Below are 57,202 nucleotides of genomic sequence, written 5' to 3'. Positions count from 1 at the left end.
CAGCATCGATCTCGCCTTGTGGCAGCGGCAGATGGCGGTGAACCTGCTGGCCCCGGTGCTGCTGTCGCAGACGTTCGCCGCCGCTCTGCCCGAAGGTAAGGGCGGGCTGATCGTGAACCTGTCAGACGCGAAACTCTCCAGCCCCAACCCGGATTTCTTCAGCTACAGCATTTCCAAGGTGGGCCTTGCCGGTGCCACCGAACTCAGCGCCCGTGCGCTGGCCCCGCACATCCGGGTGAACGCCATCGCGCCGTCAGTCACGCTGGTTTCCGGCCCGCAAAGCCGACAGAATTTCGAACAGGCGCATGTGATGAACGCGCTGGGCCGGGGCGTGGATGTGTCCGATCTGATGCGCGCACTGCTCTATCTGGTGGAGACCCCCACCGTCACCGGGCAGACGCTGGTGATCGACGGCGGCCAACGCTTCCTCGCGCTTCCGCGCGATGTTGCCTATATGGCCGCCCCATGACCGTGATTCCCCTGACAGACGGGCGCCAGCCCGCACTCGCGCCGCGCACCCATGAAGTGTTCCTTGAGGAACTGGAACTGCTGGCCGACATCGGCTTCCATGATTTCGAAGTCGGCACGCCACAGCGGCTGCTGGCGACGGTGCATGTCCGAATCGATCTCGCCCACTGGCCGGAGGCGGACACGCGCGAAGCGAGCTGGAACTATGACTTCATCCGCGGCGGGATTCAGGGGCTGCTGAAAGGCCGCCGCTTCAACCTGCAGGAAACGCTGGCGCAGGAAATCTTCGACATGGTCGCCTCGCGGCCGGGCGTCGCCGGCCTCACCATCACGCTGCGTAAACCGGATGTGTATCCGGATGCGCGTTCGGTGGGCGTCACGCTTTCGTCGGATTGATTTAGGCCTGCGGCAAGGTCCGCCCGCAGGCCCCGATCATCCGCCGCGCCGCCGCCCAATCGGTGGTGAGCGCCGGATTCGCGGCCAGCGTGGCGGGCAATTGCTGCGGCATGCCACAGGCCAGCCCGCGCCACAGCAGGGTGCGCGGCTGCGGCGGCTGCGCCCTGTCCACCAGTTCCCCCGTCGTCGCCAGCACCTGCGGGCGCTGGCCCGGCGTGCGCCGCACCACCAGCGTCAGCGGCGCGCCGCCTTCGGTGCGCAGGAAGAACTGGCTTTCCGAAGCGCCCGCCACCTCGCCCTCGCTGAAGAAGCCGTCGCGCACGCCCGTCACCATCAGCCCCCGCGCGCCCGGCTGCAGCGCTTGCTTCAGCACATCGCGCACGACCGCTTCGGAGTCCGCGCTCCATGGTTGCTGCCCGTAACGGCCCGTCAATTGTAACGGCTGTACGGATGGATCGCCGCCGCCGCTCAACGGACTGGCGAACAGCAGAACATCGGCCCCCTTGCCGAACGGCGGACGCCCGCGGGCATCCGTGCCGCCCTGCCAGCGCCACGCCGCCTCGGCGGGCAGCACCGTGGGAGACGCCAGCGCCGCAGACAGGTCCGCCCGCACCAGCGCCCGCACCTCGCCCGGCGGCACATCCGGTGCTTCCCGCTTCGAAAGCCGGTCCACCCGGTTCACGCTCGCCCGGATGACGGTTGGGCTGGCCAGCGCAAGGTCTGCCAGGTCCGTCCAGGAAAGCGGGGCCGGGGCAAAATTGCCGGGCAAAGGGGTCTGCGCGGCAGCCGGCACGGCCGTCAGCAGCAGAAAACTTGATGAAATGCGCAGCAAAAGCATGGTGGAAGCGGAGTTACACGAAAAGCGGTTGCGGCTGAAAGAGCCGGACGGTATCAAAACTGCGTCTGGGTCGCAGTTTGCCGCGATCCGGCCTGATGCATGCCCAGGGGACAACAAGGGTAGTGCGGCCATAAAGAGCCGCGGCGCGGGTACGGATTGGTTGCGGACACAATCAAGTTGCGCGCCTGGAAGGTCAGCCGGTAAGGGGGCGTCCGAGTCGGACGTTCTATCTGACTGGTTCTTGTCGTTTCGCTGTCTCCCGCATGGGAACCGGTGGCAATGGCAAGGGCCGGGCGCCTGTGGGGGGCGTGATCGGGACCAGATGACAGCAGGGTCGGTGTCGGTCGTTGCCGAAAAGGCGTGATCCACCTGATTCTGGAGCAGAACCGCGGCCCTTTTCGAAGGGGCGCGTTTGAACTGGGCAGGCAGCCTCCCGAACGGGGGCCGCGCAGCTGAGAGGGAGTGGCACTGAGCCTATGTCGTATCTGCAAGAGGAAGGCATCAGCAAGCGAACATGGTACGCGATCATTGCGGTCGGCGTGCTCCACGTTCTGCTTGGCTACGCCCTGATTTCCGGCCTTGCGATCAAGGCCGTGAAAGTGATCACCGGCCCGCTTGAGACGGTGAATATCGAAGAACCGGCCCCGCCGCCGGATGAGCCGCCGCCGCCGCCGCCGAAACTTGAGGACATTCCGCCTTACGTTCCGCCGCCGGATGTGCAGATCGAAACCGCGGCTCCGCCGCCGCCGACCATCACGACGCAAACGGCCGTGCCGCAACCGCAGCCGACCGTGGCGCCGCCGGCACCCCCGGCTCCGCCGCCGGCTCCGCCGGCTCCGACGGTCGCGCCCACCCGGGCCGTCCCCAACGCTCGCAACCGCGAAGTGACGGAAGACGATTATCCGGATGCGTCGCGCCGTGCGGGTGAAGAAGGCACCACCGGAGTCATGGTGGTTGTCGGCACCGATGGCCGGGTGAAATCCTGCACGATCACCAATTCGAGCGGCTTCAGCCGCCTCGACGATCGCGCCTGCCAGATCGCCCAGCGCCGCTGGCGGTTCAAGCCGGCGACCCAGGAAGGTCAGGCCGTCGAATCGGAGTTCCGCACGAACTATCGCTGGCAACTCCAGGAAGGCCGGCGCTGAGTTTCGGCTCGGCTCCTCGATCAATTCACTGATATTAATCCATTTACGCTAGAGGGACTAAACAATGGCTGCTGTCACCACTGAGAACCCGTACGGCCTCGTTGCCGCACTCGAACAAGGCGGGATCATCGCCCAGACGATTTTCGGCATCATGGTGCTGATGTCGATCGTCTCCTGGTACATCATGTTCACCAAGTGGTTCGAACAGAAGAAACTGATGGCCGAAGCCGCTGAGGTGGAAAAGAAGGTCTGGTCCGCCCCCAGCCTGAAGGAAGGCATCGCCAAGATCGACAAGAACTCGGCGTTCCGCCAGCTGGCTGACGATGGCCTGCGCGCCTTCGATCACCATGAAGGCAAGCTCACCGACCAGATCGACCAGCACGAGTGGGTGACGATGACGCTGAACCGTTCGGCCGGCCTCATCTCCAGCAAGCTGAACTCGGGCCTGTCCTTCCTCGCTTCGGTCGGCGCCACGGCTCCGTTCATCGGTCTGCTCGGGACCGTTATCGGGATCTACCGCGCGCTCGTGAACATCGGCATGTCCGGTTCGGCCGCCATCGACAAGGTCGCCGGCCCCGTCGGTGAAGCGCTCATCATGACCGCCATCGGTCTCGCCGTCGCCGTGCCTGCCGTGCTTGGCTACAACTATCTCGCAGGCCGCAACAAGTCGATCCTGGAGAAGCTGAACACCTTCGCTGCCGACGTGCACGGTTACCTGCTGTCGGGCGCTCGTATCGCTCGTCCGGCTCCCGCCGCGCCTGCCGCCGCTCCGGTGAAGAAGTAAGCGCATCTCACACTCCGCCAAGGGGAATTACCCATGGGAATGAGCGTAGGGGGCGACAACGAAGAAGGCGCCCTGATGTCGGAAATCAACACCACGCCCCTCGTGGACGTGATGCTGGTTCTGCTCATCATCTTCCTGATTACGGTGCCCGTCGTGATCCAGACCGTTCCGGTCGAGATCCCGAAGGTCAACAACATCCCGACTGCCACGAAGCCAGAGAATGTGGCGCTGTCGGTTGACACCAACTGCGACATCTTCTGGGGCCTCCAGAAGCTGGGCTCGACTGATGAACTCCGCGAGAAGGGCGTTACCTACCTTCTCGCAGAGGTCGAGAAGCAGAAGGCTGCGGGCACCAAGATCGAGCTGCCGGAAGTCCATATCCGGGGCGATGCGAATGCCGAGTATCGTTGCATTGGCGGGGCTATCTTCGCCATGCAGCGCGCCGGCTATCAGAAGATCGGCTTCATCTCGAATCCGCTCCCCGGCACTGTGCCAACCCGTTAAGAATCCGGGAGAATAACTATGGCTATGTCTATGGGCGGCGGTGATAGCGACAAGCCGATGGGCGACATGAACACGACGCCGTTGATCGACGTCATGCTCGTGCTGCTGATCATGTTCATCATCACCATCCCGGTGCAGACCCACGCAACCAAGCTGGATCTGCCACCGCCGAGCAACCTGCCGAACAACATCAAGCCTGACTTCAACCAGGTGAACATCGACTTCCTGAACACCATCTACTGGAACGATCAGGAAGTGACCCTGGAACAGCTGCAAACCTTCCTGAACCAGGTGGGTCAGATCCAACCGGCGGAATCGCAGCCCGAGCTGCGCCTGAAGCCGGATCAGCTGGCGAAGTATGAGATCGTCAACAAGGTGATGGCGATGGCTCAACAGGCCGGGATCACGAAGATGGGGTTCGTCGGGAATGAAGCGTACGCGTAGCGGACGCTTCAAGGCGGCCGCGATTAAGGCGAAGCCTTAACTCGCGGACTCGCCGGTTCCCACGGCCGGCACGAAAAGAAAGGCGGGGTCTCGACCCCGCCTTTTTTTTTGCGTGTCCGACGGGCCGGCTTGCCGGCCTCTTCCTTGTTGCTGCTCTTCAACCCACAGCCGGACTCGGCGGCTCAGCCGCCGGCCGGCCCCTCCGCCCACCCCCCACCTCGCTCAGGCTGTGATGATCCACTCACGCCGACATTCCGCTCAGGCTGAGCTTGTCGAAGCCCCGGACGTGAAAGCAACGGACGAGTCGGCGCACATGCTCCATGGGGCTTCGACAAGCTCAGCCTGAGCGGGTGGAGAGAAGGCTGAGCGAGCGGAGGGAAGGCTGAGCGGGGAGACGAGCGGCGGCAAAGGCCGAAAGGCCGACGGGTTTACAAAGAACGGGGCGGCCCTTTCTGTACAGACCGGCCAGCTCGCAACGCCCGCGCGACGGGAATGACCGTCAGCAGGCAACAGCCCACTTTCGGCTCACAACATCAGGCACCTCTCCGGCACCACAAACCAGGCACCTCAGCGGCTCAACGCACCCCCGGCCTCAGCACCCACCGCCTGCAACCCTGCCAGCCGCGAATACAGCCCACCGGCCGCCACCAGCTCGTCATGGCGGCCCACCTCCACGATCGCGCCGCCATCCATCACCACGATCCGGTCGGCGTCTTTCACGGTCGCCAGACGGTGCGCGATCACAAGGCTGGTGCGACCCTGCATCAGCCGTTCCAGTGCATCCTGCACCGCCGCCTCGCTCTCCGCGTCCAGCGCGCTCGTCGCTTCATCCAGCAACAGGATCGGCGCATTCTTCAGGATTGCCCGCGCAATAGCGATTCGTTGCCGCTGCCCGCCAGACAGTTGCGACCCGCCCTCCCCCAGTTCGGTGTCCAGGCCGCCGGGCAGCGCGCGCAGGAAGGTCGCGGCGTTGGCGGCCTCGGCCGCCGCCCAGACCTCCGCTTCGCTCGCGTCGGGCCTGCCATAGAGGATATTGCTGCGCGCAGTGCCCATGAACACCACGGCTTCCTGCGGCACGATGGCGATCCGCGCCCGCACCTCGGCCGGATCGGCCAGCCTCAGGTCCACGCCATCCATCAGCAACCGGCCCTCGCTCGGGTCATAAAAGCGCTGCACCAGCTGGAACAAAGTGCTCTTGCCCGCACCCGACGGCCCGACCACGGCAACCCGCTCACCCGGTGCCACCTGCAGCGTGAAATCGCGCAGCGCCGCCATCTCGGGGCGGCTGGGGTAGCGGAAGGCCACATGCTCAAACGCCAGCCGCCCCTCGGGCGGCAGCGGCAGGGCCTGCGGCCGGTCCGGCCGGCTGATCGTCGGGCGTTCCGCCAACAGATCGCGCAGCCGCGCCGACGCTCCAGCCGCGCGCAGGAAATCGCCATAGACTTCCGTCAGCGCCCCGAAAGCGCCCGCCACGATGGCCGCCGCCAGCACAAAGGCGGTGATCGTCCCGCCAGACATCTCGCCCGCGATCACGTCGCGCGCGCCTTCCCACAGCACCAGCGTGATCGCCCCGAACACCAGCGTGATCACGATCGCCGTCATCCCCGCGCGCAGGCTGAAGCGCTTGCGCGCGGTTGCAAACGCCGCCTCCACCGCACCGCCGAAGCGCTGCGTCTCCCGCTCTTCCGCGCCGAACGCCTGCACCACCTTGATGGCGCGCAGCACCTCCGACACCATGGATCCCACATCTGCCACCCGGTCCTGGCTCTTCTGAGACAGGGTGCGAACCCGCCGCCCCATCAGCACGATGGGCAGGATCACCAGAGGGATCACGATCAGCATCAGCCCCGTCAGCTTGGGGCTCAGCACGAACAGATAGATGATGCCGCCCACACCCATGAACAGGTTCCTGAGCGCCACAGACACCGACGTCGCCACCACCTGATCGATGATGCTGGTGTCCGCCGTCAGCCGGGAGGCGATTTCAGACGGCCGGTTAATCTCGAAAAAGCCCGGGTCCAGCCGAACCAGATGCGCCTGCACATCGCGCCGCAGATCGGCCACCACCCGCTCGCCCAGCCAGCTGACGAAGTAAAAGCGAACCGCAGTCGCCATCCCCATCACCAGCACGATGCCCAGCAAGCCCATGAAATAGGGCGAGATATTCGCGCCCTCCCCCGCCCCGAAGCCCTTGTCCACCACAAGCTTGAAGCCCTGCGGGATCGCCAGCGTGGCGCTCGCCGCCACAATCAGCGCTGCCAGCGCCGCCGCCAGTTGCGCAGGGTAACGCCGCACATAGCCCCACAGCAGCGCAAGGTTGGACAGTTTCCGCGACGGCGGTGCCTCATGCGCACGGCTGTCGGATCGGGGCGGCGGGGGGGGAGAAGGCGCGTTCACCCGCCCCAGATAGGCGCTCCGCCGCCCAGCCTCAATCGCCCCTGTTCCCGCTTGCAAATCCCGCGCATCCGCGCACAGTCCGCCACAGGGGGAAACGCGCATGGGTCCAACTGAACTGATCGCGATGGCCGCCAGCTTCAGCCTGCTCGCGGGCTGGCGGCTCTATGCCGCGGTGCTCGTCGCCGGGCTGGCAATGCGGTTCGATATCATCCCGCTGCCCGAACATCTCGCCAGCCTGAAACTGCTGGGCAACCCTTGGGTGCTGGGCGTGGCCTTCCTTGGCACCGTCGCCGAATTCCTCACCGACAAGATTGCCTGGGTCGATACTGCATGGGATGGCGTGCACAGCCTCATTCGCCCGCTGGGCGGCGCGCTGCTCGCACTCGCCATCATCGATCCGTCCCAGCCCGTCTGGCAGATCGTCGTGCTGCTGCTGGGCGGCGGCTCCGCCTTCCTCACCCATGGGGCCAAAGCCACCACCCGCGTCGCCATGAACGCCAGCCCGGAACCCGTCTCCAACGTGGTGATGTCCACCGCCGAAGACGTCACCACCACCTCCATCCTGCTGATCGCACTGGCCAACCCATGGATCGCCCTGATCCTCGCGCTGCTGCTGCTGGCCGCCACCATCGGCATCTTCTTCGCCGTCCGCCGCTTCGTGAAAGACATCAGCGACCTGTTCAAACCCCGCGATCCGTCGGTCTGAGGGGAAGGAAGGCAAGGGGCTTTGCCCCCTGCACCCCCAGCAGGAGGGTGACCCTCCTGCACCTCCATAAGTTTTGGGAAGAGGCCCCCGAGCAGTGACGTGCGGGCTGCGCTTCCTGCGATGGGGGCCTCTTCCCAAAACTTCGGGGGTCAAGGGGCGTCACGCCCCTTGCGGGGTGCAGGGGCAGAGCCCCTGCCTCCTCCCCCTCACGCCGACGCGAACAGCGCCTTGCGCGGGCCGAGGTAGCCGAACAGGTAGGCGGCGACTTTGCGCATCTGGATTTCTTCCGCGCCTTCGGTGATGCGGTAGCGGCGGTGGTGGCGGAAGATGTGCTCGAAGGGTTTGTGGCGGGAATAGCCGATGCCGCCGTGCACCTGCATGGCGCGGTCTGCGGCTTCGCAGACGAGCCGGTTCGCCCAATAGTTGCACATGCTGATCTTGTCTGAGAGTTGGTGCTCGATGGCTTCGTGCGGGATCTGGTCCATCTGCCAGGCGGTTTTATAAATCAGCAGGCGGAGCATTTCGCACTGGGTGGCCAGCTCCACCAGCGGGAACTGGATGGCCTGATTCTTGGACAAGGCCTCGCCGAATGGCTTGCGCTCGCGGGCATAGCGCACGCTTTCCTCCACGCAGAAGGTCGCGGCCCCCAGCGAGGAGGCTGCCTGCCGGATGCGGTTCTGGTGCACGAAGCTCTGCGCCAGCGACAGCCCGGCGTCGGGCGCGCCCAGCAGGGCGCTATCCGACACCCACACGTTGGTGAAGCTCACGCGGGGGTGATCGGTGGGCATGTTGAAGGTCCACAGATATTCCTCGATCTTCACGCCCGGCGTGTCGCTGGGCACCAGCAGGCAGCTGATCCCGCGCGCGGAGCCATCTTCTCCGGAGGTGCGGCAGAAGGTGGCGCAGTGGGTGGCGACATGCATGCCGGTCGTCCACATCTTCTCGCCGTTGATCAGCCAGCCGTCCACGCCGTCGCGCGTTTCGCGCACCGCGCGGGTTTCCATGTGCGTCGCGTCGGAGCCATGGTCCGGCTCGGTCAGGCCGAAGGCGACCATACGTTCGCGCGCGAACATGCCAAGGATGAATTCCTGTTTCTGCGCTTCGGTGCCGAAGGTTTCGAACATGGCGACGAAGGGGAAATTCCCCACGATCGAATGTTCGTTCTGCAGATCATTGTGCAGCCCCAGCCCCTTGCGGGTGAAATGATCGCGGATCACCGCCATCCACAGATTGTGACCATCCTTGCCGCCATATTTCTTCGGCGCGGAAAAGCGCCAGTGCCCGGCCTTGTCGGCGCGGATCGTCGCCTCGCGCAGCAGCGCTTCCCATTCGTGGCGCGGCAGCCCGCCATTTTCGAAATCGGTGCGCGCCCATTCGCGGCGATGATCGAAGAAGCGGATATTGTCGTCCGCCTGCTCCAGCGGCCTGATCTCGGCTTCGATGAAGGCGTCCAGTTCGGCCAGATAGGCTTGCAGATCGGCCGGCAGCGCAAAATCCATGTCACTCTCCCTCGGCGCGCACATTGCGCAAGGGAAGGCTTCAATCCACTTGGCGAATTGGGGAGCGCACGAACGAAAGCGACAGGCCCGCGATGCCCAGAAACAGGATCGCCAGCGCGATTCCCGGCCGGATGCTGCCCGTCAGCGTGACCATCAGCCCCACCAGCGTAGGGCCGACAAAGGCGGTGGCCTTCCCCACGAAGGCGAACAGGCCGAAATAGGCCGCCACGTTCGCGGGCGGGGCCAGCATCGCCATCATCGTGCGCATTCCGGCGATGGAAAAGGCGGCCCCGGCGGCGATGAACGCCCCGCCCACCATCACGCCCCATTCCTGCGGGGTCGAAAGGGGCGCGCCCAGCGGCACGCCGGTTTCGATGCCGAACAGGCGGCTGCCGTCCGTCAACATCACAGAGGCTGCCCCGAAGGCCATCAGCGCCAGCCCCAGCAGGGTCAGCTTCTTCGATCCGATCCGGCCATCGATGAAACCGCCGGAAAAGCCGCCGATCACCCCGAAGCTGGTGATCACCAGCCCGAAGCGTGCCAGCGTATCGGCCTTCCAGCCGAACATGGCGGCCGCCAGCACCGCGCCAAAACCGAAGATGATTGCCATCCCATCGGCGGACACCATGCGCGCGATCAGGAACAGCCGCATGTTGCGATCCGCCCACGCCTCGCGCAGCGTCGCCTTCAGATCATCCAGCCCCTGCCGCACCGAAGGCCGCTGCGTCGCCACCCGATCCCGCGCGACGATCAGGAACGGGGAGAGGAACAGCAGCACAGATACCGCCGCGATCGGCCCGGCGATCCTGTCCACCCCGTGCGGCACGGCTGCAAGCCAGCCCGGCGTGGCAGAGGCCAGCGCCAGCACAATCAGCAACACCACCATCCCCGCAATCTGGCTGATCCCGAACGACAGGCCGGATAGCAGCCCCATCTGCGCCGGACGGGCCGCAACGGGCAGAAAGGCGTTGGAAAATTGCGTCATCAGCTCCACCGCCACCATCCCCAGTATCACGGTGAAGGCGACGGGGATCAGCGCCGTGCCCGGAGCGGCGAACCACAGCGCCAGCGAAGCCGCAAAGGCCAGCGCCCCCGCGCCCGCCAGCCACGGCTTCAACCGCGCACCGGAATCGGCGATCGACCCCAGCACAGGTGCCAGAATGGCGATGGCGAGGCCGGACAGGCCCAACGCATAGCCCCAGATGCTCGCGCCCTGTGCCTGACTCGTGGCCAGTGTGCCCGCGAAATAGGGCGCGAACACATAGCGTTGCACAAGGTTGAAATAGGGCTCGTTCGCAGCCTCCGTCAGCGACCATGCCGCCTCCTGCCGCGTCAGTCGAGCCAAGGCGTCGTCCTTCGCGCATCCACCGCCCAACGCTCCAGCGCGCCATCCTCGTCGGCGATCCACAGGGCGTCGTGCAGGTTCACCGTGGGATCGACATGGCCGGGCTGCAGCCACACAAGGCTGCCGTCCGCGGGCCAGTCGGGCCGGGCAAAGGCGGGGTCCGCTTCCAGCACTTCCACCGCCGCCAGTCCTTGTGCCTTCATGGCCTCCGCCGCAGCCGGATGCAGCAACCCGCCATGCTCGTCGCCCTGAAAGAAGAAGCGGGAGCCTTCGGGGGCTCCGGCCAATATCCGCGCGGGCGGCCCGTCCGCAGAGAGCGCCTTCAGCCCGGAATCGATGGTCACATGGCTTTTCCATTGGGCGGACACCACGCTGGCCGCCAGCAGCAGTGCGGTTTCATAGGTCGCGCCCGCCTTGCCATAGGCGACATCCATCAGCGCATAGGACCCCGCCTGAATCTCCGTGAACACGCCTGCCGCCAGATCCAGCGGTGCAGTCCCGGTGCCGCCACCGGTGACAGAGGCCGGGTCCATCCCGTCCGCTCGCAACGCCTCCACCAGCGCCCGCAGCCGCGCCATCAGCGCCGCATGGGCAGGCCCGCGCCCCGGATCGGCCTGCAGAGTGCCCACATAACATTGCAGCCCACCCCAATGATGCCCCACATCCAGCACCGCGCGGACCAGCGCGGGCACATCCTCGAAGCGCGCGCCGCTGCGGTGTTGCCCGCCATCCACATCCACCAGCAGGCTGATCCCCGGCGGGGCAAGCGCGATCTGCGCCTCGCTGTCCACCACGGCAGATACGCGGACGCCCTGCCCGGCCAGTTGCGCCAGCACCGGCCAGCCCCATGGCGGCACCGGGGCGGAGATCAGCAGATCGCTCACCCCGGCTGCGGCATAGGCCTCGGCCTCGCCCACCGTCTGGCAGCAGACGCCCACCGCACCCAGTTCCTGCTGCCGCAGAGACAGGCGGCTGCATTTCGCCATCTTGCCATGCGGCCGCAGTTTCACCCCGGCGGCATCGCACGCCGCCTGCATCGCCGCCAGATTGGCCTCCAGCGCAGCGCGGCGCACCACCAGCGCAGGCGTGCGCGGCACGCTGAGCTTCGCCAGAAAATCGCTCAGCGGTTCCACGGCAACCGGTCCAGATCGACATTGCCGCCCGTCAGGATCATCCCCACCGCTTTCTGGCCGGGCTTCCACGCCCCTTCCAGAATCGCCGCCAGCGGCACCGCGCTGCTCGGCTCGACGATGATCTTCATGCGCGCCCAGATCAGCCGCATCGCCTCCACGATCGCCGCTTCAGAAGCCGTCACCACATCATGGGCCAACTCGCGCATCACCCCGAAGGTCATGTCGCTCATCGATGTCGTCAGCCCGTCGGCGATGGTGGCGACGGGCAGACGCTGCGGTTGGATCCGCCCGCTGTGGAAGCCGCGCGCGGCGTCATCCGCCATGGCCGGTTCCGCCCCGATCACCGGCACGCCCGGCAACAGTTCGGCCGCCGCCACCAGCGTGCCCGCCAGCAGCCCGCCGCCGCCCACCGGGCAGGTGATCGCCCCCAGTTGCTCGGTGGCGTCGGCGATCAGTTCCAGCACCGCCGTCCCCTGCCCCGCCGCCACCAGACGGTTGTCGAACGGCGGGATCAGCGTTGCGCCCGTTTCCGCCACAATGGCCTCGGCCGCCGCCAGCCGGGCCACCAGAGTCGGCTCGCACTCCACGATACGCCCGCCATAGGCCGCCACCGCCGCCTTCTTCGGCGCAGGTGCCGTGTTCGGCATCACGATATGCGCGTCGATCCCCCGCTCCCGCGCCGCCAGCGCCAGCGCTGCGGCATGGTTGCCGCTGCTGTGCGTCACCACGCCGCACGCGGCCTCCTCCGCCGACAGCGCCAACACCGCATTGAACGCGCCACGCGCCTTGAACGCGCCGGTTCGCTGCAAATTCTCGCATTTGAACAGAATGCGGCATCCCGCGATCTCGTCGATCACCCGGCTCGTCAGGATGGGGGTGCGGTGGACATGCGGGGCAATCCGCGTCTCGGCGATGCGGATGTCCGCGAACGTGGGGGCTGTTGTCATGCGCGGCGGACATTGCGGTGCGAAACCGCCCCGGTCAACGCCGTCAGCGCAAGCCGCAGCTTTCCCGCACCACGAGCCGCATCGGAATGGGCGTCGGCGCCGGTTCACGCCCCGCGATCCGGTCCAACAGGGCGTCGACCAGCAGTCGCCCGGCCAGTTCGCTGTCCTGCTCCACGCTGGAAAGCGCGGGCGTGCTGTGAAGCGCAGACAGGATGCCGTCAAAGCCGACGACGGCCACATCGTCCGGAATGGAGCGCCCGGCATCCCGCAGCGCCTTCATCGCCCCCAGCGCCAGCAGATCGGATGCGGCAAACACCGAATCGAACTGCGCATCCTGCGCCAGCAGCCCGCGCACGGCGGCCTCGCCCTGCTCTTCCCGGCTGCCATTGCTGATGGCCCGGCTTTCAAGGGGCTGGATGCCGGCTTCCGCCACGGCCGCCAGATAACCATCGCGCCGCAGCCGGAAGGCGACATGGCCATCCCAGCCCGGCCCCACGAAGGCGATACGCCGCCGCCCGCTGGCCGCCAGATGCGCCACCGCAAGCCGCCCGCCCTCCGCATTGTCGCAACGAATGGTGGGCAAACTATCTTCCGGGGCACCCCATGCCACCACATGTGCGCCCTGCCGGTGCGCCGCGTTGAAATGATCCCACCCTGCCGCATGCGCCGCGCTGCCGATCACGATCAGCCCGTCAGCCTCATGCGATTGCTCATAATCGCTGCGGAAATTGGCCGCGCTGTCCTGAAACGACAACAACAGGTGAAACCCCCTGTCAGACGCCGCCGCGCCGATGGCCCCCAGCAGCGCAAAATAGAAGGGATTCACCCGCGCCCGCGCCTGCCCCGGCTGCGTCAGGATCACCACCGCCAGCGTGCCCGTGGAGCCGCTGCGCAGCCGCGCCGCCCGGCTGTCGATCCGGTAATTCAGCGCGCGGGCGGCCGCCTGCACCCGCTCCCGCGTTTCCGCGCTGACGGACGGATCATCGCGCAACGCGCGGGAAACCGTGGGCTGAGACACGCCGGCTGCACAGGCCACATCGAAGGAGGTGGGCCAATTCTGCCCGTTCGCATCGCTTCGCCGCCGATTCATGGCGCTGATATAGCGATGTCCGATGAATGTTTGAAGCCGGGCCGGTGGCTGGGGTGCCAGGATTCGAACCTGGGAATGGCGGTACCAAAAACCGCTGCCTTACCGCTTGGCTACACCCCAATTCCGGCTGTCCGGCGCTGCGCCACCCAAGCCTGAGCCGGGGGCCGGTGCGTCCGGAGGCGCGCTGATAGCTGGAACATCGGGGCGCTTCAAGCCCCGAATTGCAGGTTCAGGCCGTCCGTGCGCGCGGCGAAGCCGTTGCCGCCCACAGCAGGCCGAAATAGGCGACGAATGTTACGATCAGCCACACCAGCCCCGTGCCCGGGAACGCAATGGCCAGCAGATTGGGCACCGCCACCAGCAGCAACACCCACGCCAAAGGCCGCGGCCAGCCCCAACGGGCGTAGAGATAATGGTGCAAATGGTCCCGCCCCGGCGTGAACGGGCTCTTGCCCTGCCACAGGCGGAACACGATCAGCCGCAGCGTATCGAACACCGGAACCGCGAAGATCAGCGCGATGTCGTCCACATGGATGTCGGCAAAGCCATGGTTCCACGCATAGATCGCCAGCAGCCCGAACATCGCCGACAGGCCATAACTGCCATTGTCGCCCAGAAAGAGCCGGCCCTTCATGTTGAACACAAACAGCACGGCCAGCGCGCCCGCGATCGCCGCCATCAGCGGCAACATATGCGCGGGCAGCCGCAGCATCAGGATTGCTGACCAGATCAGCGCCTGACCGATCACCAGCCCATTCTTCCCGTCCGCCATGTTCACGGCGTTCAGCAGGCCCACAAAGCACAGCAGCGAGAAGCCCAGCCCCAACAGGCCGGGTAACAGGAACAAATCCTCCTGACCGGCGAACAACAGGAATGAAACGGCGAAATCCGGCACCTGCGCAATCGCCGCCAGCAGAAACATCGAGGCAACTGCAAGGCGTGTCCGCGCCGTCAGCCCCATGCGATCATCCATCGCGCCGACCAGAAACAGCCCCGTCACGGTGACAAGAAACCACAACAACACGCGACGAGGAATAGTCGGGAACAACAGCAACATCGCGACGACGGCAGCAGCAGCAGCCAGCACCAGCGCCAATCCACCCACCAACGGCGTAACCTTGGCATGCAGTTTCCGTCCACCGGCCGGGTCCGGGAAATCCAGCAGGCCCAGACGCGTGCCGATCGGCACCGCCCACAGCGAAACCAGCAGCGCGATCAGCGCGCCGGAAAGGGCAAATGCGAGATTGGCGATCATCAGTTGGTCGCCAGCACGGCCACAGTCGCAACGGAGGTCGCAAGCTGGGCGATGATCGTCGTCACGTCCCTGAACACCGACAGGCGATAGAGGGGATCGATATTCTTCGGCACGATGATCGTCGTGCCCGGAGGCGGCGTGCCGCCGCCGCGCCCGCTGGCACGAATGGGTTGCGCCATGCCGTTGGGCAGCACCATGAAGGCGCGATTGTCATCCGCGGTGCGCTGCATGCCGCCCGCCTCGCGCAGGTAATTCTGCGCGGACTTGCCCTCCACGAACTGCAGCGCGCCCGGATTGTTCACGTCGCCCAGCGCCAGCACATAGTTCGGCCGCTTCGGAATGAAGATGCTGTCGCCCGGCTCCATGATCGTATCCAGATCCGGCCGCAGCTCCAGAACGCGCGGGTCGGCCTCTACCACCATCCGGCCGGGAGCTTCGGTGGTTCCCAGAGTCTGGATCAGCGCGGCCGCCCCGGCCAGACCGTCTCCGCTCGACGAGCTGGAGCGCGCGGCAATCGCCAGCAGGCTGTTGTTCAGTTCGCGCGCCGTCCGGCGGAAGCCTTCTTCCTGCGCTTCCTTCACGCTGCGGCGGGTAAAGATGGCACCATAGGCATAGCCATAGTTCGTCAGCCCACCCGCGCGCTGCAGCAGTTCCGACAGCTTCTCCCCCTTGCGGATGGAATAAAGCCCCGGCCGCGCCACCTCGCCAGACAGCAACACGCCCGACCCCTCAAACGCGCCCTGCTGGGCGTTGAAGCGGATGTCATCGCCGGGTGCCAGCGTCGTGAGCGACATCATGGAACCGCTCCCGTCGATCTGCACCCGCTCGGTCGGCCCGCCGACGCTGCGGTTGATATCCAGCACCAGATCGCGCGAGCCGACCAGCAGGCCGTCTGCCACCAGAGACAGATCGCGCGCAGAGGCCAGTTCACCCACGGGATAAGCACCCGGCCGCCGCACCGAACCGCCGATGCTGATGCTGTGCTCGATCAGCACGGGCAGCAACTCAGGCTCATCCTCGAACACCTTGGGGCATTCCGGAATCTTGTCTTCCTCTGCCCGACGGGTTTGCGTCCCGGCGACAGCCATGTCCGTGGTCCGGCGGCTCGTCTGCCCAAGAGCCGTACCGACTGCGCCAAGCTTAGCTCCCTCGTTCGAGATCACGACAAGTCCTGAACGGGTAACGGCATTGAAGCGCGCGGCTTCAGTGTCTTTCACCAAGGTCGCCAACCGGTCGAGCGCCTTGCATTGCGGCATGGGATTGGGCTGGCCCAGCACCACCTGACGCACAGCCACGCTGTTCATGAAAGCGATATCCGCCCGCGAAAAGACGAACAGCTGGTCCTCGCTCTGCAGCGGGGTGGAGTTGCGCTCCCTCAGCTCGCGCGCGAGGTTCACCATCTGGAACAGCCGGGCCCCGCTGGAGGGATCGCGCCGCACCAGAATCGCGCCAAGCTGGTAGGTGTCGCTGCGAAGGTCCGACGGCGAGCCGACCAGTTCGGCCACCGTGCCTGCCGCCACCAGCGGCCGCGCGCCGGCATTGTCTACAAAGCCCTGCAGCTGCACCCGCCCGACCGCGCCGCCAGCCGACCCGGCCAGCACCTGCACGGAATCGCCCGCCAGCACCGTGGCCCCGGTCCCTGCGGCCTTGATGAAGCTTTCCGTGCCGTCCGGCCCGATGCGGCTGATCACCACCTGCGCACCCCGCTGCCGGATCGCCCCGCCCGCAAAGCCCACAACCGAACCCACCGACGAGGAACCGCGAAGCTCGTAAATGCCGGGGCGGGCGACTGCCCCCGTCACGGCGATCGTCGGCCCGATCACGGGCACGATCACCTTGTCGCCGTCCTGCAGCCGCACGCTGGGCGGCGCGCCGATCCCCAGCAGGCCATAAAGGTCCACGCTCACCGTGCCGCCACCGGCCCGCACGATCCGCACCTGCCGCAGCGACCCCGAGCGGCGGATGCCCCCCGCCTGCGCCAGCGCCGTGCCGACGTCCGACAAGGATGTCAGGCTATACTGGCCCGGCCGCTCCACCTCGCCACCAACAAACACGCTGACAGCGCGGACTTCGCCCACCGACACATAAACGTCCGTCGCCAGCAGGGTCCGCTTGGTTTCCGCCGCCAGATCGTTGCGAACGCTGCCAAGCGAGCGCCCCGCAGCCGGAATCGGCCGCAGGTCTCCAACCACGATCTTGCCGTCACGATCGACCCGCACCGTCTGCGTGCGATTCGTCGCGCCCCGGAAACTCACCTGAATCTGGTCGCCGATGCCCAGCACATATTCGTCGCTGATCGCCCCGGCACGCGTGCCGGTCGGCGGCGGTGCCGACTGGAAGAAATCATAACCGAACTGGCGCAACTGCTTGTCGCCCAGCCGCCGCCGATAATCCTGCTCGACTTCGGATGGCATGTAGATGTCGCGCAGTTGGCGACGCGCCTCGGCCCGGCGAACCTCCTGCTCTTCCAGCGTGTCGATGCGGCTGCCCGGCAGCGAAACCTCTCCGGTCGAGAGGGGCTGCTGAACACCCGAATCTGCCTGCGGCAACTCGCTCGCCCCAAGCTGGGTCTGCAGATTGCGCAGGAGGCTGGGGTCCAACGATTGCGCAACGGCCTTCTGGGCAATGAGACCAGAGGGGAGCAGCAGAGAGACCGACAGCAGAATTTGGAACGAAACTCGCACCAGAGAAAAGCTCCTGAGATTTCCGCGCGGTTTATGAAGCCCGGCGAGCCCGGTCAATCGCAGGTTCCAAAACCCGAGGCCCGCGTCTTGTCATATCCCGACATCATGGCTGTCGTGTCAGATCCGCAACCTCTTGAGCGGCAACCCGGTCCGCCTCGCTCGCAGCGCCGCTTTTTTCCATTCCGGGCTGCTCGGCAGCGAGGCCAAGCCCCTGGAACATCGGCATCAAGAAAAACATCGAAAGGCAAAGTAGGAACAAGGCGAAAGCACCAACGCCCCTCCTGCCCGCGAGTCTCCCCGGCAGCTTCAACCTGCCTTGTGCCGCATCACCCGCCAAGCGCCGTCCTCACTTCAAGCTCGAACCCCTGATACATGAGTATCGGGTGTTACCCTTTAACCCTTGACTGCAACAAAGCCCCCGTCCGGCAATACCCAAACAACAGTCGCGATGCTGAAACTGCCAATGAACATGCGCCAGAAAAACGCCGAACAGTTTCCAACAGCAATTACAGCCTGTTCGTCAGTTAACCACAGTCACACCGCAGTGCAACATAGACATGTGCATATCGGGGCATATTCAAGCCGAACCGTTGCCGGAATGCCACCGCTGCAATGTCGCATGACAAGCGGCGTTACCCGACCCATGCAACCTGCTTGCGCTGAACCGAGCCCACAGGCAAAAACCGGGCAACATGGCTGATATATCGCCCCCTTCGCTCGGCAATTCGCGCGCGTCGCCGCTGTTCCTGCGCGAGCCGGAGATCCGCCGCGGCATCGAGCTGCTCTATTTCGGCTATGCCAGCATGATTCGCGGCGCAGATGCTATCCTCGCCGAGCGCGGGCTGGGCCGGGCGCACCACCGTGCGCTCTATTTCATCTCGCGCCAGCCGGGGCTTGCCGTCTCCGATCTGCTGCGCCTGCTCGCCATCACCAAACAGTCGCTCTCGCGCGTGTTGGCCGATCTGGTGGCGGACGGCCTCGTCGCGCAGGCCGTGGGCACGCATGACAGGCGGCAACGCCTGCTGTCCCTCACCCCCGCAGGGGTCAAGCTGGAAGCCCAGCTTTTCGAGGCGCTGAAGGAACGGATGGCCGGTGCCTATGGTCAGGCCGGGCAACAGGCCGTCAGCGGCTTCTGGGCCGTGCTCGCCGGACTTATTCCGCCGGAAGATCGGGCGATGGTGGAGGAACTGGATCGCCGCTCCCGCGCAGGCGGTCAGTCAAGCGGGCAAACGGCAGCCGGTTGAGCAGCGACGTCAGCCCCGGCAGGCCGATCAAGTCCGGGCTCACCCCTTCCAGTTCCGCCTTTTCCGCCCGCTCCAGCAGTCGGTCCAGTTCGGCCATGGTCGCAGACATATCGGCGCTGTCGTCCGCCAGCCAGCCCCGCGCGGCCTGCAGGCAGAGCGCCCCCAGTGCCGCCACACGCAACCGCCCGCGCACGCCCTCCACATCAATTCCCGCCGCCTGCGCCAGACGGCGCACATGCAGCCCGGCCCGGCTGCCCAGCAGCAAGGCGACACCCGGATCGCGGCTTTTCCAGATCGCCAGCACCGCCGGGCGATGCGCCTGCATCGCGTCGAAGCCGCGCATCAATCCGTCGAACAGCCGGTCGCGCACGCTGCCAACCGCTTCCGCCGCGCCAGCCGCAGCCTCGGCGGCGATCCTGTCCTGAAACGCCGCCAGCGCGTCGATCCGGTCTCCGCCCACCCGCCGCGCTTTGTCTACCGCAAGCCCGGCGCGCGCGACGACATCCTCGGCAGACGCCTTGCGCCACCCGGCCTCGCCGATCACTGCCAGCCACGCGTCCAGCAACGGCATCTTCGCCTCGCTCACAACGCCACCCCCGTCTTCGGCGGCACAGCCTCGGCCGCCTCCGCCATCTGCCGGGAGCGTTCCGTTGCCGCCCGAACGGTGGCGCGCATCAGGCTCGTCAGCAGCCCATCTCCATCCAGCTGCTGCAACCCGGCTGCCGTGGTGCCATTCGGGCTGGTCACCTGCTCCCGCAACGCTGCCGGAGACAGATCGGATTGCGCCGCAAGCGCCGCCGACCCCGTCACAGTGTCCAGCGCCAGCTGCCGGGCCATCGCAGCGGGAAGCCCCACGGCCTCGGCCGCGCTCGCCAGCGCCTCGATGAAGCGGAACAGATAGGCCGGGCCGGAGCCGGACAGCGCCGTCACCGCATCGAACTGCGCCTCTTCCTCTAGCCACAGCAAGCTTCCGGCTGCGTTCGCCAGCCACTCCACGCCAGCACGCGCCACAGGATCAGCGCGCTCGCTGAACAGCGCCGTCACCCCCTGCCCGATCTGCGCGGGCGTGTTCGGCATCATGCGGAGCACCGGCCCGGCAAACAGCGCCTGCAACGCCGCGATCCGCACCCCGGCCATCATGGAAAGCACAGGCGCCGCCCCGGCCACCGCCGCCACACCGGGGCCGATCGCGCCCAGCATCTGCGGCTTGATACCCAGCACCACGAGGCTGGGCGCGTCGCCCGCTTCGGCGGCATTGGCAACCACCCGCCCGGCGAACGGCTCCGGCAGCCCGCGCGGGGCCGGATCGATCACCGTCACCCCCTCGCCCGGCAAGCCGGACTCCAGCCAGCGGCTCAGCAGCGCCCCGCCCATCGCCCCACACCCCACAAGCCACAGACGGGACAACAGCGGCGGAACCGGATCAGGCTGAAAATGGAACATGCCCCATTCGTAGAGACGGAAGGTTTCGCGAGCAAGACGAGCCGTTTTCAGCCAGAAGAATCGCCCATCTCGTCAACAATTTTCACTTATGTTTCACAATTCGGCAGACCAAATCCACCATGGCTTGACCGGAACCGGCGCTTCAGTCAGGGAAACGCGCGAAACAGCGGGTCAAAATTCCACCAACGCTGTCAAACATTGAACAGGAATATCGCAAAACTGTGAATATTTTGACAATCCCGGACGCGATGGAGCGAAAGCTGTTCGCCGGGCCCCGGGTGCGTCGCCTGCGCATGGGGATGGGCCTCACGCAAAGCCGCATGGCCGCCGATCTGGGCCTGTCGGTCTCCTACCTCAACCTGCTGGAACATAATCAGCGCCCGCTCTCCGCCAAGGTGTTGCTGAAGCTGGCCGAAACCTATGAAGTCGATGTCCGCCAGTTCACCTCGGCAGACAGCGACCGCCGCGCAGAGGACATCGCCGCAGCGCTGGCCAAGGCGGGCGCGCCCGTCAGCCGCACGGACGTGCGCGAATTCGCCGAACAATTTCCGGATATCGCCGCTGCCCTGCTCCGCCTCGCCGAAACGGGCGACGCGCCGGGGACGGCCGCTGCCCCGCCCTCCCCGCTCGCACTGGTCCGCGCGCATCTGCTGGATCGCGGCAACCATTTTGCCGATCTGGACAGCCACGCCGAAGCGCTTGCAGACGAACTGCGCCTGTCCGGCCTGCCGCTGGATGCCGCGGTGCAGGAACGGCTGCGCACGCGCCACGGCCTCAGCGTCCGGGTGCTGCCGTGGGACGTGATGCCAGACAAGCTGCGGCGGCACGATCACCACAACCGGCAGATTCTGCTCTCCGAAGTGCTCGACAGCGCCTCACGGCTGTTCCAGCTGTGCGTGCAACTGGCCCAACTGGAGGCAAAAGCGGAAATCGAAGCGGAAATCGCCACCGCCGCCCCACAGCTTCAGGCCGTTCCCGTCGCCGGGCAACTGCTCGCCGCCAATCTCGCCAGCTATTGGGCGGCCGCGCTGATGATGCCCTACGCCCGTTTCCACGCCGCCGCCGAATCGTCCGGCTATGACATGGAACTGCTGCAGGCCCGCTTCTCCGCCGGATTCGAACAGGTCGCCCACCGGCTCACCACACTGCAACGGCCCGGCATGCGCGGCATCCCCTTCATGCTGCTCCGCACAGACAGGGCCGGGCAGATTTCCAAGCGCTTCGCCGCAGGCCGCCTGCCCTTCGCCGCAGACGGCGGCCAATGCCCGCTGTGGGTGCTGCACGAAGCCTTCGAACAGCCCGGCCGCATCCTCACCCAGATCGCAGAGGTGGAGGGCGGCGAGCGGCTGTTCAGCATCGCCCGCACCGTCCGCCCGCAGATCACGCCATGGGGCGCGGAACGGCCGCGCTTCGCCATCGCGCTGGCCTGCGCGCTCGATCATGCGCGCGGGCTGGTTTATGCCAACGGGATCGACCTCAACAGCCATCCGGCCGCGCCCATCGGCCCCGGCTGCACGGCCTGCACCCGGCCCGATTGCCGCCAGCGCTCCGCCCCGCCCACCGGGGCCGATTTGCAGATCGACCGCGTCAACCGCGGCCTGACGCCCTATAGTTTCAACAGAATAAGCACAGGAGACAGCGCATCATGATGACCGGAATCGAGATCAAGGGCGAAATGAAGCCCGGTTATGAAACGATCCTGACCGAACCCGCGCTCGTCTTCATCGCCCAGCTGCACCGCATGTATGATCCCACGCGCCAGTCACTGCTGCGCGCGCGCGAGGATCGCAAACGCTGGTGGGCCGAAGGCAACGCCATTGATTTTGCACCGGAAACCTCCTCCGTGCGCGACGGCAACTGGAAGATCAGCGGCACGCCCGCCGATCTGCAGGACCGGCGGGTGGAAATCACCGGCCCCTGCGACCGCAAGATGGTGATCAACGCGCTGAATTCCGGCGCGAAATGCTATATGGCCTGCCTGGAGGACGCGACATCGCCCACATGGCACAACATCGTGGACGGGCAGATCAACCTGAAGGACGCCGCCGCAGGCACCATCACCCTTGAGGACAAGGGCAAGTCCTACAAACTGAACGCCGAAACCGCCGTGCTGATCTGCCGCCCGCGCGGCTGGCACCTGCCGGAAACGCATATCGAGGTGGATGGAGAGGAAGTGTCCGGCGCAATCGTCGATTTCGCGCTCTATTTCTTCCACAACGCCCGCGCCCTGCTGGCGCGCGGCACCGGCCCCTATTTCTACCTGCCGAAGATGGAACATTATCTGGAAGCGCGGCTGTGGAACAACATCTTCGTCACCGCGCAATCCATCCTCGGCCTGCCGCTGGGAACCATCAAATCCACCGTGCTGATTGAAACCCTGCCCGGCGCGTTCATGGCGGATGAAATCCTGTTCGAACTGCGCGATCATATCGTCGCGCTGAACTGCGGCCGGTGGGACTATATCTTCAGCTATATCAAGAGCCTGTCCTACGATCCCAGCAAGATTCTGCCGGATCGCGCGGCCGTGAACATGACAGTGCCCTTCATGGCGAAATACGCCGCCCATGTGGTGCGCACCTGCCACAAGCGCGGCGCGCACGCGATGGGCGGCATGTCCGCCTTCATCCCGGTGAAGGATGACGAAGCCAAGAATCAGGCCGCCTTCGCAGCCGTGAAGGCCGACAAGGAACGCGAAGCCAACCTCGGCCACGACGGCACATGGGTCGCCCACCCCGGCCTGGTGTCGGTCGCGAAGGAAGTGTTCGACCGGCTGATGCCGGGGCCGAACCAGCTGACGAAATCGCCCGAAGGCAGCGTCACCGCTGAGGAACTGACCACCCCCAACGCCGGCCCGAAAACCGCCGCAGGCCTCGCGATGAACGTGAACGTAGCCATCGGCTACATCGCCGCATGGCTGCGCGGGCTGGGCGCAGTGCCGCTGCACAACATGATGGAAGACGCCGCCACAGCCGAAATCAGCCGCGCCCAACTCTGGCAATGGCGCCACCACGGCGTCAGCCTGGACGACGGCACCAAGGTGACAGGCGCCCTCATCAACGAGGAAATCAAAACCCAGCTAAAGGTCTGGAAAGGCGACGTCGGCGACAATTTCTTCGAAGCCGGCAAGTACAAGGAAGCCGCCACCATCCTGTCGGATCTGGTGATGGCCCGCGACTTGCCCGACTTCCTGACGACGCCCTGCTACCGGAAGTTCATGGCGGGGTAACCCCCCCGGGGGGGGCGTGTTTTGCCCCCCCCCGCCTGCCAGTTGCGGAGGGCTTGACCTTTCACGAACCGACGTCTCTCTAGCGGTCGAGTCGACCTTCCCAATGCCAAGGTGATGGCTCAAATGGGCTACCATTCACCGTCCACCCAATTTATCGAGGCCCTTCGCCAAATGACACTCTCCAGCCCAAAGACCGGATCAACCTATTTTGACGTAAAAATCAAATCAGAACATACGGATCGCGGCAGGGCCCTTCGGATTTCAAATTATTCCAAGTACATCGATGAAACCGCCAAGAGATCGACATTTTTGGAGATCGGACCCGGTTCTGGCACAATGATTGAAATTGCCAGAAACAGTGGATTTCAGAATTTTCTTATCTATGACAATGACAAAGGAGTCGTTGATCATATACAGAATCGATTTGGAATCAATTCGCATTTAACTCATGACGTCATCCATGAATTGGCCAGCGTGCCGGATTTTTCGATCGACCTTTCTGTTGCAACTCATGTGCTAGAGCATTTTCCTTCGCCAGATTTGATCCGATTGCTCTCGGTGCTTCGGAATAAGCTGGCTGTTGGCGGCATTTTTCTGGTGGAGATGCCAAATATTGCCTGCCCACTGGGAGGAGTTCCCTCCTTTTATTCGGATGCGACTCATCGATCACCACTCACATCCGAAGGTCTGCTGCAAGCATTCCGGTTAGCTGGCTGGAGCGATGTGGAAGCGCGCCCGTTTCGTCCTCCATTTCGCCCAGGTTTCCTCATCAGCTATGCAAGGTATCTGATGACGAAAGCCGTCGGAACAGTCGCAAACATCCTTGGCGGCGTTCGTGTCATACGATCTCCCAGCTATTTCATAGTCGCGAGAGCGGCTCCCTAGTCTGTCAGGAACCATGTCATGCGCAAGCTGACTGACCGATTGCGAGCCGGACTATGGAGCAGCGAAGCCCAGTTCCTGCTCGCCAAATCCACCTCGGTGGCCGCCGGCTTCCTGCTGACGTTGCTGGTGTATCCAATAGACTTGCGTTTGGCCCAAGCGGTTCTGCTGTTCGATGGCCTGCGATCAGGCATTGCGCCACTCGACCTCGCGATCCAGCGCTCACAGAGCGGATTGGAAAGGGCGCGCCTCTCCCGCACCAAATCTGCTCTCTACATCGCAATCCTGTCCGCAACGCTGTTATTTCACCGCTCGCAGATCGGCCTGATCGTTCTGCCGCTCTACGCGCTCCTGCATTTTCTGGCCAGCCAGTACGCGGCTCATTGTTTTCGCCACGCCTCGCCGTTTCGGCAAGCCCTGGCGAGTTCGCGCAAGGCATTTTCCCTTCACACATGGCCGTTCCACGGGCTCCGCATGCTGGGCCTTATGTGCCTCACGTCGGCCATCGCCACCTTTGCCTACATATCGCTTTACGGTGCCTTCGGGCAGGATCCGCACAACTTCTATGCAATGCGGGCGGTCGATCTCATCCTGCTGTTTCAGGCGATTGCCGCCCAACGACTGTTGGCATATGGTCACTTCGACAAGCGGAGTTTTTCCGTCATCGTGGCGGGCGTGATCTGCCTGACGTTCATTGGATTCCTATCCAGCTACATCGCAATCTGGGGATTGATCAAGCTGATGTCGCTTTACGCGTGTATGTATGCATTTGTGGAGCGCAAAATGAATGTCATCGTTGTCAATCAACTGGCATTGGCCGCCTGTTACGCGTGGGTCGCGCGCCAGGGGCGGCCTGTCGGTGACCCATTTTTGCTGGGCGCAGAAATCCTATCATTGCTTAGCTTCGCTATCGTTCTTAAGCCCTGGCGGAAAATACAAATATAAGATGAGACAACCCAGCAAAACATGACTTATATAGTTTAATTGGATTTTTAATGGACCCACAAGAATGAATGAAGCGAAATTTGTCCACCCGAATCCCAGTTCAACCGATTGGTCTTTTCGCAAGATTGCAGCCATGCTTAGCGCAGGCTGGCACATTCTTCTTGCGTTCGTGATAGGGATGCTGCTTTTGGCTATCCTGTATCTTGCTTTGTCCACACCAAAATACACGACGATTCTGAAAGTCGTTCCCATCGCCAGCCAAAATCCTGGTGTCAGCGGACGCCTCGGCGGCCTTGCCTCGCTTGCGGGTGTTTCATTGGGCTTGAGCGGGCAGGATTCAGATTTCGGCCTGTTTCTCGATGGCCTGAAATCTCGCGAAACCGCCGCAGCAGTGGCAGGCGAACATGAAATCGTCTCTCGCATGTTTCCTGCGGAGTGGAACCAGACCACGAAAAGCTGGCTCCCCCCACCCGAAACAATTCTTTCGAGGTTGAAACGCTCTTTGCTTGGTCCGAACGAAAGTTGGCGGGCGCCCGATGCCAGTCGAGTGCAGGAGTTCATCACCACCAACGTCAAGGTTGTGGTCTCTCAGGATAGCAGCATCGTCCTGGTTTCAATGGAAAACGCGGACCCGGAATTCGCGCGCAACCTGATTTCACGACTGGCGTATCACAGCGACAGACTAAACCGCGAGCGAGCCCTTGTGCGGGCGGCCGATCACGTCCGCTTCCTGGAAACCGAACTCGCGCGCGAAACACTTGCAGTGCAGCGAGATTCGTTGACGGAGTTGCTAACCCAACAACTTCGTACGCGCATGATGGCATCCTCGAATCTTCCTTATTCGGCCGATATTTTCAGCGCCGCTTCCACCGTTGACAGACCAACCTCCCCCAATCGACCTCTTATCCTGATTGGCGCGCTTGTTTTCGGCCATTTTCTTGGAATACTCGCCCTGTTTGCGCGAGAAGAATGGAGAAATGAAAAGCAGCAGGAAGAGTTCGGAAAATGATTTCCGCTTACATCTGGCCACTTTTCATATATCAATTAGCCTTTCCTATACTATCTCTTCGCCGAGTTCCAATTTCAATTCAAATGATTCTGCCACTAGCACTTATTATTCCGCTAGTCGGCTATCAAGGAACTTACAGCGACTGGTCTACCTATAGGCACTATGTATCTATCTGCCAGGCTCCGGGTTGCACCTATTTTGAGCCGGGCTTCGATCGTCTGACGTATCTGGCATCATCGACAATTGGTTTCAAATTGATTGAGATCAGCCTCTGGATTGGAATAGCAATCAGCTTCATTGGATTATTGCTGTGTTTTCCAAGCGTTAATCCTCTGGTTTTAGCACTGTCTCTTTATTCTGCTCATTATGTCTTGTTTCTAGGTGCAATCAGACAGGCGCTGGCCTCATCGCTGTTTTTGCTGGGCATGGGCCTGATCCAGAATCGTCATCGCTTGCTGGGAACGCTGGTGGTGACGTCTGGCGCAGCCATGCATTTCAGCGGCATCCCGGCCCTCGGCCTTGCATGGTCAGGCCGGATCGTCGGGCTTTTCAGATCGATGCGCCCTTTCGGTTGGATATTGCTTATCCTTCTGGCAACCGTTGCGACTTACGCGATTGCCAATTGGCTTTCCGGCTTGTTCCCTCGCATCGGAGAAACCGATGTCGGAACTTCGGCGACAGCCCAAACGTCGTTGGGCGCACGTGATGCCATAATCGCCATTGAACGCGCCCTCCTGCTGGCTGGCGCCATGTGGCTGGTATTTCGAGAAAGAAATGCTGAAACCTCACTGCTCTTTGGGTTGGAAGCAGCCGCCTTCATCCTCTACATAGGATTGTCTGCCGTCGACAGGAACATAGCCGGTCGCATGATCGTCTTGCTGCGGGTGGCCGATCCGATTGTAGTCTGGCTGCTGTTCCGCGCTAAGCTCCCTGTCGGAATAGCTGCGGTGTTTTCCTACATATTGATGAAATCCTATTTCACGTTTGGGACATATGAATTCTATATTGAATAGATTCAGTATTGAAATCGTATCAGATATTCAACCCGATCCTTTGAATCGAGGTGGCCCTTCCGGCCTTCTGTACGAAATCATGCACGATCTCGCGCAGATTCCGGAGTTTTGCGTCACTGCGAGGCATTTTAGTCTGCCTTCGAACAAACTGAAACGGAGAATGGCGCAACTGCTCCTGCTGCCAGAGCGACCTGAAAGCCGCCCTGCGGATCTTCTGCTTGCCTATCCGTCTACTGCCATTCGCCACATTCACCCGAATGATCGCAGTCGCACCATTGTCCTTGGCCCAGACAGCCTGTCGCTTCTTTGGACGCGCGCCGCCAAACAAGGACAAGGAGTGGCATGGCTGCGAGCCGGATTGCTGGCCCGCTGGTTCAGCCACGTCGACAGATTTATCTCCCGTTCGTTTGCCTGCTACCTTGTCGTTGGAAAAGCCGACAGGCGCTGGATTGCGCGTCAGAGCGGCAAGAACGCTCGTACAGCCTATCTTCCGCATCCGCTTTTGACACATTCGCTCCTCCCTGCCCCGGAAATCGAGGCAGCGGTCGCGGCGCAATCAAGGCCCACCGTGCTCTTTGCTGGCGCGATGAGTGATATGTACTCAACCGGCTTGTTCGAGGAGTTGATTGACCATCTGATCAGCAAGGCCGACCTCCTTCGTTCGACAAATCTGCTGCTTGTTGGTGCCACTTATGAAGCAGCTTACCGGCGATTGGCCGCAAATGGGCTGTCCGCACAGTGGCAGATTTGGATTGATCAGTATGAGGAGCTCTTCCGGGGCCATATCATTCAGCCCGTGCCATTGGCCGTTGGCGCAGGAACGAAAAACCGCGTGCTCACAGCGCTCGCCAACGGTGCAACAATAATCGGCACATCTGTTGCAGTTGAAAACTGTGTCGAGAAAGATTTCAGTTACGCCCGATCGTCAGCAACTCCGCATCCCGAATGGCAGAGTCGCTGCTTTCCGCCATTCGGGACGAGGGGGGCGCTAGCGCATCCAACCTCGCCCATCCCATCGAGGCATTCCGCGCGAGCCGGACCACCCATTATCGCCGCGCACTCCGCTCAGTGATTGAGCAATGCCTTCAAAGATCAGGGAAAATACCAAAATGATCAAAGGCAATCCCGCACCTGACGCCGATATTCAATGGGAACCAGCCGGAGAATTCACCCCGGGGCTGGTATCAGTCATCATGCCAAATCTGAATGGTGCGGCCTTTCTGGCCGAAGCAATCGAATCCGTGACTGCACAGTCATACTCCAATTTCGAACTGCTGATTGCCGATGACGGCTCCACCGACAAATCTCTCCCGATTATAGCGGCGGCGATGAAGCAGGATTCGCGTATCCGCCTGCTGAGCGCCCCGCAAGCACGCCAAGGCGCCGCTCAGGCACGCAATCGAGCAATCGCCGCGGCAGTCGGCGAATATATTGCCTTTCTAGACAGCGATGATATCTGGTGCCCCAGCAAGCTTGACCAGCAAATATCACTCCTGAACGAGAAGAAAATCCACTGTTGCCATGGAAGCTATAAGACCATGGACACAAACGGGGTGCCATTTAATCTCGTGAACGCGACAAAACATGTAACATTATCTAATATGAAAAGTTATAATCATATTGGAAATCTAACTGGCATCTATCGTTGTGCAGCCATCGGAAAGTTTTTTCAAAAGAGTATCGGCCACGAAGATTATGAAATGTGGATTCGAATTCTCCATCACACCGATTCAATTGCAGTTCTTTCTCCAATCGCCCATTATCGCATGCATGGCCACAATGTGTCGGGCAACAAGTTGCGAAGTGCGCTTTGGACATTCCAAGTTCATCGCAATGCCTTCGGGCTGACGTCCGCCTGCTCCAGTTTCATCCCCTATGCGCTTCAAGCTCTTTCCAAACGAAAATAGCCCCACCTGCGCATGAACAATAAATAAGATTGAAATGGAATTTATGAAAAACTCAACAACAATTTGCCTCATAGGAGGATCCGGATTTATCGGAACCAGATTGGCAAAAAAACTTGAAAAAGATAAAATAGATTTTATTATCATTGATAAGGAAAAAAGTATAACTTTTCCGCAAAAAACTATTATCGCAGATGTAAGAAATTCTGAGCAGATCAAATCTGCTATTCCGCAAGATTCAATAATTATCAATCTCGCCGCGGAACATCGCGACGATGTCAAGCCGAACTCTTTATATTATGATGTCAATGTTGAAGGGGCAAAAAATATTGTCTCCGCATGTGAAGAGAAAAATATCAGAAAAATTATATTTACAAGCTCAGTTGCAGTTTATGGATTTGCGCCAATAGGAACTGGTGAAAATGGTGAGATAAATCCATTCAATGACTATGGAAAAACAAAATTTGAGGCCGAAAAAATATTTCAATCTTGGCATGATTTGGATTCGAAAAATAGAACATTAGTCATAGTGCGTCCGACAGTTGTATTTGGCGAACAAAATCGTGGGAACGTGTATAATCTCTTAGCTCAAATCGCATCTGGGAAATTCTTGATGATCGGCAACGGTCTAAACAGAAAATCTATTGCATATGTTGAAAACATTTCTGCGTTTCTCGAATGGTCATCCGCAAATCTTGCAGCAGGAAAACATGTCTTCAATTATGTAGACAAGCCGGATTTTACGATGAACGAGCTAATATCCTCGGTTCGCCTTCAGCTTGGCAAGGGGCTCGGCGTTGGCATTCGATTGCCGCGGTGGTGCGGCCTGCTGGCAGGATCCCTGCTGGATATGCTCGCCGGCATTCTGAACCGGAAATTTCCCCTTTCCCGAATTCGGGTCGAAAAATTTTGTGCGGACTCTGTCTATAGTAGCAAGGTCGACGCCAGCGGCTTTCTTCGCCCGGTCTCAATTGAGCAGGCACTTTCACAAACTCTATCCTACGAATTCCTGAATCCCGAAAAAGAGGAGACAGAAATATTCTATGGGAGCCAATGAGTTCAGCGTGATGGCGCCATTGCCCGGAAGAACGCCATCTGCTCAGCCAAGGATGAATGCAGCTCGCGCCTTCGAAGCAAGGCCGCCCAAAGAGCGAGCGTGGAGCCGTTGGTGCGAACAGAAGAAAACCGCGACATATAGCGCAAAGCGTCCCAAGCGCTCCAACCATCCGTCTGAACCAGATCGTCCGCGCGCCTCGCTTCTGCAAGAAGGGGAATCAGCAGAGAATCATCATCCGTCATGAAGCGGCCTGGCCCTGCCATTTGAACCCGCATGCGGGCGTGGGCCTCCGCCGCTTCACGCGTCTTAAAAAAATCGCGCAGGCGGATATGCTCGACCGCTCCGTCGAGTACCGGATCGACAGACAGATTAAGACGCTCGGCCCATTCTTCGAGCAGGGCAACTCGATCCCGCTCAGGAAAGGCCTGATAAGAAGTGGTGGATTGGAAATAGCCATCGAGAATCGTCGTTCGCCCCAGATGCAATGCCCGTTCACCAAATCCTGCCTTGGCCAGAAATTTCGGGATGCGCAGCCGGGCAACGCCGGCTAGCGCGCCATTCCGGTGATGTAACTTGCCACCAAGAAGCGGATCAAGCTCGAATACATGAGAAGCCGAATAGCGATGCAACACCCCTGAAACCAGAAAAACTTGAGCGTTCATCTGATTACCCAGAAGCTCACCCATAAATTGTTGAAACATTTGATTCCCGAGACCGCCATGTAGAATGACGAGAATTTCTTCTTCATTTCTCATACTCATTATCGACTTCAAATCCTTTCAGTGGTGTAACCCCGGGCATGCGGATGCAGCAGTTCCACCGCCATAATCAGAAGCTCCGTTTATACCCCGGCATTTCACGTCCCCCCTTTGACACACGCCTGGTACGCAATCCTGAGGAGTCCTCCCCTTCTCGCCTGAAACATATGCGCAGGCTTCCCTTTTCCAACCGGACAGCATAAGGCAACAGGCACATGCTACCCACCCTTACTGGTTTCGATCGTGGCTCAATGCCCGGCGGAAAAGCAAGACAAACAGCCCGTTCAAGGCAGACTGTTTGAGGCAGACATGTCGGATAAGCTATCGAGCCACACTTGGAGCATGCGAAGTTGAATTCTCCCTCGTTTGACCTTGCTGGTGCGCGCGTATGGGTAGCCGGTCACCGTGGCATGGTCGGATCCGCTGTGGTCCGAAGGCTTGGCAGTGAACCGGTCGAAACAATTCTAACGGCAACTCGTGCAGAGTTGGATCTGCGGCGGCAATCCGACGTAGAATCCTGGCTTTCAGAAAATAAGCCGGATGTCGTGGTGTTGGCGGCAGCGAAAGTGGGCGGCATCCTCGCCAACGACCGCTTCCCGGCAGATTTCCTTTACGATAATCTCGCTATCCAGAATTCCATAATCAAGGCGTCAGCCGATCGAGGCGTGCGCAAACTGCTATTCCTCGGCTCATCCTGCATTTATCCGAGGCTTGCCCAACAGCCGATATCTGAAGACGCTCTGCTGACTGGCCCACTTGAGCCGACAAACCAATGGTATGCCGTTGCCAAGATCGCGGGGATCATGCTGTGCGATGCTCTGCGCAAACAGCATGGCCTGGATTTCATCTCGGCGATGCCGACGAATCTGTACGGCCCTGGCGACAATTACGACGCAGAGGCCAGTCATGTGATCCCAGCGCTGATTCGCAAGACGATCATAGCCCGCGATGGGGGCGCCGATACGATTACCGTCTGGGGCACCGGAAATCCGCGTCGAGAGTTTTTGCATGCGGACGATCTGGCCGATGCGCTGGTTTTCTTGCTTCGAAATTTTTCCGAGGCCGGGCCGATTAATGTCGGCTCAGGGACTGACATATCGATCGCCGAGCTTGCACAGATGATCGCTGATACTGTCGGCTTTGGCGGAAAACTTGTGTTCGATACGTCAAAGCCAGATGGCACTCCGCGCAAATTGATGGATGGGAGTCGCTTGGCAAGGCTGGGATGGAAGGCGAACATCAGCCTTCGGGATGGCCTTGCTCGAACAATCGACGACCTTCCTGCTGGTTTCGGCCGCGGCGCCTGAGTGGCGCATACCCGCATTTTCATGGAGTAATGAATGACCAAAACAGCGCTTATCACTGGCGTTACTGGGCAAGATGGCGCTTATCTGTCGGACTTGTTGTTGGCAAAGGGCTATATTGTTCATGGCGTGAAACGCCGGGCTTCATTGCTTAATACCGCGCGAGTGGACCATCTCTATAAAGACCCGCACGATGGTGACACGCGCTTTCACCTCCATCATGGCGATCTGACAGACGCCACCAATCTCATCCGGCTCATGCAGGAGGTGAAACCGGACGAAGTCTACAATCTCGCTGCACAAAGTCATGTTCAGGTCAGCTTCGAAACGCCGGAATATACGGCGAATGCGGATGCCCTTGGAACTCTGCGACTGCTGGAAGCAATTCGCATTCTGAATTTTGAGAATAAAACCCGTTTTTACCAAGCATCGACGTCGGAACTATACGGCAAGGTGCAGGCCGTCCCACAATCGGAGACCACACCATTTTATCCGCGCAGTCCATATGCTGCCGCAAAACTATATGCCTATTGGATTTGCGTGAACTATCGTGAAGCCTATGGCATGTTTGCTGCAAACGGCATCTTGTTCAACCATGAGAGTCCTCTGCGCGGAGAAACCTTTGTTACCCGCAAGATCACGCGCGCCGTAGCAGCCATCGAAACCAAGCAGCAGCGCCGCCTGTATCTGGGCAATCTCGACGCTCAGCGGGATTGGGGGCATGCGCGCGACTATGTCGAGGGTATGTGGCGCATTCTCCAGCATGACCGCGCCGACGACTGGGTTCTGGCGACCGGTGAAACGACCAGCGTCCGCAATTTTGTAGACCTCGCCTTCGCTGAAGTCGGCCGCAAGCTCGTTTGGGAAGGCCAAGGTGTCGAGGAAGTCGGCCGGGATTCGAACTCGGGTGAAATTCTGGTTGCAATCGATCCTGCCTATTTTCGTCCGACCGAAGTCGATCTTCTGATCGGCGACGCTTCGAAAGCCAAAGACCAGCTCGGCTGGGCAGCCAGAACCACCCTGAAGGAACTGGTCAGCGAGATGGTGGCGTCAGATCTGGCAGCCGCGCGAACGAAAATACCCGTATAAGACAGGTTCCGGCCTCAGCGCCGGAATTTGCATGCGCCTATGATCGCCAAACGACAAACGCGGCCCCACATAAGCCGGGGCCGCGGTTCTCTCCCCGGGCGGCAAACGACACGCAGGCTCAAGCAGTGCGTCCATAAACGTCCGCCAGCCGGACGATGTCGTCTTCACCCAGATACCCACCTTGCTGAACTTCAATCAGTTCAAGTGGTTCCGGCCCGGGATTTTCAAGTCGATGCACAGAGCCGACCGGAATAAATATCGATTCTCCCGGCCCGATCTGCTTTCGAACTTGCTCGACCGTCACAATGGCAACCCCGCTCGCCACAACCCATGTTTCTGCTCGACGGGCGTGCTTTTGCAGACTTAGCTGCCCCCCGGGTTTCACTGCGATCCGCTTCACCTGCCAACCGACACCTTGCCCCAGGCTGCGATAGCTACCCCAAGGCCGGCGCACTTCATGGCTGGTCCGCGTCAGTTCATACCCTTCATCTTCGATCCGATCGACTACCTTGCGGATATCTTCCGAACGCTCCCTTGGCGCGATCAGCACAGCATCTCCGGTGGCAACTACCACCATGCCCTCGAGACCCAACGCTGCCACGAAGGGGCCGCCTTCATTGCGCACAAGGCTGTCCCGACAACCGATCAACGCGCCGGCACCTCGCACAACATTACCTTCGGCATCAGGTGCAGTTACCCGCCAGAGGGCATCCCAGGAACCTACGTCCGACCAGCCCATATCGACCGGCACGACGCTGACCTTGTCCGATCTCTCCATCACGGCATAGTCGATGCTGATGGATGGACAGGCTGCAAACTCCGCCCCGCCCGGACGGAAAATCATCCCGTCAATTTCTGCGATCCGCACCGCATCATCAACCGCTTTCGCAACCTCGGGAGCGCACGTCGCCAGTGCTTCCAGATACGCTGAAGCCTTGAACAGAAAGATACCGGCATTCCACATCATCCCGCGCGCCACATAGGCGACGGCAGTCTCTTCGTCGGGCTTTTCCACGAAGCGGCGCACCCGGCGCACAGGGCCGATATCGCCTTCCGCTTCGATATAGCCATAACCCGTGGCCGGCTCGCTGGGCGTGATTCCGAACGTCACCATGCGCCCTGCCAACGCGGCAGGAGCAGCATCGGCAATTGCAGCGCGGAAAGCCTCTTCGTTGCCGATAAGATGGTCCGACGGCATGACCAACATCAGCGCGTCGGGTGTACCTGCCCTTGCAAGCCAGTGCGCAGCAATTGCGACCGCAGGCGCGGTATTGCGCCCCTGCGGCTCGAGAATGACAGCCCGCGGCGGACAACCAACGTGCAACAGCTGTTCGACAACAAGGAAGCGATGCCCTTCCCCTGCAAGCACCAGAGGTGCTTCAAACTGCAAGTCATTGCTGTTCGTTGCCGTCCTCAGGGCCGTAGCCTGCAGCATCGTCTCTTCATGCGCAAGCGCCTGTAATTGCTTGGGCATATCCGCTCTTGAAAGCGGCCAGAGCCTTGTCCCCGATCCGCCGCAAAGAAGGACTGGCGATATGCTGATGCTGGTCAATGACTGGTGCTCACAATTGTTGAGGGGTCGCCTGTAGTCATATTCCCCGGGACCAGCAAGCAAGCCGGCCCGCCCCATCGTCGATTAAACACATGTCAGCGTCCCCACCGGCATCAGCTACCACCGGCGTCGTTACCGCCCCACCCACTTCCCTGGCCGCTTCTCCACAAAGGCTACCATGCCTTCCTTCTGATCCTCGGTGCCGAACAGGCCGTGGAACAGGCGGCGTTCGAACAATATTCCTTGTTGCAGCGTGGTTTCGAACGCCACATTCACCTGTTCCTTCACTGCCAGCGCGGCGAGCGGGGGCATGGCTGCGATGGTTTCCGCCGTTTTCAGCGCCTCGGCTAGCAGGTCTGCGGCGGGCACCACTTTTGCGACCAGTCCGGCGCTTTCGGCTTCGGCTGCGTCCATCATCCGGCCGGTCAGGCACATTTCCATCGCCTTGGCCTTGCCCACCGCGCGCGCCAGACGCTGCGATCCGCCCATGCCCGGCGTTACGCCCAACTTGATTTCCGGCTGGCCAAACTTTGCGCTGTCACCTGCGATAATGAAGTCGCACATCATCGCCAGTTCACAGCCGCCGCCCAGCGCATAGCCGGAGACCGCCGCGATCACCGGCTTGCGGGTGCGGGTGAACAAATCATAGCCGGCGAAAAAGTTGCTGCCGAACATGTCGCCCACGCCTTGCGGGGCCATTTCCTTGATGTCCGCGCCCGCCGCGAAGGCCTTTTCGCTGCCCGTCAGCACCGCGCAGCGCTGCGTCGGGTCTGCGTCATAGGCCGCGAACACCGTCAGCAGGTCCGCCAGCACCTGGCTGTTCAGCGCGTTCAGCGCCTGCGGGCGGTTCAGCGTCACCAGCGTGACGGCGCCCCTTTGTTCCACCAGCAGCGTTTCAGTGGCCATCATCTTGTCCTTTGCGTCTGTCCCTGCCCTGCCACATCGCGAATCGCGCTGCCAGCAGGGGCGCGAGCCGCTCATAGCTCGCCCATGTGTCCGGCACGCTGTACGCATCTGCCGCATCCGTGAAACTCTTCGCATAGTCAGGCAGATAGGATGGCTCGCCATCCTCATGCCCCTCCTCGTCATACAGATAATAGGCCGCAGCAAAGCGGTTGCCCTCGTCGGACAACTCCTCTGCCGTCAGCTTGCCGTCGCAATGCGCCATGAACCACGCCCCCGGCGTCTGGGTCCGCTGCGCCAGTTCGCCGAACCCGTCGGCGCGGGATTCCCCACCCTGTCCGTTCAGCAGCATCCATGCGAGGAACAGGCCGATATGCGTGCCTCCGGCCTCCGGCGGCAGATGATCGGGAAAATCGCCCCCCGAATGCCAGCTGGCGTCGTCCAGAATCATGCCAGCCCCACCGCCCGGCGCACGGCCAGCGCCACGCAATCCGCCGCCCGTGTGCCCAATTCCGCCAGCAGCAGAGGCTCCACCCGCACCGGGCTTTCGGCAGACAGGCTCATCGCGAACAGCGCGTCGCCATCGAAGGGGGTGTGGATCGGCCGGATCGCCCGCGCCAGCCCGTCATGCGCCATCATCGCCAGCCGCTTCGCCGCAGGGCGGGTCAGCGGCACATCCGTCGCAATCGCGCCGATGCAGGTATGCCCCTCGCCATACACCGCCCTGCCCTGCAATTTCGGCATCGGCACCGGCCCCTGTAGCGGCGGCTCCCCCGCCTCTACCTCACCGAAGCAGTTCACCGCGATCAGCGCTGCTACCGTGCCGCCGCCATCCAGCGCCGCGCGCGCCACGCCGATCCCGCCCGCCCGGCTTCCGGCCCGCGCGCCAAAGGCCGCCCCCACTGCGCCTTCCCCGGCATCCGGCCCCAGCGCTGCATAGGCGTCGCGCGCCAGCCGCCGATAAGGCGGCTCGCCGCCGCCTGCCCGCGCCCAGCTCTTGTCGCCCTCATTGCCCAGATCGAACAGGATCGCGCCCGGCACCACCGGCACAGACACGCCCGGTGCCACCGGCAGGCCGATGCCGTCGCGCGCCAGCAGCAGTGCCAGTTCGGATGCCGCCTCCAGCCCGAACACGGAGCCGCCCGCCAGCGCCAGCCCATGCACCCGCTCCACCAGCGTCGACGGCTCCAGCGCGTCCGTCTCGCGCGTGCCCGGCCCGCCGCCGCGCACGTCGCAGGCCATCACCACCGGCGCATCGGGCACCAGCAAGGTCACCCCCGTGTGCGAAACGGGGCAATGCGCATGCCCGACCTTCAGGCCGGTTATCATCCGCCGAGCTGCATCAGAGGAAGCCGACCGCGTCCCGAACTTCGCGCATCGTTTCCTGCGCCACCTGCCGCGCGGCCTCTGCCCCTTCGGCCAGCGCTTGATCGATGGCCGCCGGGTTCGCCAGCAGTTCGCGATAGCGGTCGTTCATCGGGGCCAGCTTTTCCACGAGCAGGTCCGCCAACGCGGGCTTGAACGCGCCAAAGCCCTGCCCGCCGAACTCGCCCAGCACTTCGGCCATCGTTCGGCCAGAGAGCGTCGCGAAAATCTCCACCAGATTGCGCGCTTCCAGCCGCCCTTCCAGCCCCTTCACCTCCGTGGGCAGCGGCTCAGGGTCGGTCTTGGCGCGCTTCACCTTGTTGCGGATATCCTCCGCGCTGTCGGTCAGGTTGATGCGGCTCTGGTCAGACGGGTCGGATTTGGACATCTTCGCCGTGCCGTCGCGCAGCGATTTCACCCGCAGCGCCTCCGGCGGCATGATGGGTTCCGGCAGCGGGAACAGCTCCACGCCGAAATCAGTGTTGAACTTGGTCGCTGTATCGCGGGACAGTTCCAGATGCTGTTTCTGGTCCTCGCCCACGGGCACATGCGTCGCCTTGTACAGCAGCACATCGGCCGCCTGCAGCACCGGATAGGTGTAGAGGCCCACAGAGGCCCCTTCCCGATCCTTGCCGGACTTTTCCTTGAACTGCGTCATCCGGTTCAGCCAGCCGATCCGCGCCGTGCAGCCCAGCACCCACGCCAGTTCGGCATGCTCCATCACGCGGGACTGGTTGAACAAGGTCGCCTTCGCCGGATCGATCCCGGCCGCCATCAGCGCCGCCGCGATTTCCCGCGTGGAGCGCTTCAGATCCGCCGGATCCTGCTTCAGCGTGATCGCGTGCATATCGGCGATGAAGAAGAAGGCGCGGTCACCCGGCTTCAGGGCGTCCTGCATCAGCACCCAGTTGCGGATCGCCCCCAGATAATTGCCCAGTTGCAGGTTGCCCGTCGGCTGGATGCCGGAAACGATCAGCATGATTATCCTCTGCGAAACGAATTGATAAGCTGCCGCGGGTTCCACGCCCCGATCAGCAGGCCGCCGCCCGCATAGACCAGCCCGCCCGCGCCGACCAGCAGCAACATGCCCAGCGCCCTGCTGCCCAGCGACCCTTCCGCCATCGGCAGCACGCTGGGGTTCAGCAGCCACAAGGCCGCCGCCATCGCCAGAGAGGCGACCAGCATGCGCGGCACGCGCTTCGCCAGCCCGGCATCCGGGTGCCAATCCCGCCGGTGGATCAGCACGCCCGCCAGCAATGCCACGTTGAACCATGCCGACAAGGATGTCGCCACTGCGATCCCCACATGATCCAGCATGCGCGACAGCAGCAGATTGCCCACAAGGTTGATGGCGATGGCCGCCAGCGCGATCTGCATTGGCGTGCGCGTATCGCCGCGCGCATGGAAGCCGGGCGTCAGCACCTTCACCAACATATAGGCGACCAGCCCGCTGGAAAACGCCCGCAGCGCGGCTGCGCAGGCGATGCGATCCGCGCGGGTGAACTCGCCTTGCTGGAACAGCGCCGCCACGATCGGATCGGCGGAAACAATCAACGCCACGGAGGCTGGCAGCCCGAACAGCAGCACGAACTCGATTCCCCGGTTCTGCTGGTGGATCGCCGCCTCGTTGTTGCCCGCGCCGATCAGCCGCCCCATCGCCGGCAGCAGCGCCACCCCCATACCCACGCCGATCATGCCCAGCGCCAGCTGGTTCAGCCGATCCGCATAATAAAGGTAAGACACCGAACCTTGCGGCAGGTTGCGCGCGGCGATCATGGTGGAGACCAGCAGGTTGATCTGCGTCGCCCCCGCGCCGATGGCGGCCGGGCCGATGCGGCGCAGCAGCGTCTTCACCTCCGGAGTCCAGTGCGGCAGCGTCAGCCGCGGCAGCACGCCGATGCGCCAGCAATCCCAGCACAGCCACAGGAACTGCAGGATGCCCGCAATCGCGATGGCCACCGCCTGCGTGGTCGCCGTCTGCACCGGATCGTCGCCGCGAAACACCAGAAAACCGATGATGAAGGTGATGTTCAGCAGGATGGGCGCGGCCGCATAGACCCAGAAACGCCCCATCGCGTTCAGCAGCCCGCCCAGCAAAGAGGCGAGCGAAATCAGCATCAGATAGGGAAAGGCCAACCGTGTCAGCTGCACGGTCAGCGCCAGCTTTTCCGGGCTGCGATCTTCGAACCCGCCCGTCATCGCCCAGACCACGGGTTCCGCCGCCACCATGATGACGATGGTGAAGATCAGCAGCACCGGGAACAGCACGGCCAGCGCCTGCTCCGTCAACCGCACCGCGCTCAGCACGCCCTCGCCTTTGCCGTCTTTTCCCAGCTGTTGGGAGACCAGCGGCACGAACGCCGCCGAAAAGGCCCCTTCCGCGAACAGCGATCGGAACAGGTTGGGCAGGCGGAACGCCACCAGAAAGGCGTCGGCCGCGAAGCCTGCCCCCAGATAGCGCGCCATCAGGATTTCGCGCACCATTCCCACGATGCGCGAAAGCAAGGTCATCCCGCCAACCGTCGTGGCGGAGCGGATCAGCGACATGGGCGCAAAGCCCCTGTCAGGCCCGTATCAGCCGGGGATCAGGCGTTGCCGACGGGCTGAAAGCCGTCGCCGCGCGCTTCCAGCTGCTGCAGATACAGGCCGCCGAAATCGATCGGCTCCAGCATCAGCGGCGGGAAACCGCCGTCGCGCACTGCGTCTGCGATCACCCGGCGGGCGAAGGGGAACAGGATGCGCGGCGCTTCCACCACCAGGAACGGCTCCAGCGCTTCCTGCGGCGCGCCCACCAGCCGAAACAGCCCGGCGTAAAGCAGCTCCACCTGGAAGGCGAGCGAGTTGGTGTCGGGCGTGCGGGCGGACGCCTCGATCTTCAGCTCCACCTCATACATGTCCTGCCCGCCGGAGCGCGCATTCACATTCACATTGATCTCGATCTTGGGCTGGCCGCCCATTTGCAGCGACGTCGGCGCGTTCGGGTTCTCGAACGAGAGATCCTTCACATATTGCGCAAGGATTCCGGCCTGCGGGGCAAGGTCTGCGCCATTGGCAAGCGCTTCGGCAGCTTCAGGGGTGATCTCGGTCATGATTGGCTCTCGGCTCGGGGGCGCTTGCGCCCTATTGTGACTTTGCCGCGCGGGCTAGCAGCGGAGCGCCGGAACCGCAAGTTGCGGCAGATGGTGTCAGCGGCACGGCCCCGTTCCTTCGGCGGGGTTGCGAAGATGGCAGACATGCCTATTTCTTGACGCACAAGTTGCAACTTGTGCCCGCGCGACCGTAAAGCACGGCTGTGGGCCATTGCAGCCCGCCCCTTCCTGTGGGAAGGAAGAAAGGCAGATCAAGGCGACGGAATGATGCAGAGCGGTTGGGTCGAGATTTTCTTTCTGGCGATGCTGGCAGGCTTCATCGGCCTGCGGCTCTACCATGTGCTCGGCCGCCGCACCGGCCATGAAAAGCCCGTGGCCGATCCCTATCGCCCCGCAGGTCCGGATGCGCTGCGACCGGCAGGCCGTTCGCGCAGCGAAGCCGAATCGCCCATCGCCATCGATCTGCCCGCCGATATCGCCCCGGATGTGCGCCCCGGCCTTGAACTGATCGCCCGCGCGGATCGCAACTTTTCCCCGGAACGCTTCGTGGCGGGCGCGCAAGGCGCCTATGCCATGGTGCTGGAAAGCTTCTGGAAGGGCGATGCGGAGCAACTCGCCGATCTGGTTTCCGATGAAATGCTGGACAATTTCCGCGCCGCCATCGCCGCCCGCAAGGCTGAGGGGGAGCGCGTCGAGAACCGCCTGCTGCAAGTGGATCGCGCGCAGATCGTCGGCGCGCACATGAACGGGGCGATGGCCGAAGTGACGGTGCGCTTCGATGCCGAAATCGTCACCGTCACCCGCGATGCCGAAGGCCGGGTGATTGCGGGCGATCCGGCGAAGTCGGTGGAAACCCACGATCTGTGGACGTTCAGCCGCCACACCGCCTCGGCCGATCCGGCCTGGCTGCTCGTCGCCACCGACGAAGACGAGTGAGCCTGCCCCTGCGGCGGGCAGGCGCGCCTGCCGCGCTGCTCCTGCCTTTACTGTCTCTGCTGGCTGCCTGCGCAACGCCGCAGCAACCGGCCGCCATCGGCACGCCGGTTGCTCCGCCAGCACCGCCAGCCACTGTCGAAATCATTGCCCGTACCGCAGGCCCCATCGCGGGGTTCAGCGCCACGCCCGCCGCACTGGAAGCCTTCCGCCGCGCCTGCCCCCGCCTGCTGAAGCGCGAAGACAGCTCCGGCCTCACCACCCCGGCCGACTGGGCCGCCGCTTGCGCAGACACAGACAGCAACCCCGCCAGCTTCTTCGCCCGCCATTTCACGCCCGTTGTCCTGAATGACGGCAAAGGCCTCGCCACCGGTTATTTCGAGCCGGAGATCGCAGGGCTTTATGCGGCCGCCCCCGGTGCCGCCCCGGTGCTGGCCCGCCCGCCCGAACTGGTGGACCTGAACCTGAAAGACTGGGCGATCACAGGCGGCACCATTCGCGGCGTGGTGAAAGGCAACCGTGTCGTCCGCGCACCGGACCGCGCCGCCATCGAAACCGGGGCCTTCGCCAAACGCGGCCTCGAACTGGCCTGGGCAGCAGACCCGGTGGACTTTTTCTTCCTGCAAATTCAAGGCTCCGGCCGGTTGGGCATGCCAGACGGCAAGGTGCTGCGCATCGGCTATGACGGGCAGAACGGCCACCAATATGTCGCCATCGGCAAGCTGCTGAAAGATCGCGGCATCCTGCCGAAACCGGGCATGGCCGAAATCAAGGCGTGGCTGCGCGCCAACCCGGCCGAAGGCGCGGCGCTGATGCGGGAAAACCCCAGCTACATCTTCTTCCGCAAACTGCCGGACAGTATCGACGGCCCCATCGGCGCGCTGGGCGTGCCGCTGATCGCCGAAGCCAATGCCGCGACAGACCCGGCCGCCACCCCGCTCGGCGCGCCGGTGTGGGTGGAAACCATGGTGGACGGCCAGCCCTTCCGCCGCCTGCTGGTCGCGTCTGACACCGGCGGCGCGATCAAGGGGCCGAACCGCTACGACATCTTCTTCGGCGCAGGCGCGGAAGCCGGGCGCAAGGCAGGCCCGCTGGCCGCCCCGCTGGAAGCGCGAATCCTGCTGCCCAACGCCGCCGCGCAGCGCTTGCAACAATGAGCCGTCGGCTGGCGCCCGACGAACAGGCGCTCTGGGCCCTCGTCGCCGCCACCGTGAAGCCGCTGCACCCGCATCAGCCGGTGGAAACGCCGCCCGGCCCTGCGCCCGTTCTTCCCCCAAAAGTGGATCGTCACCGCGTCGGCGCGGTAAAGGCGCGCGCTGCCCCCTCTCCCCTCCCCTCGGCCGCACGCCCACCCAGCGAAACGCTCGATTCCAGCTGGGATAACCGCATCACCTCGGGCAAACTCACGCCGGATATCGTCATCGATCTGCACGGCCTGCGCCGCGAACAGGCGCGCCACCTTCTCTACAGCCGCGTCGCAGACGCAGAGGCGCGGGGCCTGCGCGTCATCCTCGTCATCACCGGCAAGGGCCACAACCCCGGCCCGTCTCCGGCTGATCTGATGGAGGGCCGCCCCACACGCGGGGCGATTCGCGCCGATCTGCCGCGCTGGCTGGGGGAAGACGGCCTCTCCAGCCGCATTGCCGCCGTTCGCCGCGCCCATCCCCGGCACGGCGGATCGGGCGCGGCCTATCTGATCCTGAAGCGAAAGCGCGGCTGAGCGCCTCTGCATACGCGGCTGAACATCTCTGCATGGCTGTTCTGCGAAGCCCGGCCAAAGTCGGGGTCGGGTCAACCGCCTGTGCCGCTTGGCAATCCGGAAACCCCATGCTACGGCCCGCGCGCAGGCTGAGGGCGGCATATGACGGCCATTGCTTTCGCTTGACCAGATTTTCCCGCATTCGCGCATCGCTTCACGGCCTGCGGCGGATGCCAGACACATCCGGCCTTCCGTTCCCGCAGGAACGGGTCAGGCCCCAGAACGACAAGAGGCAGTTGGTGGATCTGAACAACATGCGCGTGTCTGTGGCGGCGGCGGGTCTCCCGGGGCGCTATGCGGCCGCCCTTTTCGATCTCGCCCAAACCGGCAAGGCTCTGGATGCGACGGCGAAGGATCTCGCCACGCTGAAGGCCGCGCTCGCCGAATCGGCGGATTTCCGCACCCTCACCACCTCGCCGGGCGTCAGCCGCGAACAGGCCGGAAAGGCCGTCGCCGCGCTGGCCGCCTCGTTCGGCCTCTCGGATCTCACCACCCGCTTCCTCGGCGTGCTGGCCGAAAACGGCCGCCTCGCCCTGCTGGGCGATGTGATCCGCCAGTATGAGGTGATGCTGTCCGCATGGAAGGGCAGCACCACCGCGCAGGTGACCGCCGCGCACAAGCTGACGGCCGCGCAGAAAAAGGCGCTGGAAACCAAGCTCAAGGCCCGCACGGGCCGCACCATCGCGGTCGACGTCACCGTGGATCCCGCGATCCTCGGCGGCCTCATCGTCCGCATCGGTTCCGAACAAATCGACAGCAGCATCAAGACCCGGCTGGAACGTCTGGGTCAGCAAATGAAAGGCCAATAAGAGATGGATATCCGCGCCGCGGAAATCTCCCGCGTCATCCGCGACCAGATCTCCGGCTTCGGCACCGAAGCCGAAATCTCGGAAGTCGGCCAGGTCCTCTCGGTGGGTGATGGCATCGCCCGCGTCCACGGCCTCGACAATGTGCAGGCCGGCGAAATGGTCGAATTCCCCGGTGGTATCAAGGGGATGGCTCTGAACCTCGAAGCCGACAATGTCGGCGTCGTGATCTTCGGCTCCGACACCGGCATCCGCGAAGGCGACACCGTGAAGCGCACCGGCACCATCGTCGACGTGCCGGTCGGCAAGGGCCTGCTCGGCCGCGTGGTCGATGGCCTCGGCAACCCGATCGACGGCAAGGGCCCGATCGACGCCACCGAACGCCGCCGCGTGGAAGTGAAGGCCCCGGGCATCATCCCGCGCAAATCCGTGCACGAGCCGGTGCAGACCGGCGTGAAGGCGCTCGACGCTCTCGTCCCCGTCGGCCGTGGCCAGCGCGAACTGATCATCGGCGACCGCCAGACCGGCAAGACCGCCATCGCGCTCGACACCTTCATCAATCAGCGCGCGGCCAATGCCGGCGATGATGAATCGAAGAAGCTCTATTGCATCTATGTCGCCGTGGGGCAGAAGCGTTCCACCGTGGCGCAGATCGTCCGCGCGCTGGAGGAAAATGGCGCGATGGAATACTCCATCGTCGTCGCCGCCACCGCCTCGGAACCGGCCCCGCTGCAATTCCTCGCGCCCTATGTCGGCTGCACCATGGGCGAATATTTCCGCGACAACGGCATGCATGCGGTCATCGTCTATGACGATCTCTCGAAGCAAGCCGTCGCTTACCGCCAGATGTCGCTGCTGCTGCGCCGCCCGCCGGGCCGCGAAGCCTATCCGGGTGACGTGTTCTACCTGCACAGCCGCCTGCTGGAGCGCGCGGCCAAGATGAACGACGAGAATGGCAACGGCTCGCTGACTGCCCTCCCCGTCATCGAAACGCAGGGCGGCGACGTGTCGGCCTACATCCCGACCAACGTGATCTCCATCACCGACGGCCAGATCTTCCTTGAATCCAACCTGTTTTATCAGGGCATCCGTCCGGCCATCAACGTCGGCCTCTCGGTCTCCCGCGTCGGCTCCGCCGCGCAGACCAAGGCGATGAAGAAGGTGGCGGGCTCCATCAAGCTGGAACTCGCCCAGTATCGGGAAATGGCGGCCTTCGCCCAGTTCGGTTCCGATCTGGACGCCTCCACGCAGAAGCTGCTGAACCGGGGTGCCCGCCTGACGGAGCTGCTGAAGCAGCCGCAGTTCAGCCCGCTGCCCTTCGAAGAGCAGGTGGTTTCGATCTACTCAGGCGTGAACGGCTATCTGGATGCCCTGCCCGTGAAGGATGTCGGCCGCTTCGAAACCGGCCTGATCGACTATCTGAAGAGCAGCAAGCCCGAAATCCTCTCGACGATCCGCGACACGAAGGACCTGTCGAACGACACGGCCGCCGTGCTGAAGGATGCCCTTGGCGCCTTCGCCAAGACCTTCGCCTGAGGATCGCTGAGCTGTGGCAACGCTCAAGGAACTGAAACTCCGGATCAGCTCGGTCAAATCGACCCAGAAGATCACCAAGGCCAAGCAGATGGTGGCCGCCGCGAAACTGCGCCGGGCGCAGGCCGCGGCGGAAGCCGCGCGCCCCTATGCCGAACGGCTTGAAGGTGTGGTGTCCAGCCTCGCCACCAAGGTGGGCGGCAGCAGCACGGCCCCGCGCCTGCTGGCCGGGTCCGGCCGGGATCAGGTGCATCTGCTGGTGGTGATGGCAGCGGATCGCGGCCTCGCGGGCGCGTTCAACGCCAACATCGTCAAGGCCGCCCGCAACCATGCCGAAGCGCTTCTGGCCGAGGGCAAGACGGTGAAGATGCTGCTGGTGGGCCGCAAGGCTCGCTCCGGCCTGATCCGCCAATATGGCAAGCAGGTGATCGATTATTACGACACCAGCGGCTTCCGCAGCATCGGCTTCGTGCAGGCCGATGAAATCGCGGGGCGGGTGTTCGCGCTCTATGAGGCCGGCGATTTCGACGTCGCCACGCTGTTCTATTCCAAGTTCCGCACAGCCCTGCTGCAGGAACCCACCGCGCAGCAGATCATCCCCGTCCCCGTCCCGGCAGACGCGGGTGTCACGAACAGCGGGGCCGTGGTGGAATATGAGCCGGACGAGGAAGCCATCCTCGCCGACCTTCTCCCGCGCAACATCAAGATCCAGATCTTCAAGGGTCTGCTGGAAAATGTCGCCGGTGAACAGGGCGCTTCGATGACGGCGATGGACAATGCCACGCGCAACGCCGGAGACCTCATCAAGAAGCTCACCATCGAATATAACCGCAGCCGTCAGGCCGCGATCACCAAGGAGCTGATCGAAATCATCTCCGGTGCGGAAGCGCTGTAGGAGCCTGACCGATGGCCTATGTGACAACAGCGACAACCCGTGGCGGCCGCGACGGCCGCGCCATCCTTGAAGGTGGCGCGCTGGCGCTCGCCATGTCCATCCCGAAAGAGATGGGCGGCGCGGGCGACGGGCACAACCCGGAACAGCTGTTCGCGCTGGGCTATTCGGCCTGCTTCGGCTCCGCCATCCTCGCCATCGCCCGCAAGCATGGCGTCGACGGGCAGAAGGCGAAAGTCACCGCCGAAGTCACCCTTGAGAAAGACGAAATCAGCTTCGCGCTCGCCGTGAAACTCACCGTCTCCATTCCGGGCGAAGACCTCGCGAAGGTCGAACAGATCGCCCATGAAGCACACCAGATCTGCCCCTATTCCCGCGCGACCCGGGGCAACATCCCCGTGACGGTCGCCGTCGCCTGAATTCCGAGGAGCTGAAACTTATGGCAACCACCACCAACAACATCGGCCGCGTCACGCAGGTCATCGGCGCCGTCGTGGACGTCGCCTTCGCAGACAATCTGCCGCCCATCCTCACCGCGCTGGAAACGCAGGTCGAAGGCCGCCGCCTCGTCCTCGAAGTGGCGCAGCACCTCGGCGAAAGCAGCGTCCGCACCATCGCCATGGACTCGACCGACGGTCTGGTTCGCGGTCAGGAAGTCACCGACACGGGCTCGCAAATCCGCGTCCCCGTCGGCCCGGCCACGCTCGGCCGCATCATGAACGTCATCGGCGAACCGATCGACGAGCGCGGCCCGATCGGCACCACGCAAACGGCCCCGATCCACGCCGCTGCTCCCGAATTCACCGAGCAATCCACCGAGGCCGCCATCCTCGTCACCGGCATCAAGGTCGTTGACCTGATCGCGCCCTATGCCAAGGGCGGCAAGATCGGCCTGTTCGGCGGCGCGGGCGTCGGCAAGACCGTGCTGATTCAGGAACTGATCAACAACATCGCCAAGGGCCATGGCGGCTATTCGGTGTTCGCCGGCGTGGGGGAACGCACCCGCGAAGGCAATGATCTCTACCACGAATTCCTCGATGCCAACGTCATCGCCAAAGACGCAGACGGCAACCCGACGTCGGAAGGCTCCAAGGTCGCCCTCGTGTTCGGCCAGATGAACGAGCCGCCCGGAGCCCGCGCCCGCGTCGCCCTCTCCGGCCTCACCATCGCCGAATATTTCCGCGACGTGGAAGGTCAGGACGTGCTGTTCTTCGTGGACAACATCTTCCGCTTCACCCAGGCCGGGTCCGAAGTGTCCGCCCTGCTCGGCCGCATCCCCTCGGCCGTGGGCTATCAGCCCACCCTCGCCACCGACATGGGCGCGTTGCAGGAACGCATCACCACCACCACCAAGGGTTCGATCACCTCGGTGCAGGCCATCTACGTGCCCGCCGATGACTTGACCGACCCGGCGCCCGCCACCTCGTTTGCCCACCTCGATGCCACCACCACGCTCAGCCGCCAGATCGCCGAACTCGGCATCTACCCGGCCGTGGACCCGCTGGATTCCACCAGCCGCGTGCTGGAGCCGCGCATCGTCGGGCAGGAGCATTATGAAACGGCCCGGGCTGTTCAGCAGGTGCTGCAAAAGTACAAGTCGCTGCAAGACATCATCGCCATCCTCGGCATGGACGAACTGTCGGAAGAAGATAAGCTGACGGTCGCCCGCGCCCGCAAGATCCAGCGCTTCCTGTCTCAGCCGTTCCACGTCGCCGAAGTCTTCACCGGCCAGCCCGGCGTGTTCGTGCAACTCGCGGACACGATCAAAGGCTTCAAGGCCATCGTGAACGGCGAATATGATCACCTGCCCGAAGCCGCCTTCTACATGGTCGGCACCATCGAGCAGGCCGTCGAAAAGGCCCAGCGCCTGGCCGCGGAAGCCGCATAATGGCGGCCCTGCACTTCGAACTGGTCTCCCCGGAGCGGCTCGTCCGCTCCGGCCCGGTGCACATGGTCGTCGTCCCCGGCACAGAGGGCGACTTCGCCGTCCTCGCCGGCCACGCCCCCATGATGAGCACCATCCGCACCGGCGAAATCGCAGTCTACACCGCCGCCGGAGACACGCCGGAACGCATCCACATCGAAGGCGGTTTCGCGGAAGTCTCGGAAAAAGGCCTCACCATCCTCGCCGAAAAGCTGGAGCCGGTGACGACGCACTGATGGGGCGCTTGCCGGGCGCGCTCGGCAGGTAAGGTATTTGCGGGCAGGGTTTGCGCCTCCGGCGGGCAGGGCTCTGCCCTGCACCCGGCAGGGAAATGATTTCCCTGCACCCTCAAAATTAGCACTGTGCCCAAACTCCAGCGTTGTGGGCTTGATCAGATTCGATTGCCTGCGGCGCTACGAGGCCATCTTCCTCTGCAAGGGGGAGAGATGGAGAGGGGGTGTCCCCGCCGGGCCAGATCCTCTGACATCCTAACAAGCGCGACGAAGACTCTCTCTCCCCGCCGGGGAGAGAGTTGGAGAGAGGGGAGCAACGCCCGGCCTGATCCACCAAACTCCCCACACCCACAACCGTCACCCCGGACTTGATCCGGGGTCCAGCTGCCTTCTCCAACGTCGCAGCAGAAAAGCGGGGCCCCGGATCAAGTCCGGGGCGACGTGTGGAGAAGTGGGCGGGACACGCCCCCAAAGCGTCGCAGGCAATAAACACCACCCTCGCGCCCAGCGGATCGCCCCCACCCCAACCCCTCCCCTCAAGGGGAGGGGCTAAGAAAAAGTCCGGGGGTGCAGGGGCGTCACGCCCCTGCCGGGGTGAAGGGGCAGCGCCCCTTCAATCACTCAACACAACCACCCCGCTCAAGGCCTCCGATACAACTGCACAAACCGATCCGTCCGCCCCCGGATCGCCGGATCATACACGATCCGCGTCAGATCATCCTCAGGGTTGGCCAGCACGTCGGATTCCGCCTCCAGCACGAAGCCCGCCTTCGCCATTTCGGCCTTCACCAGCGCCGGATCGATACGGTGGTGCGCCAACGTTTCGCCACGCGGTTCCGCGCCCGCCTTTGCCCGATGGTCCACCACCAGCACCAGCCCGCCCCGCACCATGGCATCATACACCTTCTTCAGCGCCTTTTCGGGATCCATGCGCGGAATGCGATATTGCGCATCTTCCCACCACAGATCGTGGATGCACATATGGAACAGCACCCGGTCGATCCGGTCCGGCAGCCGCATCCTGTCCGGATAGCCCAGAATCAGCCGCACATTGGGATGCTGCCGCTTCAACACAGACCATCCGGGTTGCAGTTCATCCACCGCAATCAGCCCTTCGGTAGAATGGGCGAACACCATGCCCGTCGGCCCCACCACATCCGCAATCAGGCGGCTGTAGTAACCCGTGCCCGCCACCATATCGAGAACCCGCTGACCAGGCCCAAGCCGGAACAGCGCCAACACCTCGGCAGGTCTCCGCCGGGCATCCGCCGCCCGCTCGGCAGCGGGCCGTAGCGGGGCCGCCAGCGCCTTTGCTATGTCGGCAGGGCCTGCATCCGCCGCCGCCCCCGCCGTCAGCAACAGCCCCAGCAACAGTCCCTGCCCAGCCCCGCGCAACAAACCCGACATCAGCGCTTCCGCTCGAACCGCCAGCGGAACGGCTTGCTGCCATCCGCCAGACTGATTTCAGCCATCAGCACCTCGCCCTCCCGCCAATATCGGATGCGCTGAGGATAATCATGCGCGGCGTTTTCGAAGGTGATTGAGTTTTGGGTGAAGGCCGTCGCCGGAAACGCCGAAGCAGGCGCGCCTCTCGGCTGCACATGAAGGGCAAGCCGCCCGCCCTCCCCCGCCGCGATCCGCATGAACTCGAACATAGCCACACGCTCGGCGGTTCCCGCCCGATTCATTCCGATCAGCATCCCGCCGCGCGGGGGCATCCAGCTTTCCTCGGTCAGCAGCTCGCCACGCAACTCCGCCCAGTCCCCGGCCAGCCAGCCCAGCCCCTCGACAGTCTGCGCGGGAGCGGGATGGGTCATCAGCAACAGCATCAGCCCCAAAACTCGAAACCTCATATCGCCCCCGTTTCGGCACGAGACCCCGTTGGCTCCCGCCATCCCCGGAATAGCCCGCCACCACTCCGGCGGGAATAGCCCGCAACAGCCGATTCCTGCATTCCTGTCGGCTCTCCGGCCCGCTCACAAAGAATGGGCAGAAGTTCTCCAGCCTTGTCCGGGAATTTTCTGATCAAGACAAATATTCCCAGATCCGGATTCCATCACCGTATCCCCATACTCCTGAATTTCATTCGCAATAAATATTATTTAAGAGGCTATCACATATATGTAACACACAGAATTCTAACAATTTAATTAGAATTCTATCTACTCTTGTAGACTTAATAAATGTGACGAATCCGCAACACTCTATTCCTGATCTCGCCAAGGCGGAAACATTAAGCTTTCCTGACATTCCCCCCTGCCCCACCCTTCATTCATCGGACATACAGATTCGGGGATAGTCTCATGCGTTCAATCTTTCTCCTCGGCGCCTCTCTGGCAGCCGTCGCAGCCACGCCTCTTGCCGCCCAGACGGAAACGGCCGCCACCGAAAGCGGCAGCGATGAACTGATCATCGTCACCGGTTCGCGCATCGCCCGGCCCAACCTCGATTCCGCAGTGCCGATCTCTACGATCACCGCGCAGGAATTGCGGGAAACCGGCGAAGTGTCGCTGGGCGACACGCTGAACCTGATGCCGCAATTCCGGCCCACCTACAGCACCCAGAACTCCGGCCGCTTCATCGGCACCGCCGGGATCAGCGCGCTCGATCTGCGCGGCATGGGCACCGCCCGCACGCTGGTGCTGCAGAACGGCCGCCGCCATGTCTCGTCGCAGCCGGGCCAGCAGACGGTCGATGTCAACACCATCCCGTCTGAACTGGTGGAGCGGGTGGATGTCGTCACCGGCGGCAACTCCGCGCTGTACGGCTCGGACGCCGTTGCGGGCGTCGTCAACTTCATCACCAAGCGGGATTATGAAGGCCTTGAAATCCGGGCACAATCCGGCCTGTCCTCGCGGCTTGACCGCGGTAACTATTATCTCAGCGTCACCGCGGGCAAGAACTTCGCTGACGGGCGCGGCAACATCGCCGCCAATGTCGGCATCAGCTCCGCGCCGCCGCTGTTCTTCTCCGATCGAGACGGCCAGACGGGCGCGCTCTCCGGCCGCCGCCAGTTCCAGCTGACGGAAAACACCACCTTCTCCGGCCCCAACAACACCACGGAACCGGCGGCCGGCAACGGCATTCCCGACACCACGCTGCTCTCGGGCATCAAGAACGCGGGCATCTCCACCGGCGGTGCCATCACCTCGGTCTGCACCGGCACGGCCGAGCGGCGCGCGCTCAACTGCTCGGGCGTTCTCTCCCCCACGTCGCGCAACGCGGACGGCACGCTGAACTACACCGAATTGGGCAACATCTTCGTCTTCGCGCCCGATGGCACGCTGGTGAAGAGTACGGGCGAACGGGATTTCCGCCCCTATGGCTCCGGCAACTTCATCGGCGGCCTTGGCTCCACGCTGCGGGAAACCGGGCTGCTGCAGGTTGGGCAAACGAACTACACCGGCAACCTGCTCGGCTCTTACGAGTTCAGCGATGCGGCCCGTGTCTTCTTCGAAGGCAAGTTCGTCCGCTCGGAAGCCATTCAGGAAGGTCAGCCGACCTTCTCATCCGGCGCGCTGAACCCCACCTTCTCCATCAACAACCCCTTCCTCACCACGCAGGCGCGCAACCTGCTGGTGCAAAGCCTCGCGCCGGGCGCGACGGGCTTCACCATGCAGCGCTTCAACATCGATTTCGGTGGCCGGGGCGAAAACCACAAGCGCGACGTCTATCGCATCGTCACCGGCCTGGAAGGCAATTTCCTCGATACCTGGCGCTATGAAGTGTCGTTGAACTATGGCCATGCCGACACCTTCTACCGCACCCGCGGCAACGTGAATCTGGCCAAGTTCACCAACGCCGTGAACGCAGTCCGCAACGGCGCGGGCCAGATCGTCTGCTCCATCAACGCAGATGCCAACACTGCCAACGACGATCCCGCCTGCGTGCCGATCAACCTGTTCGGCATCGGCGCACCCAGCCCTGAGGCGCTGAACTACATCGTCCACGAATCCACCCGGAAGCAGTGGGCCGATCAGTTGAACGCGGTCGCCTATGTCTCCGGCGATTCCTCGAAGTTGTTCGAACTGCCCGGCGGCCCCGTCGGCTTCGCGCTGGGTGGCGAATATCGTCAGGAAAACAGCTATTCCGCCTATGACCCCTTCACGGCCGGTGGCGGAACCTTCCTGAACGCGATTTCCGTGTTCGATCCGCCGAAACTGGAAGTGTGGGACGGCTTCGGCGAAATCCGCCTGCCCATTCTGAAGGACATGCCTTTCTTCCACGAACTGTCGGTGGAGGGCGCGGCCCGCGTCTCCAACTACAATGTCGGCAACACCGGCACTGTCTGGGCCTATAACATCGGCGCGATCTGGGCACCGGTTCCGGATGCCCGCTTCCGCGCCAGCTATGCCAAGGCCGTCCGCGCACCGACGCAATCGGATCTGTTCGGCTCGGCGGCGCAAACCTTCCTGAACGGCCTGATCGATCCCTGCGGCCAGCAGAATATCAACAACAATCCCAACCGGATTGCGAACTGTGCGGCAGCCGGGGTGCCCACCACACAGACATTCACGGTCGGCGGCACCACCAGCACGGAGCCGTTCACCAACCGTCCGGCATCGGGCATCCTCGGCACCTCAGGAGGCAACCCGAACCTCGAGGAAGAGCGTTCGACCAGCTGGACTGTCGGCGGCGTGTTCCAGCCGCGCTGGGTGCCCGGCCTCACCCTGTCGGTCGATTACTATAACATCGACATCAACAATGTGATCGTCACCATCGGCGCACAGACCATCATCAACCAATGCTATGACAGCCCGGACGGCATCGACAACCAGTTCTGCCGGGCGATCACGCGGAACGCGGACGGCACCTTCGCCGGTCAGCAGAACGTGCTCCATGGCGGCGGTCAGGCCAACTTCAGCACCACCGGCTCGTCGTTCCTGCAAGGGCCGTTCAACTACGCCCGCCAAACCACCGAAGGCGTCGATTTCGATCTGGCTTACACCTTCCCCAGTCAGGGTGACTGGCGCCTGTCTGCCCGCGCCACCGTGGCATGGCTGATCGGCCGAGACCAGTTCACCTCCGTCACGGAACCGAACCGCCGCACCCGGATCAAGGGCACGCTGGGCGATCCGGAATGGAACGGCCGCCTGAACATGACGCTGGGCTACAAGGCCGTCGATTTCGTCTGGACGCTGCGTTACATCGACAAGATGACGATTGCGCCGTCCTACGGCACCATGCTCTCCGAGCAGGACCGTCCGCCGACGAACGCCGACAACTTCCCGAAGGTCTGGTATCCCAGCTACACCTACCATGATTTCCGGATCGACGGGAAAATCGGCAAGCATTCGCTGTTCGTCGGTGTGGACAACGCCTTCGACGCCCTGCCGCCCTACGATCTGCTCGGCACCGAAGCAGGCGCGCCCTACACCAACACGGGCCGCTTCTTCTACGTCGGTGCCCAGCTGAAATTCTAGGGCAGCGATATCCAACACCGGAAAGGGCGGGGCTTCGGCTCCGCCCTTTTTCGTTCGCGAGAGGCCGCGCTTTCAACGCCACCCTCCCCACCCCTACAGGTTCCCAAGTCCGCGCCATGTGGCATCGCAGCAGAGACAAAGGGAGTTTTACCACATGCTCGATATCAGCCGCCGCACCGCTTTCGACGACGATCAGAACGCCTTCCGCGATCAGGTCCGCAAGTTCTTTGATAAACATCTCACCCCCAACCTCGAACGCTGGGAAGAAGAAGGCGTGGTCGATCGGGCCTTCTGGCTCGCCTGTGGCGAAGCGGGCCTGCTCTGCCCTACCGTGCCGGAAGAATATGGCGGCCTCGGCCTCGATTTCCGCTACAACGCCGTCATCGATGAAGAGCTCTCTTACCTCGGCTCCTCGGCGGGCATCACACTGCAGTCCGACATCGTCGCGGATTACATCGTCAACTATGGCTCGGACGAGCAAAAGGCGAAGTATCTGCCGAAGATGATCAGCGGCGAGTGCATCACCGCCATCGCCATGACGGAACCCGGCGCGGGATCGGATCTGCAAGGCGTGCGCACCACCGCCCGCCGCGACGGCAATCATTATGTGATCAACGGCTCCAAAACCTATATCACCAACGGCCAGAACGCCGATCTCGTCATCGTCGTCGCCAAGACCAACCCGGATGCCGGGGCCAAGGGCACCAGCCTGATCCTCGTCGAAGCGGGCACCCCCGGCTTTGCCAAAGGCCGCAATCTCGACAAGATCGGCCAGAACAGCGCGGACACTTCGGAACTGTTCTTCGAAGATTGCCGCGTGCCGATCACCAACTGCCTCGGCGCGGAAAATCAGGGCTTCATCTACCTGATGAGCCAGCTGCCGCAGGAGCGCCTCTCCATCGCCGTCTCCGCCATGGGCGGGGCCCAGCGCGCCTTCGATGAAGCGGTAAAATTCGTGAAGGATCGCAAGGCGTTTGGCAAAACCGTCTTCGATTTCCAGAACACCCGCTTCGTGCTGGCAGATATGAAAGCCAAGCTGCAAGTCGGCTGGGCCCACCTCGATGTCTGCCTGAAGCGCCACATCGCCGGCGAACTGGACGCCTTCGAAGGGGCCGCCGCCAAGCTCTGGCACTCAGACCTGCAATGGGAAATCTGCGACGCCAGCCTGCAACTGCACGGCGGCGCGGGCTATATGAACGAATATCCCATCGCCCGCCTCTGGCGCGACGCCCGCGTGCAACGCATCTACGGTGGCACCAACGAAATCATGAAGGAACTGATCGGCCGGTCGGTGTGAGGCGTTGGAGGCAGGGGCTCTGCCCCTGCACCCTGCAAGGGGTTTGTAACCCCTTGACCCCATAAGTTTTTGAAAAGGCCCCCGCGGCAACCGTTGGTTCGTAGCCAACGGTTGCCGCGGGGGCCTTTTCAAAAACTTCGGAGGTGCAGGAGGGTCACCCTCCTGCTGGGGGTGCAGGGGGCAAAGCCCCCTGCCTCCACCGCTCACTCGCCCGCGAGCAGGTCCCGCACGAAGCCCGCGAGGCCGCGCTGGCGTTCGCGACGCAGGCGTTCCGTTGTCAGGATGGAGCGGATTTCGTGCAGGCACTGCCCGGGATCGTCGTTGACGAGGATGTAATCATATTCGGCCCAGTGGCTGATTTCGTCGGCGGCGCGGCTCATGCGCTGGGTGATGACATCGGCGCTGTCGGAGGCGCGTTGTTTCAGCCGGGATTCCAGCTCTTCAAGGCTGGGCGGCAACAGGAAGATGGAAACCAGATCCCCGCCGGACTGGCTCTGCCGCAGTTGCTGGGTGCCTTGCCAGTCGATGTCGAAAAGGATGTCGCGGCCTTCGGTCAGCGCCTGCTCCACCGGCCCGCGCGGGGTGCCGTAACGGTTGCCGAACACGGTGGCCCATTCCAGGAATTGCCCGGTCTGCACCATGCGGTCGAAGTGGTCCTGATCGACGAACTGGTAATCCTGTCCGTCGATTTCCCCCACGCGTGGTTTGCGCGTGGTGGCAGATACAGACAGCGAAATCTGCGGGTCGGTCGCCAGCAGCCGCTTGGTCATAGTGGTTTTGCCAGCGCCGGAGGGGCTGGAAAGGACGAGCATCAGCCCGCGACGGGCACCGGGAATCGACATGACAAGCGGTTAGAACAGGTCGACGCCCGATGGAAGCAGGCTTCAGCCCAAGCCTTGATCAACTCTGCCGGATCAGTTCCACGCCGGAGAAGCTGAACCGCTGCGCTTGCCCGTTCACGAAACTGTCGAACCAGGCCCGTTCCTGCACGGCCGCCGGGCTGACGGATCGCCAGCTGCCATCGGCGTGCGGCACCATTTCGCCCATCCCGTCCATCAACAGCTTGTCGCCGCGCGCCACCACGGTGACAGAGCCGACCCACGGATCGTTGGACAGGTAGCGCCCCGCCAGCGCGACCAGCTTCGGATTGGGTGCGGGCTGCGCCGGCACGGCATCACGCCCCAGCAGCGCGCTGCCCCACCACAGCCGCTCCGCCCGGCCGGATTCGCCTTCAAAATCCAGCACATGGCGGCACAGCAATGGGTGATCGGTGACGAAACTGCGCGGCCCCGCGCCACGCAAGCGACCCGTCACGCCACCAGCCGCCACGGAAAGCTTGCCCGCGTTGTCGCTCACGGTCAGCACCAGCCCGCCCGGCCCCATCCAGCGCCCGGTGAGATTGCCCGGCTCGGCCACCGGCGGCAGCGTCTCTGCCTTTGGCGCATCCGGCAGCGCGGTTCCGGCCGCCAGCGCCCGCACCAGCATTACGCCATAGGCCGTCACCTTGCGCGGCCGATAGCCGTCCAGCCCGGTGAAGTTCACGCTGGCGAAGGCCCCGCCGCCGGTCGCCCGGTCCACCGTCAGCGCCGAGGAAAAGGTGATCATGCCGCCCGTGTGGTGCAGCACCGGCTTGCCATCGACGTCGAACCCGGCAAGGCCCATCCCATATTTCGCGGCACCGCCGAAATCGGGCGCATCGATCACCGGCGTGGTGAAACGCCGCGCGGCGGCGGCAGACAACAACGCCTGCTTGCCCCCCGTCGCGCAGGCGCCGATGAACTGCACCCATTTCGCCATGTCCGCCGGGGTGGAGGCCACGGACCCCGCCGCGCGCTCGATATCCAGCCAGCTGCCTTCCGTCAGCCGATCGCCGGGGAACCACGCCCGGTCATTCAGCAGCGGCCCATAGGCATGGGCGAAGCGCGGGCGGTCCCGCGTCAGGATCACCGGCTCAGAGGCTGCCATCCCCAGTGGGTCCATCACC

53 protein-coding genes and 1 tRNA gene (2 of these 54 cut by a window edge) are annotated in these 57,202 nt (G+C 63.2%); 30 read left to right on the top strand and 24 right to left on the bottom strand.

What is annotated here, in order from left to right:
• Both FJQ54_RS02125 and FJQ54_RS02120 read left to right on the top strand, forming a co-directional pair.
• Positions 1–469: the 3' portion of an SDR family NAD(P)-dependent oxidoreductase gene (locus tag FJQ54_RS02125; RefSeq protein ID WP_235890280.1), read on the top strand. Its footprint begins 332 nt before the window's first position; only the last 469 of its 801 coding nucleotides appear in the window; its start codon lies beyond the left edge, outside the window; the stop codon is at positions 467–469.
• Positions 466–864, top strand: coding sequence for a dihydroneopterin aldolase (locus FJQ54_RS02120; RefSeq protein ID WP_140926682.1), 399 nt, complete (start codon positions 466–468; stop codon positions 862–864). The genes FJQ54_RS02125 and FJQ54_RS02120 overlap by 4 nt, the downstream gene beginning before the upstream one ends.
• Before the next feature lies 1 nt (position 865).
• On the opposite strand, the gene FJQ54_RS17365 is transcribed toward FJQ54_RS02120, so the two are convergent.
• Positions 866–1,702: a hypothetical protein gene (locus FJQ54_RS17365; RefSeq protein ID WP_181159942.1), complete on the bottom strand. Its 837-nt coding sequence runs from the start codon at positions 1,700–1,702 to the stop codon at positions 866–868.
• Positions 1,703–2,178: 476 nt separating this feature from the next.
• Between FJQ54_RS17365 and FJQ54_RS02105 the strand changes: the two genes are divergently transcribed.
• The 4 genes from FJQ54_RS02105 (at position 2,179) to FJQ54_RS02090 (ending at position 4,579) form a co-directional block, all read left to right on the top strand.
• Entirely contained in the window at positions 2,179–2,847 is a 669-nt protein-coding gene (locus FJQ54_RS02105; RefSeq protein ID WP_140926676.1) for an energy transducer TonB, read from the top strand.
• A 64-nt stretch (positions 2,848–2,911) separates the two neighbouring features.
• Positions 2,912–3,631, top strand: a complete 720-nt coding sequence (locus FJQ54_RS02100) for a MotA/TolQ/ExbB proton channel family protein (protein WP_140926675.1) — start codon at positions 2,912–2,914, stop codon at positions 3,629–3,631.
• Between the two features lie 33 nt (positions 3,632–3,664).
• Positions 3,665–4,135 carry an ExbD/TolR family protein gene (locus FJQ54_RS02095; protein WP_235890279.1) on the top strand — a complete coding sequence of 157 codons (471 nt, stop codon included), beginning with the start codon at positions 3,665–3,667 and terminating at the stop codon, positions 4,133–4,135.
• An 18-nt stretch (positions 4,136–4,153) separates the two neighbouring features.
• On the top strand, positions 4,154–4,579 hold the full coding sequence (locus tag FJQ54_RS02090) for an ExbD/TolR family protein (protein ID WP_140926673.1): 426 nt from the start codon (positions 4,154–4,156) through the stop codon (positions 4,577–4,579).
• A gap of 567 nt (positions 4,580–5,146) precedes the next feature.
• Here FJQ54_RS02090 and FJQ54_RS02085 read toward each other — a convergent pair.
• Entirely contained in the window at positions 5,147–6,976 is a 1,830-nt protein-coding gene (locus FJQ54_RS02085; RefSeq protein ID WP_235890278.1) for an ABC transporter transmembrane domain-containing protein, read from the bottom strand.
• Between the two features lie 100 nt (positions 6,977–7,076).
• Between FJQ54_RS02085 and FJQ54_RS02080 the strand changes: the two genes are divergently transcribed.
• Positions 7,077–7,682: a DUF4126 domain-containing protein gene (locus tag FJQ54_RS02080; RefSeq protein ID WP_140926669.1), complete on the top strand. Its 606-nt coding sequence runs from the start codon at positions 7,077–7,079 to the stop codon at positions 7,680–7,682.
• 206 nt (positions 7,683–7,888) lie between these two features.
• Here FJQ54_RS02080 and FJQ54_RS02075 read toward each other — a convergent pair whose 3' ends face one another.
• The 8 genes from FJQ54_RS02075 to FJQ54_RS02040 all read right to left on the bottom strand — a co-directional run bounded on the left by FJQ54_RS02075 (position 7,889) and on the right by FJQ54_RS02040 (position 17,551).
• Entirely contained in the window at positions 7,889–9,181 is a 1,293-nt protein-coding gene (locus tag FJQ54_RS02075; protein ID WP_140926667.1) for an acyl-CoA dehydrogenase family protein, read from the bottom strand.
• Positions 9,182–9,221: 40 nt separating this feature from the next.
• Entirely contained in the window at positions 9,222–10,526 is a 1,305-nt protein-coding gene (locus FJQ54_RS02070; RefSeq protein ID WP_181159941.1) for an MFS transporter, read from the bottom strand.
• Positions 10,514–11,659 carry an alanine racemase gene (locus tag FJQ54_RS02065; RefSeq protein ID WP_140926663.1) on the bottom strand — a complete coding sequence of 382 codons (1,146 nt, stop codon included), beginning with the start codon at positions 11,657–11,659 and terminating at the stop codon, positions 10,514–10,516. The genes FJQ54_RS02070 and FJQ54_RS02065 overlap by 13 nt, the downstream gene beginning before the upstream one ends.
• Positions 11,647–12,606, bottom strand: coding sequence for a pyridoxal-phosphate dependent enzyme (locus FJQ54_RS02060; protein WP_140926661.1), 960 nt, complete (start codon positions 12,604–12,606; stop codon positions 11,647–11,649). The genes FJQ54_RS02065 and FJQ54_RS02060 overlap by 13 nt, the downstream gene beginning before the upstream one ends.
• Before the next feature lie 43 nt (positions 12,607–12,649).
• On the bottom strand, positions 12,650–13,696 hold the full coding sequence (locus tag FJQ54_RS02055) for a LacI family DNA-binding transcriptional regulator (protein WP_140926659.1): 1,047 nt from the start codon (positions 13,694–13,696) through the stop codon (positions 12,650–12,652).
• A 45-nt stretch (positions 13,697–13,741) separates the two neighbouring features.
• Positions 13,742–13,816, bottom strand: a tRNA-Gln gene (locus FJQ54_RS02050).
• Between the two features lie 109 nt (positions 13,817–13,925).
• The gene (locus tag FJQ54_RS02045) at positions 13,926–14,951 is read right to left on the bottom strand and encodes an MraY family glycosyltransferase (RefSeq protein WP_140926658.1); all 1,026 of its coding nucleotides are present in this window, start codon (positions 14,949–14,951) and stop codon (positions 13,926–13,928) included.
• Positions 14,951–17,551 carry an SLBB domain-containing protein gene (locus tag FJQ54_RS02040; protein ID WP_140926656.1) on the bottom strand — a complete coding sequence of 867 codons (2,601 nt, stop codon included), beginning with the start codon at positions 17,549–17,551 and terminating at the stop codon, positions 14,951–14,953. Before FJQ54_RS02040 ends, FJQ54_RS02045 begins: the two co-directional genes overlap by 1 nt.
• 776 nt (positions 17,552–18,327) lie before the next feature.
• On the opposite strand from FJQ54_RS02040, the gene FJQ54_RS02035 reads away from it, so the two are divergent.
• The gene (locus FJQ54_RS02035; RefSeq protein ID WP_140926654.1) at positions 18,328–18,879 is read left to right on the top strand and encodes a MarR family winged helix-turn-helix transcriptional regulator; all 552 of its coding nucleotides are present in this window, start codon (positions 18,328–18,330) and stop codon (positions 18,877–18,879) included.
• Here the strand turns inward: FJQ54_RS02035 and FJQ54_RS02030 are convergent.
• Together FJQ54_RS02030 and proC are read right to left on the bottom strand one after the other, a co-directional pair.
• Complete coding sequence (locus tag FJQ54_RS02030) at positions 18,788–19,465, bottom strand: TetR family transcriptional regulator (RefSeq protein WP_140926652.1); 678 nt, start codon at positions 19,463–19,465, stop codon at positions 18,788–18,790. The two genes, FJQ54_RS02035 and FJQ54_RS02030, sit on opposite strands and share 92 nt — an antisense overlap.
• Positions 19,462–20,322 (bottom strand): pyrroline-5-carboxylate reductase, encoded by an 861-nt coding sequence (proC, locus tag FJQ54_RS02025; protein ID WP_140926650.1) that lies wholly within the window; start codon positions 20,320–20,322, stop codon positions 19,462–19,464. The genes FJQ54_RS02030 and proC overlap by 4 nt, the downstream gene beginning before the upstream one ends.
• Before the next feature lie 248 nt (positions 20,323–20,570).
• Here proC and FJQ54_RS02020 point away from each other — a divergent pair, with 248 nt between their 5' ends.
• The 9 genes from FJQ54_RS02020 (at position 20,571) to FJQ54_RS01980 (ending at position 30,358) form a co-directional block, all read left to right on the top strand.
• Complete coding sequence (locus FJQ54_RS02020; RefSeq protein WP_140927089.1) at positions 20,571–21,971, top strand: helix-turn-helix domain-containing protein; 1,401 nt, start codon at positions 20,571–20,573, stop codon at positions 21,969–21,971.
• A complete protein-coding gene (aceB, locus tag FJQ54_RS02015) occupies positions 21,968–23,548 on the top strand; it encodes a malate synthase A (RefSeq protein WP_140926647.1) in 1,581 nt (526 codons plus the stop codon). Before FJQ54_RS02020 ends, aceB begins: the two co-directional genes overlap by 4 nt.
• Before the next feature lie 114 nt (positions 23,549–23,662).
• A complete protein-coding gene (locus FJQ54_RS02010; RefSeq protein ID WP_181159940.1) occupies positions 23,663–24,433 on the top strand; it encodes a class I SAM-dependent methyltransferase in 771 nt (256 codons plus the stop codon).
• A gap of 18 nt (positions 24,434–24,451) precedes the next feature.
• Entirely contained in the window at positions 24,452–25,375 is a 924-nt protein-coding gene (locus FJQ54_RS02005) for a hypothetical protein (protein ID WP_140926643.1), read from the top strand.
• A 64-nt stretch (positions 25,376–25,439) separates the two neighbouring features.
• Positions 25,440–26,384 (top strand): GumC domain-containing protein, encoded by a 945-nt coding sequence (locus tag FJQ54_RS02000; protein ID WP_140926641.1) that lies wholly within the window; start codon positions 25,440–25,442, stop codon positions 26,382–26,384.
• The gene (locus FJQ54_RS01995) at positions 26,381–27,397 is read left to right on the top strand and encodes an EpsG family protein (protein WP_140926639.1); all 1,017 of its coding nucleotides are present in this window, start codon (positions 26,381–26,383) and stop codon (positions 27,395–27,397) included. Before FJQ54_RS02000 ends, FJQ54_RS01995 begins: the two co-directional genes overlap by 4 nt.
• The gene (locus FJQ54_RS01990; protein ID WP_140926637.1) at positions 27,390–28,469 is read left to right on the top strand and encodes a hypothetical protein; all 1,080 of its coding nucleotides are present in this window, start codon (positions 27,390–27,392) and stop codon (positions 28,467–28,469) included. The genes FJQ54_RS01995 and FJQ54_RS01990 overlap by 8 nt, the downstream gene beginning before the upstream one ends.
• Positions 28,470–28,476: 7 nt before the next feature.
• A complete protein-coding gene (locus FJQ54_RS01985; protein ID WP_140926635.1) occupies positions 28,477–29,304 on the top strand; it encodes a glycosyltransferase family 2 protein in 828 nt (275 codons plus the stop codon).
• Between the two features lie 34 nt (positions 29,305–29,338).
• Positions 29,339–30,358: an NAD-dependent epimerase/dehydratase family protein gene (locus FJQ54_RS01980; protein WP_328592157.1), complete on the top strand. Its 1,020-nt coding sequence runs from the start codon at positions 29,339–29,341 to the stop codon at positions 30,356–30,358.
• A gap of 2 nt (positions 30,359–30,360) precedes the next feature.
• Here the strand turns inward: FJQ54_RS01980 and FJQ54_RS01975 are convergent, their stop codons facing one another.
• The gene (locus tag FJQ54_RS01975; RefSeq protein WP_140926633.1) at positions 30,361–31,119 is read right to left on the bottom strand and encodes a hypothetical protein; all 759 of its coding nucleotides are present in this window, start codon (positions 31,117–31,119) and stop codon (positions 30,361–30,363) included.
• Between the two features lie 332 nt (positions 31,120–31,451).
• Between FJQ54_RS01975 and FJQ54_RS01970 the strand changes: the two genes are divergently transcribed.
• A complete protein-coding gene (locus tag FJQ54_RS01970; RefSeq protein ID WP_328592156.1) occupies positions 31,452–32,423 on the top strand; it encodes a GDP-L-fucose synthase family protein in 972 nt (323 codons plus the stop codon).
• A gap of 33 nt (positions 32,424–32,456) precedes the next feature.
• On the top strand, positions 32,457–33,509 hold the full coding sequence (gene gmd, locus FJQ54_RS01965) for a GDP-mannose 4,6-dehydratase (protein ID WP_140926628.1): 1,053 nt from the start codon (positions 32,457–32,459) through the stop codon (positions 33,507–33,509).
• A gap of 118 nt (positions 33,510–33,627) precedes the next feature.
• On the opposite strand, the gene FJQ54_RS01960 is transcribed toward gmd, so the two are convergent.
• Genes FJQ54_RS01960 through secB form a run of 7 tightly spaced genes read right to left on the bottom strand, consistent with a single transcriptional unit; the run spans position 33,628 to position 40,418 of the window.
• Positions 33,628–35,139, bottom strand: a complete 1,512-nt coding sequence (locus FJQ54_RS01960; protein WP_140926626.1) for a mannose-1-phosphate guanylyltransferase/mannose-6-phosphate isomerase — start codon at positions 35,137–35,139, stop codon at positions 33,628–33,630.
• A 54-nt stretch (positions 35,140–35,193) separates the two neighbouring features.
• Entirely contained in the window at positions 35,194–35,967 is a 774-nt protein-coding gene (locus tag FJQ54_RS01955; protein ID WP_140927085.1) for an enoyl-CoA hydratase-related protein, read from the bottom strand.
• A complete protein-coding gene (locus FJQ54_RS01950) occupies positions 35,957–36,415 on the bottom strand; it encodes a DUF7832 domain-containing protein (protein WP_140926624.1) in 459 nt (152 codons plus the stop codon). The genes FJQ54_RS01955 and FJQ54_RS01950 overlap by 11 nt, the downstream gene beginning before the upstream one ends.
• On the bottom strand, positions 36,412–37,293 hold the full coding sequence (locus FJQ54_RS01945) for a P1 family peptidase (protein ID WP_140926622.1): 882 nt from the start codon (positions 37,291–37,293) through the stop codon (positions 36,412–36,414). Before FJQ54_RS01945 ends, FJQ54_RS01950 begins: the two co-directional genes overlap by 4 nt.
• Positions 37,294–37,306: 13 nt before the next feature.
• A complete protein-coding gene (gene trpS, locus FJQ54_RS01940) occupies positions 37,307–38,308 on the bottom strand; it encodes a tryptophan--tRNA ligase (RefSeq protein ID WP_140926620.1) in 1,002 nt (333 codons plus the stop codon).
• Between the two features lie 2 nt (positions 38,309–38,310).
• A complete protein-coding gene (murJ, locus tag FJQ54_RS01935; RefSeq protein ID WP_140926618.1) occupies positions 38,311–39,876 on the bottom strand; it encodes a murein biosynthesis integral membrane protein MurJ in 1,566 nt (521 codons plus the stop codon).
• A gap of 38 nt (positions 39,877–39,914) precedes the next feature.
• Positions 39,915–40,418 carry a protein-export chaperone SecB gene (secB, locus tag FJQ54_RS01930; protein WP_140926616.1) on the bottom strand — a complete coding sequence of 168 codons (504 nt, stop codon included), beginning with the start codon at positions 40,416–40,418 and terminating at the stop codon, positions 39,915–39,917.
• A gap of 264 nt (positions 40,419–40,682) precedes the next feature.
• Between secB and FJQ54_RS01925 the strand changes: the two genes are divergently transcribed.
• The 9 genes from FJQ54_RS01925 to FJQ54_RS01885 all read left to right on the top strand — a co-directional run bounded on the left by FJQ54_RS01925 (position 40,683) and on the right by FJQ54_RS01885 (position 48,501).
• Positions 40,683–41,354, top strand: coding sequence for a Tim44/TimA family putative adaptor protein (locus FJQ54_RS01925; protein WP_235890276.1), 672 nt, complete (start codon positions 40,683–40,685; stop codon positions 41,352–41,354).
• Positions 41,351–42,508 (top strand): murein transglycosylase A, encoded by a 1,158-nt coding sequence (gene mltA / locus FJQ54_RS01920; protein WP_235890275.1) that lies wholly within the window; start codon positions 41,351–41,353, stop codon positions 42,506–42,508. Before FJQ54_RS01925 ends, mltA begins: the two co-directional genes overlap by 4 nt.
• Complete coding sequence (locus FJQ54_RS01915; RefSeq protein WP_140926614.1) at positions 42,505–43,071, top strand: Smr/MutS family protein; 567 nt, start codon at positions 42,505–42,507, stop codon at positions 43,069–43,071. Before mltA ends, FJQ54_RS01915 begins: the two co-directional genes overlap by 4 nt.
• 293 nt (positions 43,072–43,364) lie before the next feature.
• A complete protein-coding gene (locus tag FJQ54_RS01910) occupies positions 43,365–43,919 on the top strand; it encodes a F0F1 ATP synthase subunit delta (protein WP_140927079.1) in 555 nt (184 codons plus the stop codon).
• A 3-nt stretch (positions 43,920–43,922) separates the two neighbouring features.
• Positions 43,923–45,452 (top strand): F0F1 ATP synthase subunit alpha, encoded by a 1,530-nt coding sequence (gene atpA, locus FJQ54_RS01905; RefSeq protein WP_140926612.1) that lies wholly within the window; start codon positions 43,923–43,925, stop codon positions 45,450–45,452.
• 13 nt (positions 45,453–45,465) lie between these two features.
• Positions 45,466–46,344: a F0F1 ATP synthase subunit gamma gene (locus FJQ54_RS01900; protein ID WP_140926610.1), complete on the top strand. Its 879-nt coding sequence runs from the start codon at positions 45,466–45,468 to the stop codon at positions 46,342–46,344.
• An 11-nt stretch (positions 46,345–46,355) separates the two neighbouring features.
• Entirely contained in the window at positions 46,356–46,760 is a 405-nt protein-coding gene (locus FJQ54_RS01895) for an organic hydroperoxide resistance protein (RefSeq protein WP_140926608.1), read from the top strand.
• 20 nt (positions 46,761–46,780) lie between these two features.
• Positions 46,781–48,229, top strand: a complete 1,449-nt coding sequence (atpD, locus tag FJQ54_RS01890) for a F0F1 ATP synthase subunit beta (protein ID WP_140926606.1) — start codon at positions 46,781–46,783, stop codon at positions 48,227–48,229.
• On the top strand, positions 48,229–48,501 hold the full coding sequence (locus tag FJQ54_RS01885; protein WP_140926604.1) for an ATP synthase F1 subunit epsilon: 273 nt from the start codon (positions 48,229–48,231) through the stop codon (positions 48,499–48,501). The genes atpD and FJQ54_RS01885 overlap by 1 nt, the downstream gene beginning before the upstream one ends.
• 636 nt (positions 48,502–49,137) lie before the next feature.
• Here FJQ54_RS01885 and FJQ54_RS01880 read toward each other — a convergent pair.
• A complete protein-coding gene (locus FJQ54_RS01880) occupies positions 49,138–49,905 on the bottom strand; it encodes a class I SAM-dependent methyltransferase (protein ID WP_140926602.1) in 768 nt (255 codons plus the stop codon).
• Positions 49,905–50,315 (bottom strand): DUF6265 family protein, encoded by a 411-nt coding sequence (locus FJQ54_RS01875; protein ID WP_181159939.1) that lies wholly within the window; start codon positions 50,313–50,315, stop codon positions 49,905–49,907. The genes FJQ54_RS01880 and FJQ54_RS01875 overlap by 1 nt, the downstream gene beginning before the upstream one ends.
• Positions 50,316–50,801: 486 nt before the next feature.
• Here FJQ54_RS01875 and FJQ54_RS01870 point away from each other — a divergent pair, with 486 nt between their 5' ends.
• Entirely contained in the window at positions 50,802–53,921 is a 3,120-nt protein-coding gene (locus tag FJQ54_RS01870) for a TonB-dependent receptor domain-containing protein (protein ID WP_140926598.1), read from the top strand.
• Positions 53,922–54,075: 154 nt separating this feature from the next.
• Positions 54,076–55,218 carry an acyl-CoA dehydrogenase family protein gene (locus tag FJQ54_RS01865; RefSeq protein WP_140926596.1) on the top strand — a complete coding sequence of 381 codons (1,143 nt, stop codon included), beginning with the start codon at positions 54,076–54,078 and terminating at the stop codon, positions 55,216–55,218.
• Between the two features lie 203 nt (positions 55,219–55,421).
• Here FJQ54_RS01865 and gmk read toward each other — a convergent pair whose 3' ends face one another.
• Both gmk and FJQ54_RS01855 read right to left on the bottom strand, forming a co-directional pair.
• The gene (gene gmk / locus FJQ54_RS01860; protein WP_140926594.1) at positions 55,422–56,060 is read right to left on the bottom strand and encodes a guanylate kinase; all 639 of its coding nucleotides are present in this window, start codon (positions 56,058–56,060) and stop codon (positions 55,422–55,424) included.
• 58 nt (positions 56,061–56,118) lie between these two features.
• A protein-coding gene (locus FJQ54_RS01855) for a serine hydrolase domain-containing protein (protein WP_140926592.1) crosses the window boundary here: on the bottom strand, positions 56,119–57,202 show its 3' portion. It continues 620 nt past the right edge of the window; the window shows 1,084 of its 1,704 coding nt (coding positions 621–1,704); the start codon falls outside the window, past its right edge; its stop codon occupies positions 56,119–56,121.

Origin of the sequence: Sandaracinobacter neustonicus (genome assembly GCF_006385875.1) — a bacterium.
Taxonomy (GTDB): Bacteria; Pseudomonadota; Alphaproteobacteria; order Sphingomonadales; family Sphingomonadaceae; genus Sandaracinobacteroides; species Sandaracinobacteroides neustonicus.
This window is presented reverse-complemented; position numbering and strand designations above follow the sequence as displayed.

What these genes read in the sequence shown, in the direction of transcription:
- FJQ54_RS02120 (WP_140926682.1), top strand. Translation starts at nt 466, where the DNA reads ATGACCGTGATTCCCCTGACAGACGGGCGCCAGCCCGCACTCGCGCCG.
- FJQ54_RS17365 (WP_181159942.1), bottom strand. Translation starts at nt 1,702, where the DNA reads ATGCTTTTGCTGCGCATTTCATCAAGTTTTCTGCTGCTGACGGCCGTG.
- FJQ54_RS02105 (WP_140926676.1), top strand. Translation starts at nt 2,179, where the DNA reads ATGTCGTATCTGCAAGAGGAAGGCATCAGCAAGCGAACATGGTACGCG.
- FJQ54_RS02100 (WP_140926675.1), top strand. Translation starts at nt 2,912, where the DNA reads ATGGCTGCTGTCACCACTGAGAACCCGTACGGCCTCGTTGCCGCACTC.
- FJQ54_RS02095 (WP_235890279.1), top strand. Translation starts at nt 3,665, where the DNA reads ATGGGAATGAGCGTAGGGGGCGACAACGAAGAAGGCGCCCTGATGTCG.
- FJQ54_RS02090 (WP_140926673.1), top strand. Translation starts at nt 4,154, where the DNA reads ATGGCTATGTCTATGGGCGGCGGTGATAGCGACAAGCCGATGGGCGAC.
- FJQ54_RS02080 (WP_140926669.1), top strand. Translation starts at nt 7,077, where the DNA reads ATGGGTCCAACTGAACTGATCGCGATGGCCGCCAGCTTCAGCCTGCTC.
- FJQ54_RS02075 (WP_140926667.1), bottom strand. Translation starts at nt 9,181, where the DNA reads ATGGATTTTGCGCTGCCGGCCGATCTGCAAGCCTATCTGGCCGAACTG.
- FJQ54_RS02060 (WP_140926661.1), bottom strand. Translation starts at nt 12,606, where the DNA reads ATGACAACAGCCCCCACGTTCGCGGACATCCGCATCGCCGAGACGCGG.
- FJQ54_RS02055 (WP_140926659.1), bottom strand. Translation starts at nt 13,696, where the DNA reads ATGAATCGGCGGCGAAGCGATGCGAACGGGCAGAATTGGCCCACCTCC.
- FJQ54_RS02045 (WP_140926658.1), bottom strand. Translation starts at nt 14,951, where the DNA reads ATGATCGCCAATCTCGCATTTGCCCTTTCCGGCGCGCTGATCGCGCTG.
- FJQ54_RS02035 (WP_140926654.1), top strand. Translation starts at nt 18,328, where the DNA reads ATGGCTGATATATCGCCCCCTTCGCTCGGCAATTCGCGCGCGTCGCCG.
- proC (WP_140926650.1), bottom strand. Translation starts at nt 20,322, where the DNA reads ATGTTCCATTTTCAGCCTGATCCGGTTCCGCCGCTGTTGTCCCGTCTG.
- FJQ54_RS02020 (WP_140927089.1), top strand. Translation starts at nt 20,571, where the DNA reads ATGGAGCGAAAGCTGTTCGCCGGGCCCCGGGTGCGTCGCCTGCGCATG.
- aceB (WP_140926647.1), top strand. Translation starts at nt 21,968, where the DNA reads ATGATGACCGGAATCGAGATCAAGGGCGAAATGAAGCCCGGTTATGAA.
- FJQ54_RS02010 (WP_181159940.1), top strand. Translation starts at nt 23,663, where the DNA reads ATGGCTCAAATGGGCTACCATTCACCGTCCACCCAATTTATCGAGGCC.
- FJQ54_RS02005 (WP_140926643.1), top strand. Translation starts at nt 24,452, where the DNA reads ATGCGCAAGCTGACTGACCGATTGCGAGCCGGACTATGGAGCAGCGAA.
- FJQ54_RS02000 (WP_140926641.1), top strand. Translation starts at nt 25,440, where the DNA reads ATGAATGAAGCGAAATTTGTCCACCCGAATCCCAGTTCAACCGATTGG.
- FJQ54_RS01995 (WP_140926639.1), top strand. Translation starts at nt 26,381, where the DNA reads ATGATTTCCGCTTACATCTGGCCACTTTTCATATATCAATTAGCCTTT.
- FJQ54_RS01985 (WP_140926635.1), top strand. Translation starts at nt 28,477, where the DNA reads ATGCCTTCAAAGATCAGGGAAAATACCAAAATGATCAAAGGCAATCCC.
- FJQ54_RS01980 (WP_328592157.1), top strand. Translation starts at nt 29,339, where the DNA reads ATGGAATTTATGAAAAACTCAACAACAATTTGCCTCATAGGAGGATCC.
- FJQ54_RS01975 (WP_140926633.1), bottom strand. Translation starts at nt 31,119, where the DNA reads ATGAGTATGAGAAATGAAGAAGAAATTCTCGTCATTCTACATGGCGGT.
- gmd (WP_140926628.1), top strand. Translation starts at nt 32,457, where the DNA reads ATGACCAAAACAGCGCTTATCACTGGCGTTACTGGGCAAGATGGCGCT.
- FJQ54_RS01960 (WP_140926626.1), bottom strand. Translation starts at nt 35,139, where the DNA reads ATGGGGCGGGCCGGCTTGCTTGCTGGTCCCGGGGAATATGACTACAGG.
- FJQ54_RS01955 (WP_140927085.1), bottom strand. Translation starts at nt 35,967, where the DNA reads ATGGCCACTGAAACGCTGCTGGTGGAACAAAGGGGCGCCGTCACGCTG.
- FJQ54_RS01950 (WP_140926624.1), bottom strand. Translation starts at nt 36,415, where the DNA reads ATGATTCTGGACGACGCCAGCTGGCATTCGGGGGGCGATTTTCCCGAT.
- FJQ54_RS01945 (WP_140926622.1), bottom strand. Translation starts at nt 37,293, where the DNA reads ATGATAACCGGCCTGAAGGTCGGGCATGCGCATTGCCCCGTTTCGCAC.
- trpS (WP_140926620.1), bottom strand. Translation starts at nt 38,308, where the DNA reads ATGCTGATCGTTTCCGGCATCCAGCCGACGGGCAACCTGCAACTGGGC.
- murJ (WP_140926618.1), bottom strand. Translation starts at nt 39,876, where the DNA reads ATGTCGCTGATCCGCTCCGCCACGACGGTTGGCGGGATGACCTTGCTT.
- secB (WP_140926616.1), bottom strand. Translation starts at nt 40,418, where the DNA reads ATGACCGAGATCACCCCTGAAGCTGCCGAAGCGCTTGCCAATGGCGCA.
- FJQ54_RS01925 (WP_235890276.1), top strand. Translation starts at nt 40,683, where the DNA reads ATGATGCAGAGCGGTTGGGTCGAGATTTTCTTTCTGGCGATGCTGGCA.
- FJQ54_RS01915 (WP_140926614.1), top strand. Translation starts at nt 42,505, where the DNA reads ATGAGCCGTCGGCTGGCGCCCGACGAACAGGCGCTCTGGGCCCTCGTC.
- FJQ54_RS01910 (WP_140927079.1), top strand. Translation starts at nt 43,365, where the DNA reads ATGCGCGTGTCTGTGGCGGCGGCGGGTCTCCCGGGGCGCTATGCGGCC.
- atpA (WP_140926612.1), top strand. Translation starts at nt 43,923, where the DNA reads ATGGATATCCGCGCCGCGGAAATCTCCCGCGTCATCCGCGACCAGATC.
- FJQ54_RS01895 (WP_140926608.1), top strand. Translation starts at nt 46,356, where the DNA reads ATGGCCTATGTGACAACAGCGACAACCCGTGGCGGCCGCGACGGCCGC.
- atpD (WP_140926606.1), top strand. Translation starts at nt 46,781, where the DNA reads ATGGCAACCACCACCAACAACATCGGCCGCGTCACGCAGGTCATCGGC.
- FJQ54_RS01885 (WP_140926604.1), top strand. Translation starts at nt 48,229, where the DNA reads ATGGCGGCCCTGCACTTCGAACTGGTCTCCCCGGAGCGGCTCGTCCGC.
- FJQ54_RS01880 (WP_140926602.1), bottom strand. Translation starts at nt 49,905, where the DNA reads ATGTCGGGTTTGTTGCGCGGGGCTGGGCAGGGACTGTTGCTGGGGCTG.
- FJQ54_RS01875 (WP_181159939.1), bottom strand. Translation starts at nt 50,315, where the DNA reads ATGACCCATCCCGCTCCCGCGCAGACTGTCGAGGGGCTGGGCTGGCTG.
- FJQ54_RS01870 (WP_140926598.1), top strand. Translation starts at nt 50,802, where the DNA reads ATGCGTTCAATCTTTCTCCTCGGCGCCTCTCTGGCAGCCGTCGCAGCC.
- FJQ54_RS01865 (WP_140926596.1), top strand. Translation starts at nt 54,076, where the DNA reads ATGCTCGATATCAGCCGCCGCACCGCTTTCGACGACGATCAGAACGCC.
- gmk (WP_140926594.1), bottom strand. Translation starts at nt 56,060, where the DNA reads ATGTCGATTCCCGGTGCCCGTCGCGGGCTGATGCTCGTCCTTTCCAGC.